29 protein-coding genes, 1 tRNA gene and 1 pseudogene (1 of these 31 only partly in view) are annotated in these 41,348 nt (G+C 72.4%); 27 read left to right on the top strand and 4 right to left on the bottom strand.

What is annotated here, in order from left to right:
* Positions 1 to 161 (top strand): annotated as a pseudogene (locus RBH18_RS05465) (16S rRNA (cytidine(1402)-2'-O)-methyltransferase); the annotation flags it as partial.
* Here RBH18_RS05465 and RBH18_RS05460 read toward each other — a convergent pair.
* The gene (locus tag RBH18_RS05460; RefSeq protein ID WP_306204827.1) at positions 155 to 1,453 is read right to left on the bottom strand and encodes a hypothetical protein; all 1,299 of its coding nucleotides are present in this window, start codon (positions 1,451 to 1,453) and stop codon (positions 155 to 157) included. The pseudogene RBH18_RS05465 and the gene RBH18_RS05460 overlap by 7 nt on opposite strands.
* A gap of 108 nt (positions 1,454 to 1,561) precedes the next feature.
* On the opposite strand from RBH18_RS05460, the gene metG reads away from it, so the two are divergent.
* Both metG and RBH18_RS05450 read left to right on the top strand, forming a co-directional pair.
* Positions 1,562 to 3,346, top strand: a complete 1,785-nt coding sequence (gene metG, locus RBH18_RS05455; RefSeq protein ID WP_306204826.1) for a methionine--tRNA ligase — start codon at positions 1,562 to 1,564, stop codon at positions 3,344 to 3,346.
* 283 nt (positions 3,347 to 3,629) lie between these two features.
* Complete coding sequence (locus tag RBH18_RS05450) at positions 3,630 to 4,946, top strand: hypothetical protein (protein ID WP_306204825.1); 1,317 nt, start codon at positions 3,630 to 3,632, stop codon at positions 4,944 to 4,946.
* A gap of 60 nt (positions 4,947 to 5,006) precedes the next feature.
* Here the strand turns inward: RBH18_RS05450 and RBH18_RS05445 are convergent, their stop codons facing one another.
* Positions 5,007 to 6,041 (bottom strand): hypothetical protein, encoded by a 1,035-nt coding sequence (locus tag RBH18_RS05445; RefSeq protein ID WP_306204824.1) that lies wholly within the window; start codon positions 6,039 to 6,041, stop codon positions 5,007 to 5,009.
* A gap of 94 nt (positions 6,042 to 6,135) precedes the next feature.
* Here RBH18_RS05445 and RBH18_RS05440 point away from each other — a divergent pair, with 94 nt between their 5' ends.
* On the top strand, positions 6,136 to 7,035 hold the full coding sequence (locus RBH18_RS05440) for a TatD family hydrolase (RefSeq protein WP_306204823.1): 900 nt from the start codon (positions 6,136 to 6,138) through the stop codon (positions 7,033 to 7,035).
* A 12-nt stretch (positions 7,036 to 7,047) separates the two neighbouring features.
* Here the strand turns inward: RBH18_RS05440 and RBH18_RS05435 are convergent, their stop codons facing one another.
* A complete protein-coding gene (locus RBH18_RS05435) occupies positions 7,048 to 7,470 on the bottom strand; it encodes a hypothetical protein (RefSeq protein WP_306204822.1) in 423 nt (140 codons plus the stop codon).
* Between the two features lie 117 nt (positions 7,471 to 7,587).
* On the opposite strand from RBH18_RS05435, the gene rsmA reads away from it, so the two are divergent.
* The 6 genes from rsmA (at position 7,588) to RBH18_RS05405 (ending at position 12,847) form a co-directional block, all read left to right on the top strand.
* The gene (rsmA, locus tag RBH18_RS05430; protein WP_306204821.1) at positions 7,588 to 8,487 is read left to right on the top strand and encodes a 16S rRNA (adenine(1518)-N(6)/adenine(1519)-N(6))-dimethyltransferase RsmA; all 900 of its coding nucleotides are present in this window, start codon (positions 7,588 to 7,590) and stop codon (positions 8,485 to 8,487) included.
* Positions 8,484 to 9,065, top strand: coding sequence for a Uma2 family endonuclease (locus tag RBH18_RS05425; RefSeq protein WP_306204820.1), 582 nt, complete (start codon positions 8,484 to 8,486; stop codon positions 9,063 to 9,065). Before rsmA ends, RBH18_RS05425 begins: the two co-directional genes overlap by 4 nt.
* The gene (locus RBH18_RS05420) at positions 9,062 to 10,009 is read left to right on the top strand and encodes a 4-(cytidine 5'-diphospho)-2-C-methyl-D-erythritol kinase (RefSeq protein WP_306204819.1); all 948 of its coding nucleotides are present in this window, start codon (positions 9,062 to 9,064) and stop codon (positions 10,007 to 10,009) included. Before RBH18_RS05425 ends, RBH18_RS05420 begins: the two co-directional genes overlap by 4 nt.
* A 24-nt stretch (positions 10,010 to 10,033) precedes the next feature.
* On the top strand, positions 10,034 to 11,833 hold the full coding sequence (locus tag RBH18_RS05415; protein ID WP_306204818.1) for an ABC-F family ATP-binding cassette domain-containing protein: 1,800 nt from the start codon (positions 10,034 to 10,036) through the stop codon (positions 11,831 to 11,833).
* Between the two features lie 106 nt (positions 11,834 to 11,939).
* Positions 11,940 to 12,386 carry a DUF4383 domain-containing protein gene (locus tag RBH18_RS05410; RefSeq protein WP_306204817.1) on the top strand — a complete coding sequence of 149 codons (447 nt, stop codon included), beginning with the start codon at positions 11,940 to 11,942 and terminating at the stop codon, positions 12,384 to 12,386.
* A complete protein-coding gene (locus RBH18_RS05405) occupies positions 12,386 to 12,847 on the top strand; it encodes a DUF4383 domain-containing protein (RefSeq protein ID WP_306204816.1) in 462 nt (153 codons plus the stop codon). The genes RBH18_RS05410 and RBH18_RS05405 overlap by 1 nt, the downstream gene beginning before the upstream one ends.
* On the opposite strand, the gene RBH18_RS05400 is transcribed toward RBH18_RS05405, so the two are convergent.
* Complete coding sequence (locus RBH18_RS05400; protein ID WP_306204831.1) at positions 12,834 to 13,439, bottom strand: TetR/AcrR family transcriptional regulator; 606 nt, start codon at positions 13,437 to 13,439, stop codon at positions 12,834 to 12,836. The genes RBH18_RS05405 and RBH18_RS05400 overlap by 14 nt on opposite strands.
* A 345-nt stretch (positions 13,440 to 13,784) precedes the next feature.
* Between RBH18_RS05400 and RBH18_RS05395 the strand changes: the two genes are divergently transcribed.
* The 17 genes from RBH18_RS05395 to cysD all read left to right on the top strand — a co-directional run.
* Positions 13,785 to 20,828 (top strand): SDR family NAD(P)-dependent oxidoreductase, encoded by a 7,044-nt coding sequence (locus RBH18_RS05395; RefSeq protein WP_306204815.1) that lies wholly within the window; start codon positions 13,785 to 13,787, stop codon positions 20,826 to 20,828.
* Positions 20,829 to 20,833: 5 nt separating this feature from the next.
* Entirely contained in the window at positions 20,834 to 25,291 is a 4,458-nt protein-coding gene (locus RBH18_RS05390; RefSeq protein ID WP_306204814.1) for a beta-ketoacyl synthase N-terminal-like domain-containing protein, read from the top strand.
* Positions 25,281 to 25,565 (top strand): acyl carrier protein, encoded by a 285-nt coding sequence (locus RBH18_RS05385; protein ID WP_306204813.1) that lies wholly within the window; start codon positions 25,281 to 25,283, stop codon positions 25,563 to 25,565. Before RBH18_RS05390 ends, RBH18_RS05385 begins: the two co-directional genes overlap by 11 nt.
* On the top strand, positions 25,562 to 26,353 hold the full coding sequence (locus RBH18_RS05380) for an alpha/beta fold hydrolase (protein ID WP_306204812.1): 792 nt from the start codon (positions 25,562 to 25,564) through the stop codon (positions 26,351 to 26,353). The genes RBH18_RS05385 and RBH18_RS05380 overlap by 4 nt, the downstream gene beginning before the upstream one ends.
* Positions 26,293 to 27,222, top strand: a complete 930-nt coding sequence (locus RBH18_RS05375) for a sulfotransferase (RefSeq protein WP_306204811.1) — start codon at positions 26,293 to 26,295, stop codon at positions 27,220 to 27,222. The genes RBH18_RS05380 and RBH18_RS05375 overlap by 61 nt, the downstream gene beginning before the upstream one ends.
* Positions 27,219 to 28,772, top strand: coding sequence for a hypothetical protein (locus RBH18_RS05370; RefSeq protein ID WP_306204810.1), 1,554 nt, complete (start codon positions 27,219 to 27,221; stop codon positions 28,770 to 28,772). The genes RBH18_RS05375 and RBH18_RS05370 overlap by 4 nt, the downstream gene beginning before the upstream one ends.
* 11 nt (positions 28,773 to 28,783) lie before the next feature.
* Entirely contained in the window at positions 28,784 to 30,466 is a 1,683-nt protein-coding gene (locus RBH18_RS05365) for a hypothetical protein (RefSeq protein ID WP_306204809.1), read from the top strand.
* A 74-nt stretch (positions 30,467 to 30,540) separates the two neighbouring features.
* Positions 30,541 to 32,265 carry a hypothetical protein gene (locus RBH18_RS05360; protein ID WP_306204808.1) on the top strand — a complete coding sequence of 575 codons (1,725 nt, stop codon included), beginning with the start codon at positions 30,541 to 30,543 and terminating at the stop codon, positions 32,263 to 32,265.
* 45 nt (positions 32,266 to 32,310) lie between these two features.
* Positions 32,311 to 33,252 (top strand): extracellular catalytic domain type 1 short-chain-length polyhydroxyalkanoate depolymerase, encoded by a 942-nt coding sequence (locus tag RBH18_RS05355; protein ID WP_306204807.1) that lies wholly within the window; start codon positions 32,311 to 32,313, stop codon positions 33,250 to 33,252.
* Positions 33,253 to 33,507: 255 nt separating this feature from the next.
* Positions 33,508 to 33,578 (top strand) — tRNA-Gln (locus tag RBH18_RS05350).
* A 69-nt stretch (positions 33,579 to 33,647) separates the two neighbouring features.
* A complete protein-coding gene (glmU, locus tag RBH18_RS05345; RefSeq protein ID WP_306204806.1) occupies positions 33,648 to 35,099 on the top strand; it encodes a bifunctional UDP-N-acetylglucosamine diphosphorylase/glucosamine-1-phosphate N-acetyltransferase GlmU in 1,452 nt (483 codons plus the stop codon).
* Between the two features lie 180 nt (positions 35,100 to 35,279).
* Entirely contained in the window at positions 35,280 to 36,260 is a 981-nt protein-coding gene (locus tag RBH18_RS05340; protein WP_306204805.1) for a ribose-phosphate diphosphokinase, read from the top strand.
* Positions 36,261 to 36,994: 734 nt separating this feature from the next.
* The gene (locus tag RBH18_RS05335) at positions 36,995 to 37,615 is read left to right on the top strand and encodes a 50S ribosomal protein L25/general stress protein Ctc (protein WP_306204804.1); all 621 of its coding nucleotides are present in this window, start codon (positions 36,995 to 36,997) and stop codon (positions 37,613 to 37,615) included.
* An 87-nt stretch (positions 37,616 to 37,702) separates the two neighbouring features.
* The gene (gene pth, locus RBH18_RS05330) at positions 37,703 to 38,290 is read left to right on the top strand and encodes an aminoacyl-tRNA hydrolase (RefSeq protein WP_306204803.1); all 588 of its coding nucleotides are present in this window, start codon (positions 37,703 to 37,705) and stop codon (positions 38,288 to 38,290) included.
* Positions 38,291 to 38,427: 137 nt separating this feature from the next.
* Positions 38,428 to 40,179, top strand: coding sequence for a sugar transferase (locus RBH18_RS05325; protein ID WP_306204802.1), 1,752 nt, complete (start codon positions 38,428 to 38,430; stop codon positions 40,177 to 40,179).
* Between the two features lie 22 nt (positions 40,180 to 40,201).
* Positions 40,202 to 41,083 carry a 3'(2'),5'-bisphosphate nucleotidase CysQ gene (locus tag RBH18_RS05320; RefSeq protein ID WP_306204801.1) on the top strand — a complete coding sequence of 294 codons (882 nt, stop codon included), beginning with the start codon at positions 40,202 to 40,204 and terminating at the stop codon, positions 41,081 to 41,083.
* Between the two features lie 58 nt (positions 41,084 to 41,141).
* On the top strand, positions 41,142 to 41,348 hold the beginning of the coding sequence (cysD, locus tag RBH18_RS05315) for a sulfate adenylyltransferase subunit CysD (protein WP_306204800.1). It continues 705 nt past the right edge of the window; only the first 207 of its 912 coding nucleotides appear in the window; the start codon lies at positions 41,142 to 41,144; its stop codon lies off the right edge, out of view.

Raw genomic sequence — 41,348 nt, 5'->3', positions numbered from 1 at the left:
CCGCCGGCCCGGCCGAGCGGCCGGCCGACGAGGAGCTGCGCGCCGCCGTGGCGGAGCGCGAGGCCGCCGGCGTCTCCCGCCGGGACGCGATCCAGGCCGTCGCCGACGCGTACGGCCTGCGTAAGCGCGAGGTCTACGAGCTGGTCCACGCGGCTCAGTAGGTCACGAAGAGGAACCCGCCGAGCAGCAGCAGGGGTCCGGCCAGGCTCATGAGCAGCGCGCCGCGCCGGGCCCGGGAGGTCTCCAGCCGTCCCGTGCCGGTCAGCAGCGCGATGCCGAAGCCGCAGAGCAGGACCAGCAGGAAGCCCAGCGTCCAGCGCAGGTGCATGAGCAGGCCGGTGTCGCCCACGTACGCCTGCCGGCTCGTCGTGCTCACCATGCGCGCGGGCGTCGCCGTGCCCCCGGCGCGCTGAGCCTCCTGAACGCCGAGCAGGGCGACGCCCTCGACGACCGTGCTGCTGCCCTCCGGGCGGAACGTGCCGGCGCACCGCTGGGAGACGCCGGTGCCGGTGCACTGGGCCACGGTGGCCGTACCGGTGCGTCCGTGGCCGACCGCGAGCCAGAACGGCTCCGCGCTGACCCAGGAGAAGAACGCGGCGACGAGCGCGAGGGCGAGCAGGGCGGCGAGCCCGGTGACCGGCCGGCGCGGATCCCGCAGCTTGCGGCGCGGCGGACGGGTGGTGGCCCGGTCCGGCGGCGCGACGGTGGCGGTCCGCTTGGCGCGTTCCTCCTCGGAGAGCCAGAACGGCGAGGTCTCCAGCAGGGCGGCGGTGCGCTCGGCGCGTACCCGCTCCTGCAGGGCCTGGTCCGCGCGGGCGGCGTCCTCGCGGGCCCGGGCGGGACGCGGGCGGCTCTGCGGCGGCCGGCCGGGCACCGGGCCGCGATCGAGCGGCACCGTCGGCCGGTTACGGTCGGGTTCGGGCAAGACCATCAGCTCCTGTACGTCCACCGCGTCGCCGTCGATGGTCATGTCCGCGGCCCGGGGCGGCCGGGCGTCCTCGACCGGGAGGGCGGCGAGCAGGTCCACGATCGTGGGCTCGGGCTGGTCCTCCGCCGGCGCCTCGGCCTTGCCCCGGGGCTGGTACGCGGTCGCCGTCCCGCCGGTGTTGAAGCGCTCGGCGCCGACCTCGTCGTGCATGTGCTCGACATCCTTCGGGCCGTCGGCGGCCGCCTTCCGGACCCGCGGCGCGCGCTTGGGCCGGGCCTCCGCCGGCTTGCCGATGAGGGCGGCTGCCGTGTCCTCCATGCCGGCGTCGTGCGCCACGCCCGCCTCGCCGCTGTGCTCGGCCTGCTTCGGGGGCGTCATCGTGGCCTCCGTCCGGGCCGCGCCCGGGCCGCGCGGGGCGGGACCGCTGTCGCCCCGCCACCACGCGCCGGTGGCGGGGTCGGACCAGGTCCACGGGTTGCCGCTGCTGCGCGACGTTTCCCCAGGCTGCGGCGCATCTCCCGTCATGAGGTCCAGTGAACTACGGGGTTCGGCGCCATCAAGGTACATAACCGGCGTGTCGGTCAAAAAGGGTGAGCGCCCGGTGGTCGAGCGGAGTCACTACGCTTGTTGTCCATGAGTCACGTTCTCGCCGCGGTCGCCTGGCCCTATGCCAACGGCCCGCGCCACATCGGTCATGTCTCCGGCTTCGGGGTGCCCTCCGACGTTTTCAGCCGGTTCATGCGCATGGCCGGTCACGACGTGCTCATGGTCTCGGGCACCGACGAGCACGGCACCCCGATCCAGGTCCAGGCCGACGCGGAGGGGGTCACGGCGCGCGAGCTCGCCGACCGCTACAACCGCGTGATCGTCGAGGACCTGCACGGGCTCGGGCTCTCCTACGACCTGTTCACCCGCACCACGACGCGCAACCACTACGCCGTCGTGCAGGAGCTCTTCAAGGGGCTGCACGACAACGGCTACATCGTCGCCAAGACCACGCTGGGCGCCATCTCGCCGTCGACCGGCCGCACGCTGCCCGACCGCTACATCGAGGGCACCTGCCCCATCTGCGGCTATGCGAGCGCGCGCGGCGACCAGTGCGACAACTGCGGCAACCAGCTCGACCCCGAGCAGCTGATCAACCCGCGCTCGCGGATCAACGGCGAGACGCCGGAGTTCGTCGAGACCGAGCACTTCTTCCTCGACCTGCCCGCCTTCGCCGAGGCGCTCGGCAAGTGGCTCGACACGCGGGAGGGCTGGCGGCCCAACGTCCTCAAGTTCTCGCGCAACCTGCTCGAGGACCTGCAGCCCCGGGCGATCACCCGCGACCTGGAGTGGGGCGTGCCGATCCCGCTCGAGGGCTGGCAGGACCGCAACGACAAGCGCATCTACGTGTGGTTCGACGCCGTCATCGGCTACCTCTCGGCCTCGATCGAGTGGGCCCGGCGCTCCGGCGACCCCGACGCGTGGCGCAAGTGGTGGCAGCGGCCGGAGTCGCTCGGCTACTACTTCATGGGCAAGGACAACATCGTCTTCCACTCGGTGATCTGGCCGGCGCTGCTGCTCGGCTATTCGGGCGAGGGCGACAAGGGCGGCAAGCCGGGGTCGCTGGGCGAGCTCAACCTGCCGACCGAGGTGGTCTCCAGCGAGTATCTGACGATGGAGGGCAGGAAGTTCTCCTCGTCGCGCAAGGTGGTCATCTACGTCCGCGACTTCCTCGAGCGCTACGACGCCGACGCCCTGCGCTACTTCATCGCGGCGGCCGGCCCGGAGTCCAACGACACCGACTTCACGTGGGCGGAGTTCGTCCGGCGCAACAACGACGAGCTGGTGGCCGGCTGGGGCAACCTGGTCAACCGGTCGATCTCGATGGCGGCGAAGAACTTCGGCGCGATCCCGGCGGCCGTCGACCTGACCGACGAGGACAGGGCGCTGCTCGAGGTCGCCAGGGCGGGCTTCGCGACGGTCGGCGACCTGATCGGCAAGCACCGGCAGAAGGCCGCGATCGGCGAGGCCATGCGCGTGGTCGCCGAGGCCAACAAGTACCTCTCCGACCAGGCGCCGTGGAAGCTCAAGGACGAGGCCTCGAAGCCGCGCATGGGCACCATCCTGCACGTCGCCCTGCAGGTGGTGCGGGACGCCAACACGCTGCTGACGCCCTTCCTGCCGCACTCCGCCCAGAAGGTGCACGAGCTGCTCGGCGGCACCGGTGTGCACGCCCCGATGCCGCGCATCGAGCAGGTCGAGGACCTCGACGGCGGGCCGGCCTACCCGGTGCTGACCGGCGACTACGCCGGGGGCGCGCGCTGGGAGTCCGTGCCGCTGGTGCCGGGGACGCCGCTGGCCGCGCCGAAGCCGGTCTTCCGCAAGCTCGACCCGTCGGTGATCGAGGAGGAGCTGGAGCGCCTCGGCTCCTGATCCTCCGCACGGCGGCCCGGACTCAGCCGAACGGCTGGTTTCTGTGGACACGCTGTGCAGTGCCCGGGTATTTACGCACGTCAGCCCGCCGGTGCCAGGAAGGCGCCGGCGGGCTTCGTCGTGGGCGCGCCGGAACGGGATTGATGAGGGTGGCTCGGATCTAGTACTTTCAGCGCCGACCACGGGGGAACGGTTGCGTTTCATCGGTACGGGTGCGTTTCGTCCGCCCTGACCGATTGAGGCGTTTCCACCGTCCAAGGTCACCCCTCACGAAGGAGTTTCCTTGAACGCACGACTGAAGCGCCCGTTGCTGGCCGTGGTGGTCAGCGGCGCTCTGCTGGCCGGCGGCCTCGCCGTCGGCACGCCGGCCTTCGCCGACGAGCGGGACTCGGCCACCGACGTGGCCTCGATCCTCGCCGACGACCCGACGCCGAGCGACCCGACCAGCCCGCCGCCGACCACCGAGACCCCGACGCCGGAGCCGTCCGACCCGGCCTCGTCGCCGGAGCCGTCCGACGAGCCGACCTCGCCGGTGCCCAGCGAGCCCGTGCCGGGCGACCCGCCGACCAGCCAGACGCCGGACCCGAGCACCTCGCCGTCCGAGACCACGCCGCCGCCGTCCGAGGACCCGAGCACGCCGCCGTCGGAGGACCCGACGACGCCGACGCCCGCGCCGGACACCCAGAAGCCGACCGGCTCGTTCACGCTGAACACCAGCGCCATCTGGATGGGCCAGCGTGTCGCCCTGGCCCAGGGCACCATCAAGGACGACAACCCGGTCGCCGACGTCAAGCGCGTCGTCAGCTGGGGCGACGGCACCTCGAGCACGCTCAAGCCGGGCCAGGCGCCGATCAACAAGCAGTACACGGTCGCCAAGACCTACACGATCAAGTTCACGATCACGGACAAGGCCGGGAACGCGAACTCGTACAGCAAGACGCTCAAGGTCACCAAGCCGGGTTCGTGGAAGCCGAGCGCGTACAGCGTGTGGCCGGGTCAGAAGATCACCTGGAAGCTGACCGGCGTGCCGGCGGGGACCACGAAGATCTGGTTCGACTGGGGCGATGGCTACAAGAACTGGATCGCCGGCAAGAACCAGTCGTTCTCCGGCATCTACTACCACCGTCTCAACGGCGGCCTGATCAAGGGCAAGGTCACCGTCCGGGCCACGTTCTACAACAAGTACGGCGCGTCGTCGGCGCTGTACGTGACGCAGATCAACGTCAAGACCGACTCGTGGAAGCCGACCGTCAAGGTCACCAAGCCCGCGAAGTCGACCAGCGCCAAGGCGTGGCGGACCGTCAAGGGCACCGTCAGCGACAAGGGCTCCGGCACGCCGTACGTCTACGTGTGGGTCAGCCGGATCGTCGGCAGCAAGGTCTACTGCTACACCCCGCAGAAGAAGTGGAAGCGGGTGTACACGCAGGACGAGTACAACAACTGCGCCGGCCTCACGATCAAGCCGAGCAAGGGCAAGTGGTCGGTCAAGCTGAGCAGCCTGCCGAAGGGCGGCACGATCTACGTCGACGCGATCACCTGGGACTGGGCGGACCACCAGAGCAAGTGGTCGTCGGTCAAGGGCAAGATCAGCAAGGCGTGACGTACGACCGGAGGTAACGGAAAAGGCCCGGCACTCGCCGGGCCTTTCTCGTGTTCCCGCTCAGATCTGGTACGCCAGCTCGGAGATGTGGTGGTCGGCCAGCTCGCGCACCGGAGCCCACACCTCGTACACCCCGCGCTCGTAGCAGCGGGCGCCCACCGCGGCGATCGAGTCCACGTCCGGATGGGTCAGCCGGAGCCGCGCCCAGTTGTCGTCGCGCTGCAGCACCCAGGCCGGGACCGTGCGCCAGCGGGCCAGCTCGGCCCGGCGGGCCAGCGTCTCCACGGGGTAGCGGGCGGCCCGGGTCAGCGCCCGCACGCGGAACTCGGCGGGCGGGTCGGCGACGGCCTGGTACTCGTGCTCCTTGATCCGGCCGATCAGCCGGGCGGCGCCGGCGTCGGTGCACGGGACGTACTCGCGGTCGGGACTGACGCCCGGGATGCCCTCGAGCAGGTGCCGCCAGCGGGGACCGGCCAGCCGCAGCCAGCCGTGCTGCTCCGGCTGATAGGTGTAGAGGACCACCTCGTCGCCGGTGCCCGGATAGGCGATCAGCTGGGCGTTGGCGGGCGTGGGCAGGTCGGCGAAGCCCGCGGTGACGAACTCCGGGATCAGGTCGTCGGTGCTGGGCGTGAAGCCGGTGCCGAGCACCATCGAGCCGACCCGGGAGTGTGCGGGGAGCGCGGCGAGGCCGGCCTGCGTCGAGCCCATCGGGATCTCGAAGTCGCTGGGGTCGGTGGCGCGCCAGCGCAGGGCGTAGGCGACGGAATCGCCCTCGGGCACGCCGTCCGTGCGGAGGATCGCGAGCTCGTCGGGCGTCCGCAGGTGGGCGATGTCGCAGGCGCGATAACAGAAGCCGTACGGCAGCCAGCCGGCCAGGTGCCCGGCGAGCTGGGCAGCGGAGAGCAGCTTCATCATGCGGGTGCCGCGGCGTACGGCGGCGGTGGCCCGGATTCCCTGCAGCACCGGATCCTGCTGGTGCCCGGCGGACTGGCTCATCTCCTGGACCCGTGCCCAGGAGAAGTCGCGGCGTAGTGGTGCCATCAGCGGTGGCTCCAGTGGATCGACGTCCACCTGGGCATCCCCGGTCACGGTCACCCGCAGCAACCTAGTGGTAGCTGGTGGACCCAGGGTTAACGGAAGGTTACTCGCGTTGCTTGTGAAGAATTTCTCATGGTCCGATGTGTGATCCTTGAGGGCGATGAACACCGAACAGCCTTCCGCGAAGCGCGCGGCCAAGGCGGCCCGCCGGTCCGGGGAGTTCCCGCCCGCACCCGAGCCGCTGGCCGTGCCGGTCTTCGACAGCCACACCCACCTCGACATCACGATTCACGAGGCCGGCGTGCCCGGGGACGCCGAGGACCCGGTCGAAGCCCTGATCGCCGCCGCCGCCCGGTCCGGTGTGGACCGTCTGATGCAGGTGGGCGTCGACGTCGCCTCGTCGCGGTGGGGCGCCGCGCTGGCCGCGCGGCATCCGGCCGTACTGGCGGCTGTGGCCCTGCACCCGAACGAGGCGCCGCGCCTGGCCGGCCTCGACGAGGCGTTGCGCGAGATCGAGGCCCTGGCCGCCGAGCCGAGGGTGCGCGGGCTGGGGGAGACCGGCCTCGACACCTTCCGCACGGGCGAGGACGGCCGTGCAGCGCAGGAGCACAGCTTCCGGGCGCACATCGCGATCGCCAAGCGCTACGGCAAGCCGCTCATCATCCACGACCGCGAGGCCCACCAGGACGTCCTGCGCGTCCTCGACGAGGAGGGCGCCCCGGACGTCGTCGTCCTGCACTGCTTCTCCGGCGACGCCGAGTTCGCGGCCGAGTGCGTGCGGCGGGGCTACCTGCTGTCCTTCGCCGGCACGGTCACCTTCGGCAGCGCCGGCACCCTACGGGAGGCGGCCAAGGTCACACCGTCCGCGCAGATGCTCGTGGAGACGGACGCGCCGTACCTGACGCCCGCGCCGCTGCGGGGACGGCCCAACGCGTCGTACCTGATCCCCGTCACCATGCGGGCGCTGGCCGCCACGACCGGCCGCGACCTCGACGAGCTCTGCGCGACAATCTCCGCCACCGGTGAGCGGGTCTTCGGCCCCTGGTCCTGACGGCCGCCCGGCTCAGTGCGGGAGCAGGTACGCCGCGCAGTCGAGCTGGTCGCCGAGGCCGCTCAGCAGCTTGGTGAACGTCGTCGGGGCGGCGTTGATCGGCCCGCGCGACACGAAGCGGACCGCCCAGCGGTTGCCCGACGCCACGTTGAAGATGCGGTGGACGACCAGCGAGCCGCGCGTCTCCGGCTCGACGCTGGTCACGCCGCGGTACCACCACTCGCCCTGCTGAGCGATCGACCGGGCCGCCCGGTCGATGGTGACGGTCAGCACGCTGCCGTCGCGGGTGACGGTGAACTCGTCACCCCGCTGCGGCCGCGCGGTGCCGGTGGCCGCGATCGGCGACCTGCCCCCGGGCCGCGCGTCGAGCAGCACGGCGGCCACCTCGTCGGGCGATGCCTCGACCACACCCCGCAGCTCGAGCAGCTCGGTCATGGGGTTCGTTCTACTCTGCCCGTGCCACCCCCTGCTGTCCCTCCTGCGCAGGCCGGGCTTTCCGGACGCCGTGGCCTGTCGCGTCGTGGCCGACGCGGCGCCGTAGGCTGTGGCGTCATGGCTGATGCACTTCTCGGCCCGGCGGAGATCCGGGAGCTGGCCGCCCGCCTCGGGGTCGCGCCCACGAAGAAGCTCGGCCAGAACTTCCTGCACGACCCCAACACCATCCGGCGCATCGTCGCGGCCGCCGAGCTGCGCGCCGACGACGTGGTGCTGGAGGTCGGCCCGGGCCTCGGCTCGCTGACCCTGGGGCTGCTCGGCGCCGCCGCCCACGTGCACGCCGTCGAGATCGACCCGGTGCTCGCGGCGGCGCTGCCCGGGACGGTCGCCGAGCGCACGGACGCGGCGCGCCTGAGCGTGCACCCGGGCGACGCGCTCAAGGTGACGGCCGGGCAGTTCGACCCGGCGCCGACCATGCTCGTGGCCAACCTGCCCTACAACGTGGCCGTGCCCGTGGTGCTGCACCTGCTGGCCACCCTGCCGACCCTGCGCGGCGGCCTGGTCATGGTGCAGAAGGAGGTCGCCGACCGCCTGACCGCCGGGCCCGGCTCGAAGGTGTACGGCGTCCCGTCCGTCAAGCTCGCCTGGTACGCCGGGGCGCGCGCCGCGGGCCGCGTACCCCCGGCGGTGTTCTGGCCCGTCCCCAACGTCGACTCCGGTCTCGTGGCCTTCACCCGCCGGGATCCGATCGCCGAGGTCTCGCGCGCCGCCGTCTTCACCGTCGTCGACGCGGCCTTCGCCCAGCGCCGCAAGACGCTGCGGGCCGCCCTGGCCGGCTGGGCCGGAGGCGCCGCCCGGGCCGAGGAGATCCTGGTGGCGGCGGGCATCAGCCCGCAGGCCCGGGGCGAGTCCCTGACCGTCGGGCAGTTCGCCGCCGTCGCAGCTGCCGCCGCGAAGCTCGGCCACGGCGGTACGCTGACCCCGTCCGGCAGGCAGCACGAGGAGGCGAACCCATGACCGCGGAGCCGACCACGCCCGGCATGTGGAGCCCCGACCCGATCATGCAGCGCACGGGCCGCTACACGATCGAGCACGTACTCGCGCTTCCCGACGACGCCCCCCGAGTCGAGCTCCGGGACGGAGTAATTATCGTGGTTCCCTCCCCCACGGGTGGTCACCAGGACATCGGCAATCTGCTTTGGATGTGGTTCCGGCAGAACACGTCGGAGTGGTTCAGGCCGTTCACCGCGGTTGGTGTAGCCATCGGGCTCGGCGACACGTTCGAGCCTGATGTCGTGCTCCTCAAGGAGCCTGTCAGCGACAAGAGCCATTACTTCCTGGCTGACCAGGTGGTGATTGCGGTCGAGATCGTCTCCAAGAGCACCAAACGCCGCGATCGGCTCGAAAAGCCCGTCGAATATGCCGCCGTGGGCATTCCGCACTTCTGGCGGATCGAGCAGGATCCGCTGCACGTCTTCGCCTATGACCTGGTCGACGGGGCCTACCAGCTGGTGGCCGATGCCGGGGTGGAGGACGAGCTGGTGCTGAGCGTGCCGTTCGAGATCCGGCTGCCGGTGCGGGACATCGCTCCGTGACGGAGGCGTGGGGGCCGGACGACGACAAGCCGCGGCGGTTCGCCGGGCCCGTGCGGGTGCGGGTGCCGGCGAAGATCAATCTGCATCTCGGTGTGGGGCCGCTGCGCTCCGACGGGTTTCATGAGCTGAACACCGTCTATCACGCGATCAGCCTGTTCGACGAGCTGACCGCCCGGCGCGGGGACACGCTGGCGCTCACCATGGAGGGCGAGGGCGCCGGCGAGCTGGAGCTGGGCGAGGACAATCTGATCATTCGGGCGGCGCGGGCGCTGGCCCGGAAGGCGCGGGTGCCGGCCCACGCCCGGCTGCACCTGCGCAAGGCGATCCCGCTCGCGGGCGGGCTGGCCGGGGGCAGCGCCGACGCCGCCGCCACGCTGATCGCCTGCGACCTGCTCTGGGGGACCGGCTACACCAAGGACGAGCTGGCGGAGATCGGGGCGGAGCTCGGCTCGGACGTGCCGTTCCTGCTGCACGGCGGCACCGCGCTGGGCACGGGGCACGGCGAGGCGGTCAGCCCGATCCTGGCCCGGCCGGTCACCTGGCACTGGGTCGTCGCGCTCGCGGACGGCGGGTTGTCGACGCCGGCGGTCTATCGGGAGCTCGACCGGCTGCGGGCCGCCCCCGGGGGTCCGGCGCCGCTGGAGAGCTCGGACGCCCTGATGACGGCGTTGCGGCAGCGGCGGCCCGAGGTGCTCGGGGCGGTGCTGGGGAACGATCTGCAGGCGGCGGCCCTGTCGTTGCGGCCGGGGCTGGCGGACGTACTCAAGGCTGGTCAGGCGGCCGGGGCGGTCGCCGGGATCGTGTCGGGGTCCGGGCCGACCTGTGTCTTCCTCGCCCGCGACGGCGCGCACGCCGAGAAGCTGGCGCAGGAGCTGGCGGCCTCCGGGGTGTGCCGGACGGCGACGGCCGCCCGTGGACCCATGCCCGGTGCCCGCGCGGTCTGACCCCGCTCTAGGCTGGACGGCATCGTGGCCAACATTGTGAATCTCGACCGGGTGAACAAGGGGTACGGCGCTGCCGGCCAACTGCTCACCGACGTCTCCCTCGGACTCGACGACGACGCCCGGGTCGGCATCGTCGGCCTCAACGGCGCCGGCAAGTCGACGCTGCTCAGGATGCTCGCGAAGCTGGAGGAGCCCGACTCCGGCCGGGTCACCCACCGGCGTGACCTGCGCGTCGCCGCCCTGCCGCAGACCTTCTCGCTCGCCGCCGAGGCCACCGTGCGCGACGTGGTGCTGGGCACCGCGTGGCTCGCCGAGGGCATGGGCGCCGAGCACGAGTGGGCCGGGGACGCCGGCGTCCGCGAGATCCTCGACGGGCTCGGCATGGCCCACCTGGGCCTCGACACGCCGGTGGGGCCGATGTCCGGCGGTGAGCGCCGCCGGGTGGCCCTGGCCGCCCTGCTCGTGCGCGAGTCCGACCTGCTCATCCTCGACGAGCCGACGAACCACCTCGACGTCGCCGGCGTCGACTGGCTCGCCCGCTACCTGCTCGGCCGGCGTGGCGCGCTCGTCGTCGTGACGCACGACCGCTGGTTCCTCGACGCCGTGTGCACGCTCACCTGGGAAGTCGTCGACCAGCAGGTGTACGCGTACGAGGGGGGCTATGCGGCCTGGACCCTCGCCCGCGCCGAGCGGCTCCGCGTGGCCGCCGCCGTCGAGGCCCGCCGGCAGAACCTGCTCCGCAAGGAGATCGCGTGGCTGCGCCGCGGCCCGCCCGCGCGCACGTCGAAGCCGCAGTTCCGCATCGACGCCGCCAACGCGCTCATCGCCGACGTGCCCCCGGTGCGCGACACGGTCAGCCTGCAGCGCCTCGCCACGACCCGGCTGGGCAAGCAGGTGTACGACCTGGAGGACGTCACCCTGCGCGCCGGCGACAAGACGATCCTCGCCGGCCTCACGTGGCAGGTCGGGCCCGGCGACCGGATCGCGATCCTGGGCGCCAACGGGGCCGGCAAGACCACGCTGCTGCGGCTGCTCGCCGGGGTCACCACGCCGGACGGCGGCCGGCTGGTGACGGGGTCGACGGTCAAGCCGGCGTTCCTGTCGCAGGAGCTCAAGGAGCTGCCGGGGCACCTGCGGCTGCTGGAGGCCGTGGAGGAGGTCGCCAAGCGGGTCAAGCTCGGCGACCGGGAGCTCTCCGCGGGCCAGCTCGCCGAGGTGTTCGGCTTCACCGACAACCGCATCTGGACGCCGGTCAGCGACCTGTCCGGTGGGGAGCGCCGGCGGCTGCAGCTGCTGCGCCTGCTCGCCACCGAGCCCAACGTGCTGCTGCTCGACGAGCCGACGAACGACCTGGACACCGACACCCTGGCCTCGCTCGAGGACCTGCTCGACTCCTGGCCGGGCACGATGATCGTCGCCAGCCACGACCGCTATCTGGTCGAGCGGGTGACCGACACGGCGTACGGGATGCTCGGCGACGGCCGGCTGGTGCATCTTCCCGGCGGCATCGACGAGTACCTGACCCGGGCCGCGGGGGTGCACCGGTCGTCGCCGGCGCTCTTCGACCAGGCGCCCGCCGCGGCGCCCGCGCCCGGGATGTCCGCGGCCGAGCTGCGGACGGCGAAGAAGGACCTGACCCGGCTGGAGCGGCAGCTCGGCAAGCTCGAGGACCGGATCGTCAAGATCAACGAGCAGCTGGCCGAGCACGGCAGCGACTACGACAGGATCATCGAGCTGGACACGCAGCTCAAGGCGGTGCAGGCGGAGCGCGCCCAGGTCGAGGAGAGCTGGCTGGAGCTGGCCGAGCAGGTCGGGGACGCGTGACCGGCGGGGCCGGATTCCGGGGGTGCTCCTGCGGCCGATCTCCCGATGCGCGAGAATCTTGCTGACGCATAACGAGCTTGGAGACGGAACCATGGCGCACACTCCGGTGAATCACCCCCTGCGGCCGCTCTACCGTGCGCTGAGCGCGGCGACCGGGGTCTACCTGATCGTCTTCGGCGTCATCGGCCTCATCATCACCGGCGGCGACGGCCTCTTCGGCAACCCCGACGATCTGGTGCTGGGCCAGCGCTCCAACCTCTTCTGGTCGATCGTCTCGCTGCTCATCGGCGCGATCGTGCTGATCGCCGCGGTGATCGGCAAGAACGCGGACGTCGAGGTCGACAAGTACTTCGGCTGGGGCCTGGTCGGCGTCGGCAGCTACTGCCTCGCCGTGAGCCGCACGGACGCCAACTTCCTCAACTTCGGCATCGCCACGGTGATCGTGACCTACCTCGTGGCCCTCATCCTCATCACCGCCGGCCTCTACAGCAAGGTCGCGCCCGAGGAGCGCCAGGGCGCCCCGCGCCAGGTGCGCGAGGCCCGCTCGGCCTGATGGCTCACTACCCGGTCAACCACCACCTCCGCCAGCCCTATCGCGGCCTCGCGGCGGCCTCGGGCCTCTATCTCGCCGTCGCCGGCGTGATCGGCATCGTGGCGACCGCGGGCCACGAGTTCTTCGCCCGCGACGGCGCCGGCTGGGCGCTGGGCGTGCGGCTCAACCCGGCGGGCGCCTGGGTGTCCACGCTGCTCGGGCTGGCGGTGCTGGCCGTCGCGGCGCGGGGCGGCAACCTGCACCATCGGGTCAACCTGGTGCTGGGCTGGGTCATGCTGGCGGTCGCCATGGTGATGCTCGCCATGCTGCGGACCGATGCCGACGTGCTGGGCTTCTCCGTGGCCACCGTCGTCGTGTGGGTCGTGCTGGGGCTGGTGGTGCTGACCGCCGCCCTCTACGGCCAGGTCGGCAGCGACGAGCAGAGCCACGCCGAGCAGGAGAGCACCCTCACCACGGGCTAGGCCGCGTCAGCAGGGTGGGCTCGGTCTCGAGGTGGGACAGGCCGTTCCAGGCCAGGTTCACCAGCTGCGCGGCCACCAGCTCCTTGCGCGGCCCCGGCGCGTCGGGCCACCACTGGCCGACCAGCGCCACCATCCCGACCAGCGCCTGGGAGTAGAGCTCGGCGAAGCCCGGCTCCAGGCCGCGCTGGGCGAACTCGGCGGCGAGGATGTGCTCCACCCGGTGCGCCACGTCGTTCATGACGCTGGAGAAGCTGCCCGACGCCTGCAGCAGCGGCGCCTGCCGGACCAGGACGCGGAAGCCGTCCGGCTGCTCCTCGATGTAGTCCAGCAGGGCCAGCGCCGCCTGCTCCAGCAGCTCCCGCGGATGCCCCGCGGTGAGCGCCGCGGCGATGCGGTCCAGCAGCGCGCGCACCTCCCGGTCCACCACGACCGCGTAGAGACCCTCCTTGCCGCCGAAGTGCTCGTAGATCACCGGCTTGGAGACCTCGGCCCGCGCGGCGATCTCCTCGACCGAGGCGGCCTCGAAGCCGCGCTCGGCAAATAGTTGCCGGGCGACGATGATCAATTGTTCGCGACGCTGCGCGGCGGACATCCGTACGCGTGGGGGCACTCCGCCATCCTGCCAGCCCCGTCCCGGAGGGTCGCGGCACTGCTCCGGGCCAGGTGGCGCCATTACCTACCGTATCCGTATGTGATCTCGGAATGGGTCATCAAGGCTGCACTGTCCGTGACTTCCCCGCGCTCAGCAGGGCGGAAGCTGCACTGGGTGCGTCGAAACTTGCACCTTTTCCATCGAGATGGTGTAACGCCGTTGTAACTGTCGGTCAGTAGCGTCCGCGATCGAGCGCCATTCATGAATCGGAATGCGTCGCTCTCCGAGCTCCCGTGCAGCGATCCGTCATGGATCAACCGTGTCCTGACGACGAGAGGGAAACCGATGAGTGCAGAGCCGCGGACCGTGCCTCTGGTGCTGGGGGTGAGCGGCGGCGCCGGGCTGGAACCGAGCCCGCACCAGGTGGCGGCGGTCGCCCGCGCCGGCGGGGTGGGCGTCCTCGACCTGGGCGCGGGCGACGCCTGGTCGCTGCGGATGGTGCGGCAGGCGGCCCGGCGGATGGGCACCGGGCTCGGCGTCCGGGTCACCGCCGGCTGCGCGGCCACGGCGGCCGACGTCGACCGTGCGGCCGGCGACGCCTTGGACCTGGTGATTCTCGGCTCCGGCGCAGGGTGGGACGTCGCCGCGACGGCCGGGCGCCACCGGGTGCTCGTGGAGGTCGCCGACCTCGACGAGGCGATGACAGCGTTGGCAGCCGGGGCGCACGGGCTCGTCGCGCGGGGCATGGAGTCGGGTGGCCGTACGGCGGAACTCAGCTCTTTCGTGCTCGTGCAGCGCCTGATCCCGCTGGGCGTCCCGGTGTGGGTGGCCGGCGGCGTCGGGCCCTTCACCGCGGCGGCCTGCGTGGTCGGCGGTGCGGCCGGTGTGCTCCTCGACGTGCAACTCGCGCTCTTCGGCGAGTCCGCGGTGGACGATCGGATCGGCTCCCTGCTGCGCCGCATCGACGGCACCGAGACCGTGCTGCGCGACGGCGTCCGCGGCGTCGAGCTGGACGGCACGCTGCTGCCGATCGGCCAGGACGGCTGGCTCGCCGCGGACTTCGCGAAGCGCTACGCGGACACCGCCGCGGCCGTCCGGGGTGTCCGGTCGGCGATCCTCGAGGCGCTGGAGCACCCGGAGGCGGGCGAGATGCTCAGCCCGGGCGCGCCGCTCGCCCGGACGCTCGGCGTCGACCTGCCCGTCGCCCAGGGGCCGATGACCCGGGTCAGCGACGTCGCCGGGTTCGCCGCCGCGGTCGCCGACGCCGGTGCCCTGCCCTTCGTCGCGCTGGCCCTGGCCAACGCCGAGCAGACCCGCCGGATGCTGACCGAGACGGCGGCCGCGCTCGGCGACCGGCCGTGGGGCGTCGGTGTGCTCGGCTTCGCGCCGGAGCAGATCAAGGCCGCGCAGATCGAGGTGATCCGGGAGGTCCGCCCGGCCGCCGCGGTCATCGCCGGCGGCCGCCCGGCCCAGGCCAAGGGGCTGGAGGCCGACGGCATCACGTCGTTCCTGCACGTGCCCTCGCCCGGGCTGCTGCGGCAGTTCCTGCAGGCCGGCGCCCGTAAGTTCATCTTCGAGGGCGCCGAGTGCGGCGGGCACGTCGGCCCGCGAGCCAGCTTCCCGCTCTGGGAGGCACAGCTCGGCGTGCTCGCGGACTTCCTCGACGGCCGCCCGGCGGAGACGGCCGCGGAGCTGCAGATCTTCTTCGCCGGCGGGGTGCACGACGAGCGCTCGGCGGCGATGGTGGCCGCGCTCGCGGGCCCGCTCACCCGTCGCGGGGTCCAGGCCGGCGTCCTCATGGGTACGGCCTACCTGTTCACCGAGGAAGCGGTCACCCACGGCGCGATCCAGCCGCTCTTCCAGCAGCAGGCGATCGAAGCCACCGGGACGGCCCTGCTGGAGACCGCCCCCGGGCATGCCACCCGGTGCCTGCCGACCACGTTCGTCGACGACTTCCACGCCCTGCGCGAGCAGCTGCAGGCCGCGGGCGTGGAGAACCGTACGGTCTGGGAGAAGCTCGAACTGCTCAACGTCGGCCGGCTGCGCATCGCGAGCAAGGGCGTGACCCGCGAGGGCGACAGCCTGGTCGAGGTGGACGAGGCGACCCAGGAGGCCGAGGGCCTGTTCATGGCCGGGCAGGTCGCCGTCCTGCGCGACACCGCCACCACGGTCGCCGGGCTGCACGCGCAGGTGACGACCGCCGCTGCGGCCGGGCACGCCGAGCAGGTCGCCGAGCTGCGGGTGGAGCTGGGCCTGGACCCGGTGCTGCCGGCCCGGGAGGCCGATCCGCTGGACATCGCGATCATCGGCATGGCCTGCGTCTTCCCGGGCTCGGAGGACCTGGCGAGCTTCTGGGAGACCGTGGTCAGCGGCGCGAACCGGGTCGGCGAGGTGCCCGCGGACCGGTGGGACGCCGGCACGTACTACGCGCCCGAGGTCGGTCCCGGGCAGGCCGGGCGGATCACCGTCTCGAAGTGGGGCGGGTTCATCGACCCGGTGCCGTTCGACGCCATCGGGTACGGCATCCCGCCCGCCGCCCTGGCCAGCATCGACCCGACCCAGCTGCTCGCCCTGGAGATCTCGCACCGGGCGCTGACCGACGCCGGGTACGCCTACGACTCCGGCTTCGACCACGGCCGCACCGGCGTGGTGTTCGGGGCCGAGGCGGGCAGCGACATGAGCCAGACCCAGACGCTGCGCACCCTGCTGCCCGGATATCTCGGCGAGGTCCCGGACGAACTGGACGACCTGCTGCCCAAGGTCACCGAGGACACCTTCCCCGGGGTGCTCGCCAACGTCATCGCGGGCCGGGTGGCGAACCGGCTCGACCTGGGCGGCCCGAACTACACCGTGGACGCCGCCTGCGCCTCGTCGCTGGCCGCCATGGACTCCGCCGTCAAGGAGCTGCGCTCGGGCGGCAGCGACCTGATGATCTGCGGCGGCGCCGACCTGCACAACGGCATCAACGACTATCTGATGTTCACCTCGGCGCACGCGCTCTCGCCGACCGGCCGGTGCCGCACGTTCGACAGCACGGGCGACGGCATCGCGCTGGGCGAGGGTGTCGCGGCGGTGATCCTCAAGCGCCTGTCCGACGCCGAGCGCGACGGCGACCGGGTCTACGCGGTGATCAAGGGGCTGGGCGGCGCCAGCGACGGCCGCGCGCTGGGCCTGACCGCGCCGCGGGCCGAGGGGCAACGGCGGGCGCTGGACCGGGCGTACGACGGCTCGGGCATCTCCCCGGCCGAGGTCGGCCTGGTCGAGGCGCACGGCACGGGCACCGTGGTCGGCGACCGCACCGAGCTGGAGACGCTGACCCGGATGTTCGCCGAGCGTGGCGCCGAGCCGGGCAGCGCGGTCCTGGGCTCGGTCAAGTCGCAGATCGGGCACACCAAGTGCGCCGCGGGCATGGCCGGCGTGATCAAGGCGGCGCTGGCCCTGCACACCGGGGTCAAGCCGCCGACGATCGGCCTCACCCGCCCGAACCCGGCGTGGAGCCCGCAGAGCAGCCCGTTCGCCTTCCACACCGAGGCCCGCCCGTGGGCCGCCCCGGCCGCCGAGCGGGTCGCCGGGGTCAGCGCCTTCGGCTTCGGCGGCACCAACTTCCACGTCGTGCTCCAGGCCCACGCGGCCACCGCGGACCCGCAGCACTCGCGGCAGGAGTGGCCGGCCGAGCTGTTCTGCTTCCGGGGCGCCTCGGCCGAGGCCGCGCACCGGGCGGTCCGCAAGCTGCTGGACAAGCTGCCCGGCAGCGGGCTGCTCCGGGAGCTCGCGGCGACGGCGGCACGGGAGTCGGATCCGCGTACCGGTCCGGTCCGCATCGCCGTGGTGGCGTCCGACGTGGACGAGCTGACCGCGCTGCTGCGCCGGGCCCTGGCCGGGGAGCACGACCCGCGGCACGGGCTGGTCCAGCCGCAGGCGACCGAGCCGGGCAAGGTGGCCTTCCTCTTCCCGGGCCAGGGCAGCCAGAAGCCGGGGGCGCTCGCCGACCTGTTCGTCGCCTTCCCCGACCTGCACGAATACCTCGAGCTGGGCCGGGAGTGGGCCGGTGCGCTCTTCCCGCCCGCGGCCTTCGACGAGGAGACCGAGCTCGCCCAGCACGACGCGGTCCGCGACACCCGGGTGGCGCAGCCGGTGCTGGGCATCACCGGGCTGGCGGCCGACCACGTGCTGCGACGCCTGGGCGTACGCCCGGACATGGCCGGCGGCCACAGCTACGGCGAACTGGTCGCGCTCTGCACCGCCGGGGCGTTCGACCCGGCGACCCTGCTGGACCTGAGCCGGGAGCGGGCCGCGGCGATCCTGGCGGCGGCCGGCGACGACCCGGGCACGATGGCCGCCGTCGCCGCCGACGCGAGCCGCATCCGCGAGGTGCTCGCCGAGGCCGGACTGACCGGCGAGGTGGTGCTCGCCAACCACAACTCGCCCGGTCAGGTGGTGATCTCCGGTCCCACGGAGGCCGTCGGGCGGGCCGTCACCGCGCTGAAGGAGGCCGGACTGAAGGCCCGGGGCATCCCGGTCGCGGCCGCCTTCCACAGCCCGGTCGTCGCCGCGGGTGCGGACACCTTCGCCGGCGTGCTGGCGGGCCGGGAGATCGGCACCCCGGACATCCCGGTGTGGTCGAACCTCAGCGCCGAGCCGTACGCCGCCGACCCGGCCGCGATCCGGGCGGGTCTCGCCGGGCAGATCGCCGGCGAGGTGCGCTTCGTGGCGCAGATCGAGTCCATGTACGAGGCCGGAGCGCGCATCTTCGTCGAAGCCGGCCCGGGTCAGGTCCTCGCCAAGTTCGTCGGCGAGGTCCTCGGCGACCGCCCGCACCAGGTCGTCACCGTCGACGGGCGCCCCGGACAGGGCCTGCGCGCCCTGCTCATGGCCGCGGCCGAGCTGGCCTGCGCGGGTGTGCCGGTGCAGACCGGGTGGCTCTTCGCCGGTCGCGACACCGACGCCCCGGCGACCACCGGGCGGCCGATGTGGACCGTCGACGGCCAGGCGGTCCGCGACCGCGACGGCAACTGTCTCCCCGGCGGGATGACCCCCGCCCGGCGGATCGAGATCGAGGAGTTCACGATGACCGCAGTGCAGGGCGCCGAGGGCACCCGCGACAACCGCAGCGACCTGGTCAGCGAGTTCCTGCGGACGAGCCGGGACCTCATCGCCACCCAGCGCGACGTGCTCCTCGCCTATCTCGGCGAGGGCCAGGGCGGCGGCCGCCTGGTCTGGCAGCCCTCCGAAGCCGTCCCGGCACCTGTCGCTCTCTCGGCCCCTGTTTCTCCGGCCCCGGTGTCCCAGGCCGTGGCGCAGGTGCACTATCCGACCGTCGCGGAGACGGAAGCCGTCGTCGCCACGCCCGCCGTCGACGTGCAGGGTGCCGTCCTGACGGTGATCAGCGAGCGCACCGGCTACCCGGAGGAGCTGATCGAGCTCGATCTGGACCTTGAGGCGGACCTGAGTGTCGACTCGATCAAGCGGGCCGAGGTCGCCGGTGAGGTCGCGAACCGGCTGGGCCTGTCGGTCGAAGGTGACGAGTCGGAGCTGGAGGACCTGGTCAAGGCCCGCACGGTACGGGCCATGGTGTCCTGGCTCGACGTGCGCATCAACGTCACGGTGGCCCCGGCCGCGGTGGCCCCCGTGGCCGTCCTTCAAAAAGCTCCGGCGGTCGACGTGCAGGGTGCTGTCCTGACGGTGATCAGCGAGCGGACCGGTTACCCGGAGGAGCTGATCGAGCTCGACCTGGACCTGGAAGCGGACCTGAGCGTCGACTCGATCAAGCGGGCCGAGGTCGCCGGTGAGGTGGCCAACCGGCTGGGCCTGACGGTGGAGGGCGACGAGTCGGAGCTGGAGGACCTGGTCAAGGCCCGCACGGTACGGGCGATGGTGTCCTGGCTCGACGAGAAGATCAACCTGCCGGGCGTCGCGGCGTTACAGGTCAGTGCCGCGGAAAGCGAGGCGCCGCCGCCCCGGCTCGGCATCGCCCCGCAGCGCCTGATCGGCCGCCCCGAGCCCGTCGAGGCCGCGGCGACCGGCCCGGAGCTCGCCGGTGCGCGGTTCTCGATCAGCGGTGGCGGGGCGGCCGGAAGCCGGCTGGCGGAGCTGCTGACCGAGGCCGGAGCCGCCGTCGGGGACTCCCCGGCAGCGGTCGACGGCGTGGTGCTGCTCGACGGCCTGGCCGCGGACGGCGACCCGGTGCTGCCGGGCGCGTTCGGCTCCCTCAAGCAGGCGCTGTCCGATGGGCTGCGGTGGCTGGTGGCCGCCGGGCCGGTGGGCGGCTCCGCCCGTACGGACGGGCTGCCCGGCCTGTTCCGCACGATCGCCCGGGAGTACCCGGACACGCTGGTCCGCTACGTCGAGGTGGACCCGGCGTCCGCCACGCTCGCCGAGGACCTGCTGACCGAGCTGGGGGACGCGGGCGGCGAGCCGATCGTCCAGCTCGGACCCGACGGCCGGACGGCGGTGCACCTGATCGGGACCGGCCTGGGCATGCTCGCCGACGCCGGGGCCGGACCCGCCGGGGAGGGCATCGCCGAGGCGCAGGCCATCGGCCTCGACCCCGACTCGGTGGTCGTGCTGATCGGCGGGGCGCGCGGCATCACGCCCTGGTTCGCGCAGACCGTGGCGGCCGCGACGCGCTGCCGGGTCGAACTGGTGGGCCGGACCCCGCTGCCGCAGACCGACGAGGACCCGGAGCTGGCCGCCGCCGCGGACAAGGCGGCGCTGCGGGCCGCGCTCGCCCGGCGGGGCTTGCGCAACCCCGCGGAGATCGACCGTACGGCCACCGCCCTGCTCGCCGCCCGCGAGGTGCGCACGACCGTCGCGGAGCTGGCCGAGCTGGGTGCGACGGTCCGCTACCACTCGCTGGACGTGCGCGACGACGAGGCGACCCGGCGGCTGATCAAGCAGATCCACGACGAGCACGGCCGCGTCGACGGGGTCGTCTACGCGGCCGGGATCATCGAGGACAAGCTGATCGGCGACAAGGACCCGGCCTCGTTCGAGCGGGTGTTCCGGACGAAGGTCGACGGCGCCCGCTCGGTGCTGGAGGCGCTCGACGACTGCGGCGCCGAGCCGCGGTTCGTGGTGCTGTTCGGGAGCATCGCGGCGGCGTACGGCAACCGGGGCCAGAGCGACTACGCGGCCGCGAACGACGCCCTCGATGCGATGGGCACGCGCTGGTCGCGGCGCACGGGCCACCGGGCGCTGACCGTGCACTGGGGACCGTGGGCGCCGGCCGGCCGGCACGCCGGCATGGTGACGCCGGAGCTGACCGCCGAGTACGCCCGCCGCGGCATCGGCCTGATCGACCCGGAGGAGGGCGCGCTGAGCCTGCTGCGGGAGCTGGCCTACGGCGACCCCGCGCAGACGTCGGTCGTCCTGACCGCGTCGGGCTGGTAGGCGGCATGGAACCCATCGCGATCGTCGGGATGGCGGCGATGTTCCCGGGCGCCGCCACCCTGGACGAGTACTGGCAGAACGTGGTCGCCGGCAAGGACATGATCACCGACGTCCCCGCCGACCGCTTCGACGAGCTGTTCTACGATCCGGACAACTCGGACCGCCCCGACCGCCTCTACACCCGGCGCGGCGGCTTCCTCGACGACCAGGCCGCGTTCGAGCCGCTGAAGTTCGGCATCATGCCCAACTCGGTCGGCGACATCGAGCCGGATCAGCTCATCGCGCTGGAGGTGGCCGCCGCGGCCATCGCCGACGCGGGCGGGCCAGCCCGGCTGCCGGACGCCGACCGGGTGGGGGTCATCCTCGGCCGCGGCGGCCTGCTCAACCCCGCCGCCTCCCGGTACGCCAACCGGGTGCGCATGGCGAGCCAGGTGCTCAGCGTCCTGCGCGAGCTGATGCCCGACCTGGGCGAGGACCAGCTGCAGGCCGTACGGGCCCGGATCGACGAGCGGCTCGGCGAGCACCACCCCGAGGGCACGATCGGGCTGGTCCCCAACCTGGCCGCGTCCCGGGTCGCCAACCGGCTCAACCTGCGCGGCCCGGCGTACACGATCGACGCCGCCTGCGCGTCCTCGCTGCTGGCGGTGGACCAGGGCATGACCGAGCTGGCCAACCACCGGCTCGACGCGGTGCTGGCCGGCGGGGTCCACCACGTCCACGACATCAGCTTCTGGTCGGTCTTCAGCCAGCTGCGGGCGCTGAGTCGCAAGGGCGAGATCCGGCCCTTCGACGCCGACGCGGACGGGGTGCTGATCGGCGAGGGCACCGGCATGGTCGTCCTCAAGCGCCTGGCCGACGCCGAGCGCGACGGCGACCGTGTCTACGTGGTCATCCGCGGCAGCGGGACCTCCAGCGACGGCCGCTCGGCCAGCATGTTCAACCCGGCCAGCTCCGGGCAGACCCTGGCCGTCCGGCGCGCGTGGGAGATGGCCGGGCTGGACCCCGCCGCGCCCGACGCCCTCGGGCTGCTGGAGGCGCACGGGACCGCCACGCCGACCGGCGACGCGGCCGAGCTGACCACGCTCGCCGAGGTCTTCGGCCCGCACACCGGCACCGGCGAGCGCCCGGTCATCGGCTCGGTGAAGTCGATGATCGGCCACGCGATGCCGGCCGCCGGCGCCGCCGGGCTGATCAAGGCCGCCCTCGCCGTCTACCACGGCGTGCTGCCGCCCACCCTGAACGTCAGCAAGCCGCGGGCCGAGATGGCCCGGACCCGGTTTCGCCCGATCGGCGAGGCCGAGCCGTGGACGGGTGCCGGGCCGCGCCGGGCCGGCGTCAACGCGTTCGGCTTCGGCGGCATCAACGCGCACGTCATCATCGAGCAGTACGCCGCGCCGGCCGTGGCGGTCGCCGAGCCCGAGCAGGTCCTGTGGCTGGCCGCGGGGTCGGTCGCGGAACTGGCCGCCCAGCTCGACAGCCCCGACCCGCGCGCCCTGCACCGCACGGACCACGCGGGCGGCCCGGTGCGCCTGGGCCTGGTGGACCCGACCGAGCAGCGGCTGGGTATCGCCCGCAAGATGGTCGCCCGAGGCGAGGCGTGGCGCGGCGGCCGGGACATCTGGTTCACGCCGGACCCGCTGCTCGGCCCGGGCGGCGGCAAGCTCGCGTTCGTCTTCCCCGGCCTGGAGGCGGAGTTCGCCCCGCGCACGGCGGACGTGGCCGCGCACTTCGGGCTGCCGCACCGCGAATGGGCGGCCACCGACCTGGCCCGGCACGGGTCCGGGCTGGTGGAGGTGGGCAAGCTCCTCGACACGGCGCTGCGCCGGATGAACGTCCGCCCGGACGCCGTCGCCGGCCACAGCATCGGCGAGTGGACCGCGGCCGCCGTCAGCGGCCAGATGAGCACGCAGGGCGTGGACGCGTTCCTCACGCTGTTCGACGCGGACAGCGTGGAGATCTCCGGCTACGCCTTCGCGGCGATCAGCGCTCCCGCCGAGGCGGTGGCCGGCGACCTGGCCGGTTATCCCGGCGTGGTGCTGTCGCACGACAACGCCCCGAGCCAGTGCGTCGTCAACGGGCCGGTCGCGCAGGTCCAGCGGCTGGTCGACGACCTGCGCGCGCGGATGGTGCTGTGCCAGGTGCTGCCGTTCCGGTCGGCCTTCCACACGCCCGTCTTCGCCGAGGGGCTGCAGGCGATCGGCGCCGCGATGGGCAGCTGGGAGGTGCACGCCACCGAGGTGCCGGTCTGGTCGGGCACCCTGTCGGCGCCCTTCCCGGACGACTCGGACGAGGTCAACCGGATCTTCATCCGGCAGATGATCGAGCCGGTGCAGTTCCGCCGGACGATGGCCGCGATGTACGACGCCGGCTTCCGGGTCTTCCTGCAGCTCGGCGCGGGTCAGCTGGCCTCGCTGATCGGCGACAACCTGCGCGGCAGGGACCACCTGGCCCTGCCCGTGAACGTGTCCCGCCGCGACGGACTGGCCCAGCTGCGCCGGGTCGCCACCGCCCTGTGGGTGGAGGGCGGCACTCCCGATCTGGCCGCCCTCGAGCCCGCGCGCCGCCCGGCTCCCGCCGCCGCGCCGAAGACGACGCTGGTGGCGGAGCCTTCGGCCCGCAAGGGGCCGCGGGTGCCGCTGGACCTCGGCGGCCCGCTGGTCAAGCTGGGGGAGGGCGCGGATCGGCTCCTCGGCGGTCGCACCCCGTCGGAGCAGACCGCGCAGCCCGCGGCGGGACGATCGAATGCGCTGAACGCGCTCGCGGGACTGGCGGGAACGTCGAAGGCGGCCGCCGAACTCGCGGCGCTGCTGCAGGAGACGGCCACCGACGCGGTGACAGTAATAGGAGCAGCAACCGCCCCGGCTCCGCGCGCCGCTGCGGTCGCACCCGCGAAAAAGGCGCCCGCTGATCTCGTACCCGGGAAGCAAGCGAAACCCGCCGCGCAGCCGGCGGCGGGCGACGTGGTCCTGCGCACCCACCTGGATGTCTCGGTCGAGCGCATGCCCTACCTGCGCGATCATTGCTTCTTCGTGCAGCCGGACGACTGGCCGCGCGACGAGGACCGCTGGCCGGTCGTGCCCGCGACCACCGTCGTGCAGCACATGATGGACGCCGCCGAGCAGGCCGCGCCGGGGCTCAAGGCGATCGCCGTGCGCGACGCGCGCTTCCACCGCTGGCTGATCGCCGCGCCCGCGCAGCGCGTCGACATCACGGTCAAGCACGCGGGGCCGAACCAGCTGACGGTGATCTTCGGCGGCTACGCGCGATCCACGGTGGAGATGGCGGCGAGTTACCCGCAGCCGGACGAGAGCCCGTGGACGCACGACCCGGCGACCGAGGTGCCGCCGACCACCAGCGCGGAGCAGATGTACGCCGAGCGGCTGATGTTCCACGGGCCGCAGTTCCAGGGCGTCACCGCGGTCCACGCCCTCGGCGACATGCACGTGCGCGGCGTGGTGACCGCGCCCGTCCCGCCGGGGGCCCTGCTCGACAACGCGTTGCAGCTCATCGGCAACTGGCTGATCACGACGCAGCCGTTCCGGACCGTGGCGCTGCCCGTCGGCCTGCGGCACGTGCGGTTCTTCGGGCCGCCGCCGAAGGCCGGCACCGCGCTGGACTGCGTGGCCCGGGTCCGCACGGTCACCGACACCGAGCTGATCGCGGACACGCAGCTGTCGGTGGGCGGCCGGGTGTGGGCGCAGATCGACGGCGCGACCGACCGGCGGTTCGACAGCCACCCGACGGCCCGGGCGTGCGAGCGCTTCCCGGAGAAGTACCCGATGTCGCAGCGCCGGGACGGCGGCTGGACGCTGGTCTTCGACGCGTGGACCGACCTGGTGACCCGTGGCATGGCGGCGCGCGGCATCCTGGGCGGCGAGGCAGCCGCCGAGTACGAGCGGATGCCCGCGGCCCGGCGCAACCAGTGGATGCTGGGCCGCATCGCCGCGAAGGACGCCGTGCGCTTCCGGCAGTGGGACGCCGGGCACACCGACGTCTACCCGATCGAGCTGACCGTGCGGAACGAGCCGGGCGGGCGCCCGTACGTGGACCTGCGCCCCGGCCGCGGCCTGGTCGATTGCTCGCTGTCGCTGGCGCACACCGGGGAGGCCGGCGTGGCCATCGCCGGGCCCGCCGGCGCGGCGGTGGGCATCGACATCATCGAGATCGCGCCCCGCGACGAGAGCACCCACCGCTACGCCCTCACCGGCGCCGAGCAGGCCCAGCTCACCGACGACCGCTCCTTCGCCCGGATGTGGGCCGCCAAGGAGGCCGTCGGCAAGGCGCTCGGCACCGGGCTGGACGGCGCCCCGCGCCGCTTCGAGGTCTCGCTCGCCGACGGCACGGTCACGGTCGGCGAGCGGGTCTTCCCCGTCCGCTGGCAGGAGATCGAGAACCCGCCCGAACTGCCGCCGCGCCGCTACATCGTCGCTTGGACTACCGAGGGAGAAGGACATGAAGGCTGACATTCTGGACGAGGTGGCGGCGATGCTGCGCGCCGTGCTGGGCGAGTTCGGCGTCGACGAGGTGACCCCGGCGACGACGTTCCGCGACGACCTGGGCATGGAGAGCATCGACGTCGTGTCGCTGGCCGGGCGCCTGCAGGCCCGCTACGGCAGCTCGGTCAACTTCGCCCTGTTCCTCTCCGGGCTCGACGCGGAGGCCGTGGGCGAGCTGACCGTCGGTCAGCTGGCCGACTTCATCGCGGACTCGCTCGAGAAGGTGCCCGCCGCCTCATGAGGACGGTCCGGGCCAACGGCATCGACCTGCACGTGGCGGAGGTCCCCGCGGAGGGGCCCCGCCGCGGCACGGTGGTGCTGCTGCACGGCCTCGCCGCGGACAGCATGGCCAGCTGGTTCCTCACGCTGGCACATCCGCTGGCCGCGGCGGGTTTCCGGGTGCTGCTGCACGACCTGCGCGGGCACGGCCGCAGCGCCCGGCCGGCCACGGGCTACCGGCTGGCGGACTTCGTGGCCGACCTGGAGGCGCTGCTCGCGCACTGGGCGGTGGACGAGCCGGTGCACCTGGTGGGCAACTCGTTCGGCGGGACGATCGGGTTCGCGTACGCGGCGAAGCACCCGTCATCGGTCGCCGCGCTCGCCGCCGTGGAGTCCGCGGCGCCGTCGCCCGAGTGGTTCACGCGGATGGCCACCAAGCTGCTGCGCGTTCCCGTGGCCCCGCGCGGGCACGCCTTCGTGGCCGCCGCGCAGGCCCTGCTCGACGACACCAGCATCGGCGTGGACCTGCCGGCGAGCGAGCTGCCCGCGCCCGTCTCCTTCGCGGCGGTCTCCTGCCCCGTGCTGTGTATCTACGGCGGCGAATCGGCTGTCCAGGAGCTGAGGGCCGAGACGTCGCGGCTGCTCCCGCAGGCGCGGCACGTGATCGTCCCGGGACAGCGCCACAAACTGCTCATCAAGGCCCCCGACCTCGTACGCGCGGAACTGCTGCCCTTCCTGAAGGAGAACTCATGGACCGTGCCATCGTCATCAGCAACGGCCGTTGCGGCTCGACCCTCCTCTCGGACCTGATCGTCGACGAGCCGGAGACGCTGTCGGCGCAGGAGTTCTTCATGTCCATGGTGCCGTGGAGCCGCAGCGGCGAGGTGGTCTCCGGCGCCGACTACTGGGACTTCGTCAGCAGCCCGACGCCCGAGGTGTCGCTGCTGGTCAAGCTGGGTGTCGCCCCCAAGGAGCTGCGCTACCGCGGCGCACGCTTCGGCGCCGACCTCACCACGCTGCCGCGCATCCTGACCGTCACGCTGCCCAAGGCGACCGACGACCCGGACGCCCTCTACGCGCGGCTTGAGTCCGTCGTCCCGCACTTCCCCGACCAGACGATCGGCGCGCACCACCGTGCGTTCCTGGACCTGACCGCCGAGCTGACCGGCCGCAAGCGCTGGGTCGAGCGGTCCGGCGGGTCGAGCCAGATCGCGCCGTCGCTGCTGGAGACCTATCCGGACGCCAAGATCGTCTATCTGACCCGGGACTGGAACCGCACCGCCACGTCGATGAGCCGGCACGCGTCGTTCCAGCTCGTGCAGCTGCGCATCGAGTGCATCGGCCGGTACGGCTTCGACCCGCTGCACGCCTCCCCGGACGAGGTGCCGGCCGAGATGCGCGACCTGATGCCCGACCGGCTGACCGCCGACGTGCTCCGGGCGCGAGGCGAGGACCAGCGCAAGTTCCTGGCGCTGTGCGCCTTCATGAGCAGCCAGGCGGAGCAGGCGCTCGCGGACCGGCCGCCGGCGTCGGGCTACCGCATCGCGTACGAGGACCTGCTCGCCGATCCCGTGGGTGAGCTGACCCGGCTCGGCGCGTTCCTGGGCTTCGCCGATCCCGCGGGCTGGGCCGCCGCCGTGGCCGGTCGGGTGCGCAGACCTGAGCCGGTGGCGGCATGAATGTAGTGGCGCTCGCGGCAATCGGTCTTCTCCTGACCCCCGAACCCGGTTTCGAGCTGCTCGGCAAGGCGGCTCCGGACGAGTGCTTCGCCGGCATCGGGCAGCCCTATCCGGCCGGCCCGCCGTGCGCCACCGGCCAGGCCAAGGTCAACCACGCGTACGTGTGGGGGATGACCCGCGCCGGCGGCTTGATCTGGTTCGGCACCGGCGCCAACACCCACTGCCTCACGACCGGTTACACGATCGGCGACACCGATCCGGTGCTCAACGAGGACTACGTCTGCGAGTACGGCGAGAGCCAGGTCCGCCTCGTACCCCCGGCGCTCGGGGACGTCCGTCCGCCGCAGGTGTGGACCTACGACCCGGCGACCCGCGCCCTGACCGACCGCTCCGCCGCCATCACGAACGCCTCCGCCGCCGACGCCCGCCGGTTGCGCGCCACCCTCGGCATGCGGGCAGCCGGGGCGCACCGCGGCGTGATCCTGCTCGGCGGCCCGTCGGCCACCGGCCAGCTCAATCTCTTCGCCTTCGATGCCGTCACCGAGCGCTTCCTCGGCTCGCGCACCCTCGCGCAGTACGGCAACGCGCGCACGTTCCTCGTCGCGGACGGCGACCTCTACGCCGGCGTCGGGCTCGGGCTCAACGGCAACCGTGGGGGAGCGGTGCTGCGCTGGACCGGGTCACGAGTGCTGCCGTTCGCCTTCCAGGAGGTCGCGCAGCTGCCCAATCAGGCCGCCGACCTGGCCTCCCAGGACGGCCGCCTCTACACGACCACGTGGGCGGCGACCGGCGGCCGGGCGGCGGGCGTGTGGCGCAGCCCCGAGCTGCCGCTGGGGCCGGCCGACGCGGGTGACTGGACGGAGGTGTTCAACGTCGGGGCGTACGAGCCCGATCCGCTGACCCGGGCCACGTACGGCCTCGGCGGGGTCGCGTCCTACCAGGGCTGGCTCTACTGGGGCACGATGCACGTCCCGCTGCAGGCGACGACCGTGCACCAGAGCACCTATCCGCAGCCCACCGAGGAGGCGCAGCGGCTGCAGGTCCGGTTCACCCAGCGGGCCACCTCGGTGTGGCGCGGCCGGGACCTGGGGCTGCCGACGCAACGGATCGAGCTGCTCTACGGCGAGCCGGTGCTACCCGCCTACGAGCCGTCGACCGGCACGTGGAGCGGCGTGCCCACCGGATGGACCGCGCTGTACGGGCGGTCGGGCTTCGGGAACACGTACAACAACTACACCTGGCGGATGGCCGTGGCCGGTGACCGGCTCCACGTCGGCACGATGGACTGGAGCTACCTGGTCCAGCACGTCACCGACCAGGTGACGCCCGACCCCGCGGGCTACGGCGCCGACCTGTGGACGTTCCCGTCGGCCGACGCCCCGGCGCAGCCCGTGACCACCACCGGCGGCGGCAACCAGCTCAACTACGGCTTCCGCACCCTGCTGCCCGACGGCGACGGCCTCTACCTCGGCTCGGCCAACCCCATGAACCTGCGTACGGATCCCGCCGGGCCCATGGGCGGCTGGGAGCTGCTGCACCTGTCCTCCTGAGAGGTTCCCCGATGTCCTTCCTCCTCCGGCGGCTGGCTGCCGCCGTTGCCACCACCGTCCTCGCCCTTCCCCTGTTCGGTTTCACCTCCTCCAGCTCCGACAGCTACTCGTTCAAGCTGCTCGCCAAGGCGGCCCCGGACGAGTGCTTCACCGGCATCGGTGAGCCCGCCCCCACGGGCCCGCCGTGCGCCGCCGGTCAGGCCAAGGTCAACCAGGCCTACGTCTGGGGCCTCACCCGGGTCGGCGACGACATCTGGTTCGGCACCGGCGCCAACGTGCAGTGCCTGACCAGCGGCGCGACCCTCGACGTCGCCAACCCGGTCGTCAACGACGACTACGTCTGCGAGTACGCCGAGAGCCCGACCGTGGCGGCCGATCCGGACTGGCCGGCCTACATCGGCGACCAGCGCACCCCGCAGGTGTGGCTCTACAACGCCCGCAGCCGCACGAAGGTGAACAAGTCCGCCGAGATCAACGCCCGCAGCGCCGCCGACGCCGAACGGCTGCGCACCACGATCGGGCTGCGCGCCGCCGGCAACCTCGACGGTGTCGTGCTGCTCGGCGGCCCGGCGCTCAACGAGTCGCTCAACCTCTTCGCCTTCGACGCGAAGAGCAAGCGGTTCCTCGGCTCGGTCAACCTGCCCGACTACGGCAACATCCGCACCTTCCTGACCGCCGAGAAGGAGCTCTACCTGGGCGTCGGCATCGGCGCCAACGGCAACTCCGGCGGCGGCGTGCTGCGCTGGACCGGGAGCGTGCGCCACCCGTTCACCTTCGACCTGGTCGCCTCGCTGCCGGTCCAGGCGGCCGACCTCGCCTACCACGCCGGGCGCATCGCGGCGACCAGCTGGCCCGCGGCCCAGCCCACCAGCGCCGCGATGCTGGCCGGCGTGTGGCTCAGCCCGCCGCTGAAGGACGGCGCGCCCGGTCTCAACCCCGAGGACGCCGCCGGCTGGAGCCAGATCTGGAGCGCCAACCAGTACGAGCCCGACCGCATCATGTCGGCCACCTACGGCGGCGGCGGCATCGCCTCCTTCGACGGCTGGCTCTACTGGGGCACCATGCACGTCCCGCTGAAGGGCACCAAGGTCTACCAGAGCCGCTACCCGCAGACGACCGAGGAGGGCAAGCAGGCCCAGGTCGCCGGCACCCAGCGGGCGATCAGCATCTGGCGCGGCAAGGACCTCGGGCTGCCCACCCAGCAGATCCAGCTCCTGTACGGGGCCACCGAGCTCCCCGTCTACGACCCGGCGACCAACACGTGGGCGGCCAAGCCCACCGGCTGGACCCCGCTCTACGGCAAGTCCGGCTTCGACAACCCCTTCAACAACTACACGTGGCGGATGACCGTCGCCGGGGACCGCCTCTACGTCGGCACCATGGACTGGAGCTACATCGTCCAGGACCTCGTCGCCCAGAACCCCGGCGTGCGGGCCGCGGACGTGGGCGCGACAGCCATTGATCCGGCTGTATATGGTGGCGACCTGTGGGCGTTCCCGTCCACATCGGAGAAGGCGATCGCGGTCAATACCACCGGACTCGGCAACTACCTCAACTACGGCATCCGCAACATGATCCCCGGCGGCTCCGGCCTCTACGTCGGCATGGCGGACCCGATGAACCTGCGCACCGACCCGGACGACGACGTGCCGGAGGGCGGCTGGGAGCTCATCGAGCTGACAGCCCCCTGCTGAACCCACCCCACCCGCCGTGCGTCTCCCGCGATCCCGCGGGAGGCGCACGTTGCATTTCCGGAGAGGAAACGACATTGATCAATATCAGGAGGCTCCTGGCGGCCGGCGCGATCGCGCTGCTCGCCGTCGGCGCCGCCGTGTCACCCGCGGCCGCGGCCGCCTCGAAGGTGACCTACAAGTTCGACCTGCTCGCCAAGGCCAAGCCCGACGAGTGCTTCAACGGCGTCGGCCAGCCCTACCCCAGCGGGCCACCCTGCAAGACCGGGCAACCCAAGGTCAACCAGGCGTACGTGTGGGGGCTCACCCAGGTCGGCAAGACGATCTGGTACGGCACCGGCGCCAACGTCCACTGCCTGGTCAGCGGCGCCACCCTGGACTACGTCCACCCGACCGCCAACGACAACTGGACCTGCGAGTACGGCACCAGCCAGCCCTCGCTCGCCGACGACCTGATCCCGGACTACCTCGGCGACATGCGCGCGCCCGAGGTGTGGACCTATGACGTCGCCACGAAGCGGCAGGTCAACAAGAGCGCCGAGATCCGGGCCAAGTCGCCGGAGGACGCGCAGCGGCTGGCGTACACCGTCGGGCTGCGCGCGGCGGGCACCTACGGCGATGTCGTGCTCTTCGGCGGTCCCGCGCTCGAGAACACGCTCAACATGTTCGCCTTCGACGCCACCACCCAGAAGTACCTCGGGTCGGTCAACTTCCCCGACTATGGCAACATCCGCACGTTCCTCACCGCCGAGGGCGGCCTCTACCTCGGCGTCGGCATCGGCCGCAACGGCTCGGCCGGCGGTGCCGTCTGGCGCTGGACCGGGTCCAAGGCCGACCCGTTCGCCTTCCAGACCGTCGCGACGCTGCCCGTCCAGGCCACCGACCTGACGGTGATCAACGGCCGGATCGCCGCCACCAGCTGGCCCGCCCAGCAGCCGCGCACCCCCGAGCGGCTGGCCGGCCTCTGGATCAGCCCGCCGTTCAGCGACGGCGAGCCCGGCCTCACCCCCGAGGACGCCCTCGGCTGGAAGCAGGTGTGGAACGCGGGCCTCTACGAGACGGACCCGGTCGTCGCGGTCACCTACGGCGGTGGCGGCATCGCAACGTACGGCGACTACGTCTACTGGGGCACCATGCACGTCCCGATGAAGTCGAGCACCGTGCACGCCACCTACTACCCGCCCGCGGACGACGAGGCCGCCCGCAAGCAGGCCGTGAACACCCAGCGGGCGATCAGCATCTGGCGCGGCAAGGACCTCGGGCTGCCCACCCAGAAGATCGAGCTGCTGTACGGCGAGAAGACGCTGCCCACCTGGAACCCCACCACCGCCACCTGGGTCGACAAGCCCACCGCCTACACCCCGCTCTACGGCAAGTCCGGCTTCGGCTACCTCTTCAACAACTACACGTGGCGCATGACAGTGGTCGACGGCAAGCTCTTCGTCGGCACCATGGACTGGAGCTACCTCGTCAAGGACCTCATCGCCGGCGCCAAGACCGACACCGACGTCAACGCCCGGGCCCGCAAGGCCCTGGCCGACCCGGACAACTGGCACACGCCGCTGATCAGCCCGGCCAACTTCGGCGGCGACCTGTGGATGTTCCCGACGCCCGAGTCGCCGGCGCAGGCGGTCGACACCCGCGGGCTCGGCAACTACCTCAACTACGGGATCCGCAACATGATCCCGAACGGCAAGGGCGGGCTCTACATCGGCATGGCCAACCCGATGAACCTGCGCACGAACAAGCTGGACCTGCGCCCCGAGGGCGGCTGGGAGCTCATCGAGATGAACAAGCGCTGATCCGGCTCTGACACTTCTCGAACACGCACGGAGGACGGTGACGTGATGAGGCGCTTCGTCGTACTGACCGCCACGCTGCTGGTGCTCGCCGGCTGCACCGCACGACGGGACCGCGACCCCGCTCCCGATCCGGCACCGTCCTCCTCTGCCAGCTCCTCCTCCGCTGCCCTCTCCGTCGACGGCAGGGAGCGCACCTATCGGCTGTACCGGCCCGCTTCCGCCCCGGCCGAGGCGCCCCTCGTGATCGTCCTGCACGGTGCCGTCGGGACCGGCAGGCAGGCCGAGGAGGCGTACGGCTGGGACGCGCAGGCCGACGCGGGCGGCTTCGTCATCGCCTATCCCGACGGGGTCAACCGCACCTGGAACGCCGGGCCGGGCTGCTGCGGGGTGGCCGCCCGCGACGACGTGGACGATGTCGCCTTCATCACCGCCCTGGTCAAGGCCGTTCCCGGCACGGATCCCGCCCGCGTCTACGCCACCGGGATCTCCAACGGCGCGATGCTCGCCTACCGTCTCGCCTGCGACACCGACGTGTTCGCCGCGATCGCCCCCGTTGCCGGCACCATGATCGCTGACTGTGCCGATCCCGGGCCGCTGTCGGTGCTCGCTGTCCACGGCACGGCGGACCGGACCATCCCGTACGGGGGCGGGCCGGGCAAGCGCTCCAACGACGGCACCGGCCGCCTCCCCGTCAAGCTCGACGGCCCGCCCGTCCCGGAGCTGATCGAGACCTGGCGCGGGACGGACGACTGCGCGGCACCCACCACGTCCGTCCGGGGCTCCGTCACCACCTCGGCGGCGACCTGCCCCGGCGGCCGGGCGGTCGAGCTGGTCACCATCGCGGGTGCCGGGCACCAGTGGCCGGGCGGCCGCAGCGCCCCCGCCGCCGAGCGTCTCCTCGGCCTCGACCCGCCGTCGCAGGCGTTCGACGCCACCCCGGCCATCTGGTCGTTCTTCGAGCAGCACCCCCGGCTTCACCGGGATTGAGCCGGCCGTTCACCCGGCGGCCGGACGATCGGCCTCCTCCGTGATTTCGCTCCTCTGCGGGGGGAAGACGCACAAGGCGTCCACCGCCGGTGCGGTCGTGCGAGATGCTGGGCACAGGCCCTTGGGCTTGGGCCTGGGCGAGGCAGTCGGGACGAACGGGAGTGAGATGCGAGGGGTCGGCTTTCCGCCGAGGGGCGCGAGGGACGCTACTATGTGATCCGCGTACATCGCCCCGCCGGAATGTCCGCTTTGCACTCCCGGATCGTCTAATGGTAGGACCGCGGCTTTTGGTGCCGTTTATAGGGGTTCGAATCCTCTTCCGGGAGCTTTCTTCCCGCGGCTGAGTCCTCGCCGCTTCTTTCGACATCGCACCACTGCGACCCCTGGAGTTATGCGTGAGCCAGTCTCCGAGCCGTACCGTCGTCGTCCTCGCCGCCGGTGAGGGCAAGCGGATGAAGTCCGCGACGCCGAAGATGTTGCATCCGCTGCTCGGGCGGACGCTGCTGGGCCACGTGCTGCACGCCGCCGAGGCGGTGCGCGCCTCCCGGACGGTCGTGGTGGTCGGGCACAAGGCCGACCAGGTCCGCGCGCACCTCGCCGAGATCTCGCCGGGCGCGACGCCGGTGCTGCAGGCCGAGCAGAACGGCACCGGCCACGCCGTGCGCATCGCGCTCGACGCGATCCCCGAGGCGACCGGCACCGTGGTCGTGCTCAACGCCGACGTGCCGCTGCTGCGCCCGGAGACGGTCGACGCGCTCGTCGCCGCGCACGAGTCGGGGCAGCGGGGCGCGACGGTGCTGGCTGCGGAGGTCGCCGACCCGACCGGGCTGGGCCGGATCGTGCGGGACGCCGCGGGCAACCTCGAGCGGATCGTCGAGGAGCGCGACGCGTCGCCGGAGATCAAGGGGATCCGGGAGATCAACGCCGGGATCTACGTCTTCGACGCCACGCTGCTGCGCGAGGCGCTCGGCAAGCTGACCACCGACAACGATCAGGGTGAGGAATACCTCACCGACGTGTTCGGGCTGCTCGCCGCGGTGGGCCACCCGGTGGGGGTCCACGTCGCCGCCGACGCGCTGGAGACGCTGGGCTGCAACGACCGGGCGGAGCTCGCCCGGCTCCGCGGCCTGTTGCGTGACCGGATCAACACCGCGTGGCTCAAGGCCGGCGTCTCGATCCTCGACCCGGCGACCACATGGATCGACGTCACGGTGACGCTCGAGCCGGACGCCGTGGTGGACCAGAACTCGCAGCTGCAGGGCGCGACGACCGTCGGCGCCCGGGCCGTCGTCGGGCCGGACACGACGCTGGCCGACACGGTGGTCGCCGAGGGCGCGACGGTGCTGCGCACGCACGCGGTCGGGGCCGAGATCGGGCCGGACGCGACGGTCGGCCCCTTCTCCTATCTGCGGCCGGGCACGCGGCTGGGGCGCAAGGCCAAGGTCGGCGGGTTCGTCGAGACCAAGAACGCGGAGCTGGGCGCCGGCGCGAAGGTGCCCCACCTGTCATATGTGGGCGACGCCACGATCGGCCCCAAGGCGAACATCGGGGCGGGCACGATCTTCGCCAACTACGACGGGGTGAACAAGAGCCACACGACGGTCGGCGAGGCGGCGTTCGTGGGCAGCGACACGGTCTTGATCGCGCCCGTGGAGATCGGCCCGGGGGCGTATGTCGCGGCCGGCAGCGCCATCGGCAAGGACGTGCCCCCGGGCAGCCTGGGCGTGACGCGGGCGCCGCAGCGCTCGGTCGAGGGCTGGGTCGCGCGCAAGCGGCCGGGCACGGTGTCGGCCGAGGCGGCGGAGCGGGCCGGGCGGGCGGCGGAGGAACCCGGCGACGGTGCGTGAGGCCCGCCCGGGGGTCTGATTTACTGTCGTCGATGGGACGGGATTGAGGTCAGCCGGGCCGGGGGCGCGCAAGCTGGGGTGAGGCATCCCACGCGAGGCCTCCGGCATATGGCGGGCAGCCGTCCCCGGGTCATACTTCAGGTGACACACCCCCTCGATCACACGGGAGCGGACGAGCCCATGGGCAGCATCGTCGCGGAGAACCGTAAGAGTCTGATGCTTTTCTCCGGTCGGGGTTTCCCGGAGCTGGCGGAGGAGATCGGACAGGTGCTCGGCGTGGCGCCGACGCCCTCGGACTCCTACGAGTTCGCCAACGGTGAGATCTTCGTCCGATATCGCGACTCGGTGCGCGGATCCGACGCCTTCGTCGTCCAGTCGATGACCGAGGGCATCAACCGCTGGGTCATGGAGACCCTGATCATGATCGACGCCCTCAAGCGCGGGTCGGCGAAGCGGATCACCGTGGTGATGCCCTTCTACCCCTACTCGCGGCAGGACAAGAAGCACCGCGGGCGCGAGCCGATCTCGGCCCGCCTGGTCGCCGACCTGCTCAAGACGGCGGGCGCCAACCGCATCCTCACGGTCGACCTGCACACCGCGCAGATCCAGGGCTTCTTCGACGGCCCGGTGGACCACCTGTTCGCGATGGACATCCTCGCCGAGCACGTGGAGCGCAAGTTCGAGGGCCGGCCGCTGACCGTGGTCGCGCCCGACTCGGGCCGCGTGCGCGTGGCGGAGCGCTGGACGGACCGGCTCGGCGGGTGCCCGCTGGCCTTCATCCACAAGACGCGCGACCCGCTCAAGCCCAACCAGGTCGTCGCCAACCGCGTGGTCGGCGAGGTCGAGGGCCGGGTGTGCCTGATCGTCGACGACATGATCGACACCGGCGGCACCATCACCAAGGCCGCCGACATCCTCTTCGACTCGGGCGCCGCGGATGTGATCGTCGCCTCCACGCACGCGCTGCTGTCGGACCCGGCGACCGAGCGCCTGAAGAACAGCCGCATCTCCGAGCTGGTCGTGACCAACACGCTCCCGCTCCCCCCGGAGAAGCGCCTCGACAAGATCACGGTGCTGTCGATCGCGCCGCTGCTCGCGCGGGCCATCCGCGAGGTGTTCGACGACGGCTCGGTGACGACGCTGTTCGGCGGTCTGAGCTGACGTTCGGCCCCGGCCCGAGCTGACGTCCGACCGGTCTGTGCTGAAGCGAGCTGGGCCGTGTGCTGGCCTTTCTCGCGCCGCTGTGCAGATGGACGGCATCTGCTGGACCTTGCCGCAGCGCTGTGCAGCCTGACGCACGTGGTGGCCCTTGCCGCAGCGCTGTGCAGCCTGACGCACGTGGTGGCCCTTGCCGCAGCGCTGTGCAGCCCGACGCACGTGGTGGCCCTTGCCGCGGCGCCGAGCGGCTCGATTGCGCGTGCTGGACGGCGAGCCCAGCGGCGTGTGAGCCGACGGCGGCTGCGTGAAGGGGATGGGCGGTGCTGCGCATTGTGGATGAGCGTGGCGCCGGGGGCGGACGCGGGATTTGCGACGTCCTGGGCGATTGAGGCGACGGGCGACCAGTACGGGGTGTTGCCATGCCGCTCCGGCCGGTACCGTGCAAGGTGCATCGGGCGGGTGAACTTTTCGCGGGAAGAGCGAGCTGACGGGACCCGCCGGTCGTCGTGCGCACGGGGCAGGTAAGCTGGTGCGGTTGCCACGGCGAGGGTGCCACGCGGTCTGCGGCAGGTTAGCGGAGTTCGCTTGAGGCACCGTGATCGACGCGGTGTTCCGGGCCTGTGCCCGTGCGCCCCTTGCCGAGCAGATGAGCACCACCCCACGCTCGGCCCCGCCGAACACAGCCCGCAGCCCGCCGACTTAGACGCAGCCCGATTCATGAGTTTCAGGAGTTCCCCGTGTCCGAGGTAAAGATCAGCGCCGAGCCCCGTACCGAGTTCGGCAAGGGTGGTGCCCGCCGCACGCGCCGGGCCGGCCTCGTGCCCGCCGTGCTCTACGGTCACGGCGAGGCCCCGCAGCACATCGCTCTGCCGGCGCGTGAGTTCGCGGCCGCGATCCGGCACGGCGGTCTCAACCAGGTGTTCACCCTCGACGTCGCCGGTGGCTCCGCCATCCTGGCGCTGCCGAAGGCGATCCAGCGCGACCCGATCAAGGACACGTTCGAGCACGTGGACCTGCTGATCGTCAAGCGTGGCGAGCAGGTCCAGGTCGACGTCCCCGTGACGCTGACCGGCGAGGCCGCCCGCAACACGCTCGTGGTGAACGAGAGCAACACGCTCGCGGTCACCGCCGAGGCCATGCACCTGCCGACCGAGCTCGAGGTGTCGATCGAGGGCCTCGAGGCGGGCGCGCAGGTCACCGCCGGCGACGTGACCCTCCCGCAGGGCACCCAGCTGGCCGTGGACCCCGGCTTCGTCATCGCGATCATCTCGCAGGCGCAGACCGCCGAGCAGATGGAGGGCGGCGAGGCTGCCGAGGGCGAGACCGAGGCCGAGGCCGGCGAGGAAGCCGCCAGCTGACCTCAGCCCCCAGGGCTGCCGGAAGACCACGACAGGGAAAGTGCCGCGCGGCGCTTTCCCTGTTTCCGTGTGAGGAGAGAGCAGGTCATGACCGACGACGCGCCGTGGCTGGTGGCCGGGCTGGGCAATCCCGGCCGGGAGTATGCGGGCAACCGGCACAACGTCGGCTTCATGGTGGCCGATCTGCTGGCGAGCCGGGTGGGTGGCAAGTTCGGCCGGCACAAGCGGGCGGTCGCCGAGGTGGCGGAGGGCCGGCTCGGGTTCGGCGGGCCCAAGCTGATCCTGGTGAAGCCGCTCACCTACATGAACCTGTCCGGCGCCCCGGTGTCGGCGCTGGCGCAGTTCTTCAAGGTGCCGCTGGAGCACATCGTCGCGGTGCACGACGAGCTGGACGTGCCGTACGGGCAGGTGCGCGCCAAGCGCGGCGGCGGTGAGGGTGGTCACAACGGGCTGCGCTCGATGTCGAAGTCGCTGGGCAGCAAGGACTACGCCCGGGTGCGGGTCGGGATCGGACGGCCGCCGGGCCGGCAGGACGCGGCCGACTTCGTGCTGGCCGACTTCTCCTCGACCGAGCGCAAGGAGCTGGACTTTCTCGTGGACCGGGCGGCCGACGTGACGGAGGCCGTGATCCTCGAGGGCGTCGAGTGGGCGCAGAACAAATACCACGGAACGTGATGACCGACCCCGGGAACGAATAGATTAATTCGCCCGTTTTGCCCTTCTGAACTCCCGTGTCGCCGCGCTTGGTTGGCGCGTTGGTCACATAGCGCCCGGATGGTGCGTGATCATCGGCGGCGCAGGGGAGGTGCGAGATGACGGAAGGGCGGGAGACCGCGCTCGACGAGCCCACCGTGGCGCTGCCGACCGTGCAGCGGCGTGCGGCGGATCGCGGCCAGGACGTTCCGGAGAATCACGGCCCGGCGAACCATCCGCCGGCGAACCACCGGCCGCACCGCTCGGTGCCGCACCGGGACCGGGCGCGCAACAGCAAGATCCCGGCGTCCCGGGAGGCGGCCGACCCCAACGCGGCGCCGCGGACCGGAGACGGCGCGCGCACCCGCAACCGGGCCGTCGACCGGCACTGGTCGGAGCGGCAGAACAGGTCGATGGCGGCCCGCCCGGCCGCCCGGCCGTTCGTCCGGGTCCGGGGCAGGCACGCGGCCATGTCGCGGCGGCAGCGGTGGGAGCGCCGGTACGTGCGCTCGCTGGTGCTCAGCGACCTGCTGGCCGGAGTCGCGGCCGGGGCGACGACCTTCGCCGTGCGCTTCGGCGACGAGGTGACCGCGTACAACCGGGGGTATCTCCTGCTCTCGGCGCTCCTGCCGGTGGCGCTGCTCATGGTGCTCATCGGCAGCCGGGCGTACGAGCGCCGCTTCCTCTTCGTGGGCACCGACGAGTACCAGCGGGTGATCCGGGGCGGCGTGGGCCTGATCGCGGGCGCGGCCGTCGTCTCGTACGCCCTCGAGCTGGACCTGGCCCGCTCCTACGTCCTCGCGGCGCTCCCCACGGCCGTCGTCTCGGCGGTCGTGCTCCGCTTCGCCCTGCGCAAGCATCTGCACCTGGAACGCAAACGGGGCGCCAGCCTGCGCCGCGTCCTCGTGGTCGGCCACGAGCTGTCCGTCATCGGCATCACGCGCCAGCTGCGCCGTGAGCGCTATCACGGTCTGGAAGTTGTGGGCGCCTGCCTGCCGCCGCAGCACGACGGCGTGGTGGACCTGCCCGTGTACGGCACCTTCGACGACGTCGCGACCGCGGTGGACGCCGCCGACGCGGACACCGTGGTGGTGCTGAGCTGCCCCGAGCTGGACGGCGTGGCGCTGCGGCGGCTGGCCTGGCGGCTGGAGCGCGACGAGGTCGATCTCATCGTGGCGAGCGCCCTGATCGACGTCGCCGGGGCCCGCACCACCATCCGGCCCTTCGACGGGCTGCCGATGCTGCACGTCGAGCACCCGCGGCTGCACGGCGGTGCCCGGATGATCAAGGACCTGGTGGACCGGCTCGGGGCGCTGGCGCTGCTCGTGCTCTTCGGTCCGGTGCTGTTAACCGTCGCACTCTGTGTGAGGCTCACCTCCCGTGGCCCGGTACTCTTTCGGCAGGTTCGGGTCGGGCGGGACGGCAGCGAGTTCCGCATCTTCAAGTTCCGCAGCATGTACGTGGACGCCGAGGCGCGGCTCGCCGAGCTCCGGCACCTCAACGAGCACGACGGTGTGCTCTTCAAGATCCGTGACGACCCGCGCGTGACCCCGGTCGGCCGGTGGCTGCGCAGATTCTCGCTGGACGAGCTGCCGCAGCTGCTCAACGTCGTGCTGGGCCAGATGTCGCTGGTTGGCCCGCGGCCGCCGCTGCCCGCGGAGGTCGCCGCCTATGCCGACGACGTGCGGCGCCGGCTGGCGGTCAAACCGGGCATGACCGGCCTCTGGCAGGTTTCGGGACGATCGGATCTGTCGTGGGAGGAAGCGGTCCGGCTGGACCTGCGCTATGTGGAGAACTGGTCGCTCAGTTTGGATCTGGTGATCCTTTTGCGGACGATGACCGCGGTGGTCCGGTCCTCCGGGGCGTACTAGGCATGAGAGGCGAGGCGAGACGATGAGCGAGCGGACAGGGACGTCGGCGCGCATAGCCGGGCAACGTGAGCCCGAGTCCGGTGGCACGCCGCCGGTCAACGACTCGGCCTTCGCCCGCTGGCTGGCCGACCGGGCCGGTCAGGTGCTGCTGCAGGTCCGCGAGGAGCTGGGCCACGCGGACGGCAAGGCGCTGAAGGCCGCCGGCGACAAGGCGGCCCACGATCTGCTCCGCGCCGAGCTCGCCCGCTGGCGCCCCGCCGACGCCGTGCTGTCGGAGGAGGACGACCAGTCCCGCGTCGCCTGGGCCGACGGGGAGGACGCCGCGCGCCCGGACCGGCTGGACGCCTCCCGCGTCTGGATCGTCGACCCGCTCGACGGCACCCGTGAGTTCTCCGAGGAGGGCCGCGCCGACTGGGCCGTGCACGTGGCGCTCTGGACGGCGGAGTGCGGCAGCGCGAGCTGCCTGGCCGCCGGTGCCGTGGCGATGCCGGCCCAGCACCGCACGCTGGCGACCGATCACCCGCCGGCCTATCCGCCGCTGCCGCTGGCCGCCGCGACCGGCGGGCCGATCCGGATCGCCGCCAGCCGCACCCGGCCCCCGGCGTTCGTGACCGCGCTGGCCGAGGAGCTCGGCGCCGAGCTCGTCCCGATGGGATCGGCCGGCGTGAAGATCGCCGCGGTGGTGAGCGGGGAGGCGGACGCCTACATCCACGCCGGCGGGCAGTACGAGTGGGACAGCGCCGCCCCGGTCGCTGTGGCATTGGCCACAGGTTTGCACGCTTCCCGCATCGACGGCAGTGCGTTGGAATACAACCAGGCCGACCCGAAGCTGCCCGATCTGGTGGTCTGCCGGAAAGACCTCGCCCCCCAGCTGCTTGCGGCGCTGCAGCGGCACCTTCCGTAATCCGAGCCGTCAGCCCGATGGTCATCGCCCCCACGTAAATCGAAAGGCTGGGGATTCTGTGAGCCAGGCGAAGCCCTATCGCGTCTCCCATCTCGACGCCCTCGAGGCCGAGAGCATCTTCGTGATGCGCGAGGTCATGGCCGAGTTCGAGCGGCCGGTGCTGCTCTTCTCCGGCGGCAAGGACTCCATCGTCATGCTGCGGCTCGCCGAGAAGGCCTTCGCGCCGGCCCGCATCCCGTTCCCGGTCATGCACGTGGACACCGGG

It is taken from the genome of Actinoplanes oryzae (genome assembly GCF_030757795.1).
In the GTDB taxonomy this organism is placed as follows: Bacteria; Actinomycetota; Actinomycetes; order Mycobacteriales; family Micromonosporaceae; genus Actinoplanes.
The sequence above is the reverse complement of the archived record's forward strand: the minus strand, read 5'-3'. Positions and strand labels throughout refer to the sequence as shown.

Coding starts and splice junctions, on each gene's coding strand:
- RBH18_RS05460 (WP_306204827.1), bottom strand. CDS start 1,453: ATGACGGGAGATGCGCCGCAGCCTGGGGAAACGTCGCGCAGCAGCGGC.
- metG (WP_306204826.1), top strand. CDS start 1,562: ATGAGTCACGTTCTCGCCGCGGTCGCCTGGCCCTATGCCAACGGCCCG.
- RBH18_RS05435 (WP_306204822.1), bottom strand. CDS start 7,470: ATGACCGAGCTGCTCGAGCTGCGGGGTGTGGTCGAGGCATCGCCCGAC.
- rsmA (WP_306204821.1), top strand. CDS start 7,588: ATGGCTGATGCACTTCTCGGCCCGGCGGAGATCCGGGAGCTGGCCGCC.
- RBH18_RS05425 (WP_306204820.1), top strand. CDS start 8,484: ATGACCGCGGAGCCGACCACGCCCGGCATGTGGAGCCCCGACCCGATC.
- RBH18_RS05405 (WP_306204816.1), top strand. CDS start 12,386: ATGGCTCACTACCCGGTCAACCACCACCTCCGCCAGCCCTATCGCGGC.
- RBH18_RS05400 (WP_306204831.1), bottom strand. CDS start 13,439: ATGTCCGCCGCGCAGCGTCGCGAACAATTGATCATCGTCGCCCGGCAA.
- RBH18_RS05395 (WP_306204815.1), top strand. CDS start 13,785: ATGAGTGCAGAGCCGCGGACCGTGCCTCTGGTGCTGGGGGTGAGCGGC.
- RBH18_RS05390 (WP_306204814.1), top strand. CDS start 20,834: ATGGAACCCATCGCGATCGTCGGGATGGCGGCGATGTTCCCGGGCGCC.
- RBH18_RS05385 (WP_306204813.1), top strand. CDS start 25,281: ATGAAGGCTGACATTCTGGACGAGGTGGCGGCGATGCTGCGCGCCGTG.
- RBH18_RS05380 (WP_306204812.1), top strand. CDS start 25,562: ATGAGGACGGTCCGGGCCAACGGCATCGACCTGCACGTGGCGGAGGTC.
- RBH18_RS05375 (WP_306204811.1), top strand. CDS start 26,293: ATGGACCGTGCCATCGTCATCAGCAACGGCCGTTGCGGCTCGACCCTC.
- RBH18_RS05370 (WP_306204810.1), top strand. CDS start 27,219: ATGAATGTAGTGGCGCTCGCGGCAATCGGTCTTCTCCTGACCCCCGAA.
- RBH18_RS05365 (WP_306204809.1), top strand. CDS start 28,784: ATGTCCTTCCTCCTCCGGCGGCTGGCTGCCGCCGTTGCCACCACCGTC.
- RBH18_RS05355 (WP_306204807.1), top strand. CDS start 32,311: ATGAGGCGCTTCGTCGTACTGACCGCCACGCTGCTGGTGCTCGCCGGC.
- RBH18_RS05340 (WP_306204805.1), top strand. CDS start 35,280: ATGGGCAGCATCGTCGCGGAGAACCGTAAGAGTCTGATGCTTTTCTCC.
- pth (WP_306204803.1), top strand. CDS start 37,703: ATGACCGACGACGCGCCGTGGCTGGTGGCCGGGCTGGGCAATCCCGGC.
- RBH18_RS05325 (WP_306204802.1), top strand. CDS start 38,428: ATGACGGAAGGGCGGGAGACCGCGCTCGACGAGCCCACCGTGGCGCTG.
- RBH18_RS05320 (WP_306204801.1), top strand. CDS start 40,202: ATGAGCGAGCGGACAGGGACGTCGGCGCGCATAGCCGGGCAACGTGAG.